Origin of the sequence: Stenotrophomonas maltophilia group sp. Smal13 (assembly GCF_030236855.1) — a bacterium.
GTDB classification, from domain to species: domain Bacteria; phylum Pseudomonadota; class Gammaproteobacteria; order Xanthomonadales; family Xanthomonadaceae; genus Stenotrophomonas; species Stenotrophomonas maltophilia_A.
Genome location: NZ_JASJSQ010000027.1, coordinates 1 through 54,635 on the forward strand (window position 1 = coordinate 1; position 54,635 = coordinate 54,635).

The window sequence follows — 54,635 nt, forward strand, 5'->3', positions numbered from 1 at the left end:
CGGCAAGCTGCTCTTCTGCGGAGTCGAACCATGTTCGACTGTAAATGTGCCAACCAAGGTTGGCACCTACCAGAGCGGGAGGGTGGTTGGCACGTACCAGAGCTGGGGAGTGGTTGGCACCTACCAGAGCGGGGGAGTGGATGGCGCCTGCCAGAGCGAGGGAGGAACAGTCGAGCTTGGCTCGACTCTACAAAAGGCGGCGGCGTTACAGGGCCTGACGGTCGGGCGCGGTAGAATCCCCGGCCATCCCAGAACCACCGGATCCCGATGAGCCCCAGCCCCGCCGAACGCGCCGAAGACCTTCGCCGGCAGATCGCCCAGGCCAACCGCGCCTACCATGAGCTGGACGCGCCGGAGATCCCCGACGTCGACTACGACCGGATGGTGCGCGAGCTGGAAGCGCTGGAGCGCGAGCATCCGGAGCTGGCCCGTGCCGACAGCCCGACCCAGCAGGTCGGTGCGCGCCCCTCCGGCCGCTTCCCGGAAGTGCGCCACGCGGTGCCGATGCTGTCGCTGTCCAATGCCTTCAGCGACGAGGAAGTGGCGGATTTCGTACGCCGCATCGACGAGCGCCTGGGCCGTCGCAGCCTGCGGTTCTCGGCCGAGCCGAAGATGGACGGCCTGGCGATCAGCCTGCGCTACGAGGACGGTCATTTCGTGCTCGGCGCGACCCGTGGCGATGGCAGTACCGGCGAGGACGTGACCGCCAACCTGCGCGAGATCGGTGATATTCCCAAGCGCCTGCACGGCAAGGACTGGCCGGATGTGCTGGAAGTACGCGGCGAGGTCTACATGGCCCGCGCCGACTTCGAGGCCTACAACGAGCGTGCGCGCCAGCAGGGCGGCAAGGTGCTGGCCAATCCGCGCAACGCGGCGGCCGGTTCGCTGCGCCAGCTCGATCCGAAGATCAGTGCGCAGCGCCGGCTGAGTTTCTTCGCCTACGGCACCGGCGAAGTGCAGGGCGGCGAGCTGCCGGACACCCATTCGGGCACACTGGCCCAGCTCGGTGCCTGGGGCTTCCCGGTCAGTGAGCTGTGCAAGGTCGTGGAAGGCACCGACGGCCTGCTCGGCTACTACCGCGATATCGGTGAGCGCCGCGATGGCCTGCCATTCGATATCGATGGCGTGGTCTACAAGCTGGATGACCGCGCCGGCCAGCAGGCCATGGGCTTCGTTTCGCGTGCGCCGCGCTGGGCCATCGCGCACAAGTTCCCGGCACAGGAACAGAGCACTACGGTAGAGGCGATCGAGATCCAGATCGGCCGCACCGGTGCTGCCACACCGGTCGCGCGGCTGGCACCGGTGGCGGTGGCCGGCGTGATCGTGTCCAACGCCACGTTGCACAACGCCGACCAGATCGCACGCCTGGATGTGCGCGTGGGTGACAGCGTGATCGTGCGCCGCGCCGGTGATGTGATTCCGGAAGTGGTCAGCGTCATCCTTGATCGCCGCCCGCCGGGCACCACGCCGTGGCAGATGCCGACGCGCTGCCCGGTGTGCGGCTCGGAAATCGTGCGCGAGGAAGGTGCTGCCGCATGGCGCTGCTCGGGCGAACTGTCCTGCCCGGCGCAGCGCAAGGAAGCCATCGCCCATTTCGCCTCGCGTCGCGCGATGGATATCGATGGCCTGGGTGACAAGTACATCGAAACCCTGGTCGACGCCGGCATCGTCAGAAGCGTGGCCGATTTGTACCGGCTCAACCGTGACCAGCTGCTGCATCTGAAGCTGGTGCTGGATGCCGAGGACCCTTCCGCACTGGCGGCTGCGCTGAAGCTGCACCTGCCCGCCGAAGGCAGTGGTGCGGTGCTCAATGCGGTGCTCAAGCTGGATGGCAACGATCCGGGCTGGCGCGCACAGGCGCTGGCACAGCCGGCCAGCTTCGAATGGAACACGAAGAAGATCGCCACCAAGTGGGCCGACAACCTGATCGCGGCAATCGACGCCAGCCGCGCGGCCACGCTGGAGCGCCTGCTGTTTGCGCTTGGCATCGAGCACGTGGGTGAGAGCACGGCCAAGGCGCTGGCGCAGTGGTTCGGTGACCTGGAGCTGATCCGCCACCTGCCGTGGCCGCTGTTCAAGCGTGTGCCGGACATCGGCGGCGAAGTGGCGCGTTCGCTGGGTCATTTCTTCGAGCAGCAGGGCAACCAGCAGGCCATCGATGACCTGCTGCAGGTCGGTCAGGTGCGCATCAGCGATGTGCATGCGCCCAGTGCCAAGCTGCGCGAAGGGCTGGATCTGGCGCAGCTGCTGGTCGAATCGGAAATCCCGGGCATCACCCGCCTGCGCGCCGAAAAACTGGTCGCTGCGCTTTCCGGCGCGCAAGCAGTGCTCGACGCCGAGCATGGCCAGTTCGTCAACGCCGGCCTGCCCGATGACACTGCACGCGGCCTGGCTGCGTGGCTCGATGCCGATGGCCATGGCGCGATGTTGCTGGCGGCCGAGAAGGCGATGCAGCAGATCCTGGCCAAGGCGCCGGCGCTGGCCGAGATCGTGGCCGGCCCGCTGGATGGGCAGACCGTGGTGCTGACCGGCACCCTGGCCCAGCTCACCCGCGATGCCGCCAAGGAACGCCTGGAAGCGCTGGGTGCCAAGGTCTCCGGCAGCGTGTCGAAGAAGACCAGCTTCGTGGTGGCCGGTACCGAGGCCGGCTCCAAGCTGGACAAGGCGCAGTCGCTGGGCGTGCCGGTATGGGACGAAGACCGCCTGCTGGCCTACCTCGCCGAACACGAATGATGACCCCGCCGGGTGCCTGGCGCCCGGCATGAAACACAAAGGAACACCGATGCAGACCGCTCCGCTGGATTTCCGCCTGGCCACCCGTGCCGACGAAGAACTGTTGATCACGTTGATGCGCGAGTTCTATGCCGAAGACAAGATCGACTTCGACGACGCGCGCGTGCGTCGCGGCGTGGACGCGCTGCTGGCCGATCCGCGCAATGGCGAGGTGCTGCTGTGGCTGGACGAGGCCGCCGAGGTGGTGGGCTACGCAGTGATCGCGATGGGTTTCAGCCTGGAGCAGGGCGGCCATTTCATGTTGCTGGACGAGCTGTACCTGAGTCACCGCGCGCGCGGCCGCGGCCGCGGCAAGCAGGCGCTGGCCATCTGCGAACAGCGCGCTCGCGGGCGTGGCGTCAGCCGCCTGCGGCTGGAAGTGAACCACCACAACGAACTGGCCCGGCGCCTGTACCTGGCCAGTGGCTACATCGATGACACCCGCGATCTGCTGACCCTGCCGCTGGATCATCCGCGCCCGGAGGGCATCCTGTGAGCGAGGCCCTGCTGCGCGCGCTGCAGCAGCGTGCCGCGCTCAACGCGCTGGTGCGCCGCTTCTTCGCCGATCGCGATGTGCTGGAGGTGGAGACGCCGATCCTGTCGGTGGCCGGCAACACTGAGCCGAACATCGACAGCTTCCACACCGATTTCACCGGCCATGTCGATGCCGGTGGCCGCCGCCGCTGGCTGCGTACCTCGCCGGAGTATCCGCTCAAGCGCCTGCTGGCGGCGGGCGTGGGTGACTGTTACGAACTGGGCCGGGTGTTCCGCAACGGCGAGGCGGGCGGCCGCCACAATCCGGAATTCACCATGCTGGAGTGGTACCGGGTCGGTTGGGACCACCATCGTCTGGTGCAGGAAACCGCCGAGCTGGTCGGCCAGGCGCTGGCCCTGGTCGGGCGCAGTGCGACGCTGCGTGTGCTCAGTTATCGCGAGCTGTTCCAGCAGTACGTGGGTGTGGATCCGTTCGATGCCGATGAGGCCGCGTTGCGTGCCGCGCTGGGCGAGGTACATATCGACCCGGTCGGGCTGACCCGCGATGACTGGCTGGATCTGCTGATGACCCATCATATCCAGCCGCATTTCGATGACGCAGTGATGACCGTGGTCCACGATTGGCCTGCCAGCCAGGCCGCACTGGCGCGCATTCGAGCCGGCACGCCGCCACTGGCCGAGCGTTTCGAGCTTTATCTGGGGGCAGTGGAACTGGCCAACGGCTATCACGAACTGAACGACGCGCACGAACAGCGTGCGCGATTCCAGCGTGACCTGCAGCGCCGCCATGAGCGGGGCCAGGTGCAACCGTCCGTGGATGAGGCGCTGCTGTCGGCGTTGCCATCGATGCCTGCCTGCGCTGGCGTGGCGGTGGGTGTCGATCGGTTGTTGATGGCGATGAGCCGCACGCCGCGTATCGCCGATGTGCTGGCCTACGACTTCGCCCACGCGTGAGCGCGGTGCGCACGTTCCTGAACATCGAAGACTGAACGGAATTCCGCGTTTCCGCGCTTGCTTCGGTAAGCAGGATGATGCTCTTATCACGGCAGATGCCGGACACTGGCACGCAGTTCATCCATTCCTGCTGGGGAAGGCTTTGGTCAAGTGGTTTGCGGTTGTCGCTGCACCGGTGTACTCCATCGCGCTCTGGGGTGCCTGGCTGCCGTCATCGGCGTCGGCCCAGCAGGCGGGCTATGACGGCGAAGTGGTGACCTGCGAATCGCGCGACATGGGCTGGGTGCATTGCGATATCGACGTCAGCAATGGCATCGACCTTGTGCGCCAGTTGTCCAGCAACAGTTGCATCCGTGGCAGCGAATGGGGCACCGACCGCAGTGGCGTGTGGGTCACCCTTGGCTGCCGCGCCGAGTTCCGTGCGCGTCGTGCGGAAGGTGCAGCGCCTGCGGCAACGGAAGGCAAGCGCCTGGTCCGCCGTGTGGTGCGCTGCGAATCCAATGGCCGCCCGCAGAGTTGCCCGGTGCGCCTGGACGGGGCGCCGGTGCGCCTGCTGCGCCAGCTGTCGGTGCTGCCGTGCCGCGAAGGGCAGGGCTGGGGCTACAAGCGCAATGAAGTCTGGACCAGCCGTGGTTGCCAGGGCGATTTCGAAGTGGCTGACGAGGACGGCCGTTTTGTCGACGTGCCACGCCGCCTGACCTGCGAGTCGAAGTCGAAGAAGCGCCGCTTCTGTGGGGCGAGCATTTCGGTCGGCGCGGTCGTTACCGAGCAGTTGTCCAGCACCCCGTGCGAGGAAGGCAACACCTGGGGCTGGAACCGCAACGGGATCTGGGTGGACGGCGGCTGCCGCGCCGAATTCTCGGTGAATTGAGCCCGGGCAGGCTCCAACCACGCGGGGCGTGGCCCTACAATGGGCCCATGAACACTGCCTCCGACATCGACTACGCCCGTTATGACCACATCCGCCCGATCCTCTGGACCGGCGATGCCCTGCAACTGCTGGACCAGCGCAAGCTGCCGTTCGTGGTCGAGCACGTGGTCTGCCATGACAGTGACGAAGTTGCCAGCGCCATCCACGCGCTGACCGTGCGTGGCGCGCCCGCGATCGGCATTGCCGCAGCGTGGGGTGTGGTGCTGGCGGCGCGGGACGTGCAGGCCGCTGATGGCGCGCATGCGCTTCAGCAGTTGGAGCCGGCGCTGCAGCGCCTGAACGCATCGCGCCCGACCGCCGTCAATCTGGCCTGGGCGCTGGCGCGCATGCGTCGCTGCCTGAACGTCGCCGGCGCCGACTGGAAGGCTCTGCTGGAAGCCGAAGCGCAGGCCATTGCCGAGGAGGACCTGGCCGCCAACCGCCACATGGGCGCGCTGGGCGCGGGCCTGATCGAGGCCGGCAGCGGCGTGCTGACCCACTGCAACACCGGCTCGCTGGCCACCGCCGGCTTCGGCACGGCACTGGGCGTGATCCGTGCCGGTATGGCCCAGCACCGCATCGCCCGCGTGTTCGCCGGCGAGACCCGTCCGTGGCTGCAGGGCGCACGCCTGACCGTGTGGGAACTGCAGCAGGATGGCATCGACGCCACCTTGATCGCCGATTCGGCAGCCTCGCACCTGATGAAGACCGGTGCGGTGCAATGGGTGATCGTCGGCGCCGACCGCATCTGCGCCAACGGCGATACCGCCAACAAGATCGGCACCTATCAGCTGGCCATCGCCGCTCGCCACCACGGGGTCAAGTTCATGGTGGTGGCGCCGTCCTCGACCGTGGACATGGAGACCGTGGATGGCAGCCAGATCGAGATCGAGCAGCGCGACCCGGGCGAGCTGTACGGCGTGGGCGGTACCCGCACCGTGGCCGAAGGCATCGCCGCCTGGAACCCGGTGTTCGACGTCACCCCGGGTGAACTGATCGATGCCATCGTGACCGAGCGCGGGGTGATCCTGAACCCGACCATCGAGAACATGCGCGCCGCCTTCGGCGGGTGAGGCACAGGGGAGGGGGCAGCGTGACCTCCGCCCCCGGTAGTGCCGGTCGCTGGCCGGCACCCCCCTAAGTTCCTGATTTGTGCAGGTAAAATCCCCGTAAATGGAGGCAGGGGACGGCCTGTTGTGGTAGTATCCACAGGTTGAATCGAGGTTCCGGCACGACCCCCTCCCGCAGAGGGCTGCGCCGGACTGGACCGCTACCAGACAACGGAACCCGAATGGCAGAAAACGCCAAGGAAATCATCCAGGTCAACCTGGAAGACGAGATGCGCAAGAGCTACCTCGATTACGCCATGAGCGTGATCGTGGGCCGCGCGCTCCCGGATGCGCGCGATGGCCTCAAGCCGGTGCATCGCCGCGTGCTGTTCGCGATGAACGAACTCAACGCGCACAGCAACAAGCCTTACTTCAAGTCGGCGCGTATCGTCGGTGACGTCATCGGTAAGTACCACCCGCATGGCGATCAATCGGTGTACGACACGCTGGTGCGCCTGGCACAGCCGTTCTCGCTGCGTTACATGCTGGTCGATGGCCAGGGTAACTTCGGCTCGATCGATGGCGACTCCGCCGCGGCGATGCGATACACCGAAGCGCGCATGTCGCGCCTCGCGCATGAGCTGATGGCGGACATCGACAAGGAAACCGTCGATTTCCAGCCCAACTACGACGAGAAGGAACTGGAGCCGACGGTCATGCCGACCCGGTTCCCGAACCTGCTGGTCAACGGTTCGGCCGGTATCGCGGTGGGCATGGCCACCAACATCCCGCCGCACAACCTGAGCGAATCGATCAACGCCTGCATCGCGCTGATTGATAATCCGGAAATCGATGTCGACGGCCTGATGGAGTACATCCCGGGCCCGGATTTCCCGACTGCCGGCATCATCAATGGCACTGCCGGCATCGTCGCCGGCTATCGCACCGGCCGCGGCCGTGTGCGCATCCGTGCCAAGGCCGATATCGAAGTGGCCGACAACGGCCGCGAATCGATCATCGTCACCGAAATTCCTTACCAGGTGAACAAGGCGCGTCTGATCGAGAAGATCGCCGAGCTGGTCAAGGAAAAGAAGATCGAAGGCATCAGCGAGCTGCGCGATGAGTCCGACAAGGACGGCATGCGCATCTACATCGAGATCAAGCGCGGTGAATCTGCCGAGGTTGTGCTGAACAACCTGTACCAGCAGACCCAGATGGAATCGGTGTTCGGCATCAACATGGTGGCGCTGGTCGATGGCCGCCCGCAGTTGATGAACCTCAAGCAGATGCTGGAGGCGTTCGTCCGCCACCGTCGCGAAGTGGTCACCCGTCGCACCGTGTTCGAGCTGCGCAAGGCGCGCGCCCGTGCCCACGTGCTGGAAGGCCTGACCGTTGCGCTGGCCAACATCGACGAGATGATCGAGCTGATCAAGACCTCGCCGAACCCGAATGAAGCACGCGAGCGCATGCTGGCGCGCGTGTGGGAGCCGGGCCTGGTCGGTGCGATGCTGGGTGCCGCCGGTGCCGAAGCCTCGCGCCCGGAAGACCTGCCCAAGGGCGTGGGCCTGATCGAGGGCGGCTACCAGCTGACCGAGATCCAGGCCACCCAGATCCTGGAAATGCGCCTGCACCGCCTGACCGGGCTGGAGCAGGACCGCCTGACCGACGAGTACAAGCAGCTGCTGGAAGTGATCGCCGGGCTGATCCACATCCTGGAAGATCCCGACCGCCTGCTGCAGGTGATCCGCGAGGAGCTGGTCAACGTCAAGGCCGAGTTCGGCGATGAGCGTCGTACCGAAATCCGCCACAGCGAAGAAGACCTGGACATCCTCGACCTGATCGCGCCGGAAGACGTGGTGGTCACCGTGTCGCATGCCGGTTACGTGAAGCGGCAGCCGGTGAGCGTGTACCGCGCACAGCGCCGTGGCGGCCGTGGCCGCAGTGCGGCAGCGACCAAGGAAGAGGATTTCATCGAACAGCTGTGGCTGGTCAACACGCACGATACGCTGCTGACCTTCACCAGCTCGGGCAAGGTGTTCTGGCTGCCGGTCTACCAGCTGCCCGAAGCCGGTTCGAATGCCCGCGGCCGTCCGATCATCAACTGGATCCCGCTGGAGCCGGGCGAACGCGTGCAGGCCGTGCTGCCGGTGCGCGAATACGCCGATGGCCAGTTCGTGTTCTTCGCCACCAAGAACGGTACGGTCAAGAAGACCCCGCTGGGCGAGTTCGCCTTCCGTCTGGCGCGCGGCAAGATCGCAATCAATCTGGACGAGGGCGATGCCCTGGTCGGCGTCGGCCTGACCGACGGCGAGCGCGACATCCTGCTGTTCGCCTCCAACGGCAAGACCGTGCGCTTCGGTGAAGACAAGGTCCGCTCGATGGGCCGTACCGCAACCGGCGTGCGTGGCATCAAGATGCCGGCCGGCGAGGAAGTGGTCAGCCTGATCGTGGCCGAGAGTGCCGGTGGCAGCGAGGATGAGAACGAGGACGACAACGGTGTCGAGGAAACCGCAGCCAATGGCGATGCGGTGATCGACGGCGCCGATGACGCCAGCGTGCAGTACATCCTCACCGCCACCGAGAACGGCTACGGCAAGCGCACCCCGCTGCCGGACTACCCGCGCAAGGGCCGTGGCACGCAGGGCGTGATCGGCATCCAGACCACCGAGCGCAACGGCAAGCTGGTCGCCGCAGTGCTGATGGGCTCCAGCGACGAAGTGCTGCTGATCTCCGATGGTGGCACCCTGGTGCGTACGCGTGGCTCGGAAATCAGCCGCGTTGGCCGCAACACCCAGGGCGTGACCCTGATCCGCCTGTCCAAGGACGAGAAGCTGCAGGCGGTGGAGCGCATGGATGCCTCGATCGACGAAGACGAGGACGAGGTGGCCGTCGCCGCACCGGCCGCGACCGACGGCGCACCGGCTGCTGCCAGCAGCGAGGACGCCGCGCAGGAGTGATCCTGCCGCGAGCCTGAGGTACCCGACGACGCCGGCCCTGTGCCGGCGTCGTCGTATCCGGATGCCGCACATACGCGCGCGCTTCACGCAGGCGGTGGGATAACAGCGCATGCTGCCCCCGGAGATCGACGATGTCCGCCACGCCGCAGTCCGCTCCTGCCCCTGTTCGCGCCTCCCGGCACCCCCTTGTCACCGTGCTGTCGCTGCTGCTGGTCGTGCTCGGCCTGGTCATCGGCGGGCTCGGTGCGTGGCTGCTCAGCCTTGGCGGCTCGGCGTACTACGCCATCGCCGGGCTCGGCCTGCTGGCCAGCGGCATCCTGTTGTTCGGCAACCGCCGCAGCGGTGCATTGCTGTACGCGCTGGTGTTCATCGGCACGCTGCTGTGGACCTGGTGGGAGTCAGGCAGCGACTACTGGCGCTGGGTGCCCCGGCTGGGCCTGGTGACCGCACTCGGCATCGTGCTGGCCTTGCTGGCGCCCACCCTGCACGAGCCGGTCTCCAAACGCCTGTCGCGCAGCGCGGCGGGTGTGCTGATGCTGGTGTTCGTGGCTGCCTTCGGCCTGGCCTTTGCGCCGCATGGTGAAGTGGACGGGCATCAGCCGTTCCCGGAAGGCGCGGTCAGCGCCGGACTGGAACCTACGCGTGATACCACGGGCCTCCAGCCGGCTGACCAGCCCGCCGAGGGCGACTGGCCGGCGTGGGGCCGCAGCAACGCCGCCACCCGCTATTCGCCGCTGCAGCAGATCACCCCGGCCAATGTGGCCACGTTGCAGCCAGCCTGGCAGTTCCGTACCGGCGATATGCCCAAGAATCGCTGGGGCGCGGAAACCACGCCGCTGAAGATCGGCGATCGCCTTTACCTGTGCACCGCGCGCAACCGCCTGATCGCACTCGATGCCGCCAGCGGCAAGGAACTGTGGCGCTTCGACCCCAAGGTGAAGGACGCTTCGATCCCGTACACCGCCGCCTGCCGTGGGGTGAGCTACTACGAGCAGCCCCGCACGCCGGTCCTTGCCGATGCCACGCTGGCCGATGCCGCGGCCGATCTGGCGTTGCCGGAACCGCCGCCCAGCGTCGCCCGCAGTGCTGCGCCGGGCACCCGTCCGGCCTGCTGGGCGCGCATCATCGAAGGCACGCTGGACGGCCGCATCATCGCGGTGGACGCGGACAGCGGCCGTCCCTGCGCCAACTTTGGCAACAACGGCCAGGTCGACATCACCCTGGGCATGGGGGAGGTGCCACCGGGTTACGTGTCGATCACCTCGCCACCGGCCATCGTGCGTGGCGTGATCGTGACCGGTCACCAGGTGCTGGACGGGCAGCGCCGTGACGCGCCGTCGGGTGTGATCCAGGCCTACGATGCCATCACCGGCAAGCTGCGCTGGGCGTGGGACATGGACCAGCCCGAGCGCAGCGGTCTGCCACCGCGCGAGCAGACCTATACGCGCGGCACGCCCAACATGTGGACCACCGCCACCGGTGATGAGGCGCTGGGCCTGGTCTACCTGCCGCTGGGCAACTCCGCAGGCGACTACTGGAGCGGCTCGCGCACGGAAAACCAGAATCGCTACTCGACCTCACTGGTGGCGATCGACGTGGCCACCGGCAAGCCGGTCTGGCATTTCCAGGCGGTGCGCAAGGACGTGTGGGATTACGACCTGGGTTCGCAGGCCAGCCTGATCGATTACCCGACCGCTGCCGGCAAAGTGCCGGCGATCCTGTTGCCGACCAAGCAGGGCGACATCTACATCCTCGACCGCCGCAACGGCCAGCTTCTGACCGCGGCCGAAGAGCGCAAGGTGCCGGTGGGCGGCGTCGAACCCGAGCAGCGTTCACCCACGCAGTTGTTCTCGCTGTACCACACGCTGCGTCGCGAGCATGAGCTGACCGAACGTGACATGTGGGGCATCACCCCGATCGACCAGCTGGTCTGCCGCATCCAGTTCCGCAAGGCCTACTACGAAGGGTTCTACACGCCGCCGAGCAGTGACCGCCATTCCATCGAGTACCCCGGCTACAACGGCGGCTCGGACTGGGGCAGCGTGTCCATCGATACGCGCCGCGGCGTGATCGTGGCCAACTACAACGACATGCCGAACTACAACCGGCTGGTGCCACGCGCGGAGGCCGACCGGCTGGGCTGGCTGCCGCGCGAAAAGATCCGGTTCGACAAGGGCGGAGCAGAAGGCGCGGGTGACCCGCAGGTGGGCACGCCCTACGCCATCCAGGTCAATGCCGGTTGGCGCCTGCCGTTCACCGGTCTGCTGTGCAAGCAGCCGCCCTATGGCGGCATCCGTGCCATCGACCTGCGCACCGGCAAGCTGCTGTGGGACCGTCCATTCGGCAGTGCGCGCGGCAACGGACCCTTCGGCATCCGCTCCGGCCTGCCGATCGAGATCGGCACACCGAACAATGGCGGCTCGGTGGTGACCGCCAGCGGCCTGATCTTCATCGCCGCCGCCACCGATGATCTGCTGCGTGCCATCGATCTGAAGACCGGCAAGGAGTTGTGGCATGCCAAGCTGCCCGCGGGAGGTCAGGCCAACCCGATGGTGTACGAGCAGGGCGGGCGCCAGTACGTGGTGATCATGGCCGGCGGCCACCATTTCATGGAAACCCCGAACGGCGATTACGTGATGGCGTTTGCGTTGCCGAGGTAACCGCAACGGGGGCGGTGGGCCGCCCCCGTTGCATGACGCTGGATCACACCGTCACTACCACCTTGCCGATCTGCTCGTTCGATTCCAGGTAACGGTGTGCGTCCTGGATCTGCGCGAACGGGAACACCCTGGCGATCTTCGGTGCCAGCGTGCCCTTGTCCAGGCCATCCACGATGAATGCCTTCGCGCGGGCCAGCGCGGCATCGTCGGAAACGATCTCCGAGTACAGGTAGCCTTTCAACGTCAGCGACTTGCCCAGCACGTTGAACAACGGGAACGGCGTGGGTTCGCTGCTCAGCGCGCCGTATTCCAGCAGGATGCCGCCACGCGCCATCGCTTCGGTCAGCGGCACGAACTGCGGGCCACCGATCGGATCGAACACCACGCGGGCACCTGCGCCGCCGGTGATGCGCGCCACTTCGGCCACCAGATCCTGCTCCTGGGTGGCGATGACGTGGGCGGCGCCTGCATCGAGCAGGGCCTGGCGCTTGCCCGGGCCACGGGTCACAGCGATCGGCGTGGCGCCGACTGCATTGGCGATCTGGATGGCGGCCAGGCCGACGCTGCTGCTGGCGGCGGTGATGATGACGAAATCCCCGGCGGCCAGGCGTGCCTGTTCCAACAGCGCGCCCCAGGCGGTGACGTACTGCATCCACACCGCGGCGGCCGTTTCAAAGTCCAGTGCCTGCGGATGCTTGACTACCAGTCGTGCCGGCACGTTGGCCAGTTCGCCGTAGGTGCCCCAGCGCGCGATATCCAGCGGCGGCACCACGCTGACCGCATCGCCCGCGGTGAATCCGCTCACTGCACTGCCGACGGCTTCAACCACGCCGGCCGCTTCGTAGCCCAGGCGGCTGGGGAACTGCGCTTCCTGCAGGTAGGCGCCGTTACGGAACATCACCTCGGCGCGGTTCAGGCCGATCGCCTTCACCCGGATCTGGACTTCGTCAGGGGCGGGGGCGGGAACGTCGATATCGTCGATGCGCAGTACATCGGCAGTGCCATATTCGTGGATGCGGCCAACCTGGCTCATGGGGGGGCTCCGAGGAAGGGCCGGCGAGGGCGCCGGCGAAAGGGTGAGCGCTACTGTGCGCGTAGTCTGCATCCAGAATAATGGGTAATCTGGCGTTTCATTGAAAAACAATTGTTTGCAATGGACCTGATCGTTCCCCTGCGGACCTTCGCCAAGGTGGCCGAGGTCGGCTCCTTCGCCGCCGCTGCCGAGGCACTGGACCTGTCGCCGCAGCTGGTCGGCAAGCACATCCAGGCGCTGGAGCAGCATCTGGGTGTGCGCCTGCTCAACCGCACCACGCGCAAGCAGAGCCTGACCGACTTCGGCCAGGCCTACCTGGCGCGGGCGCGGGTGATCCTGGAGGAAGTGGAGGGGGCCGAGCAGCTGGCCGAAGTGGCGCGCGGGCGACCGATGGGGCGCCTGCGCATCAGTGCGCCGGTCACCTTCGGCGTGCACGCGCTGGGCCCCGCGGTGGTGGCCTACTTGCAGCAGTACCCGGACGTGCAGGTCGATCTGAACCTGTCCAACAGTCTGGTGGACATCGTTGAAGACGGCTACGACCTGGTGTTCCGCACTGGCGATCTGGCCGACAGTGGGCTGGTGGCGCGGCGGTTGGGGCCGTATCCGCTGGTCCTGTGTGCCTCGCCGGACTATCTGGCTTCGCGACCGGCCATTGCCCATCCCAATGACCTGAGCCGCCACGAGTGCCTGGGCTTCGCGCATTCGATCATCCGCACCCGCTGGAGCTTTCGCGATACCGATGGCGGCGTGCTGACCGTGCCAGTGTCCAGCCGCTTCATGGTCAACCAGGCCGAGCCGCTGCTGACCGCCGCCATCGGAGGGCTGGGGCTGATCCTGCAACCGCACGAAATGCTGGCCGGAGCATTGGCGCGTGGTGAGCTGGTGGAAGTGCTGCCGGACTACGTACCGGTGTCGACCTGGATCAACCTGGTGTATCCGCGCGATCGCCAGCTGACGCCCAAGCTGCGCAGCTTCCTGGACTTCTGCGTGGCGCGATTCAGCGAACAGACGATGGCAAGGCGATAGCGGGGCCATCGGGTAGCAGGGTTTCCATCAACTGCGAAGGATCACGCATTCACGTTGCATCCGGGGCTGTGCGCATTCCACCACGCAGGCGGAGTGGATGGCGTCGCATCGAAGCATTCAGCGTCACTGATGAGGTGTTGCGGCAGAGTCCCTGGCGTCGATGCGGCGGCCGCATCCTTGGTCTAGGATGCGTCCAGGAATCCCCGCAAAGGAACTGCCATGAGGGTTGTTGGACGCCTGTTTCTCTGCAGTGCACTGGCCTGTTCGGTTCTACTGGTTACCCCGGTTTTTCCAGCAATCGGCGCCACATCTTCCGAGCGTGCACATCCACGTGCGCAGGACGCCATCGATGACTGGCTGGCGGCCTTCAACGCTGGCAGCCTCGAGCAACTGCAGGCGTTCGCCGATACCTACGCGAAGAAGGAAGGCAGCAGCCCCAAGGACTATCTCGAGTTCCGCGAGAGCACCGGCCCGCTGAGTGTGCTGGAAACACGCCAGAGCGCGCCCGGTCACGCGAAGGTGCTGGTGATGGGCCAGCTGAACGAGCGCGCGATGTGGGTGACGGCCAGCATGGACCCGGACAATCCGGCGCACCTGAAGCAGTTCCAGATCGAAGGCACTGAAACGCCGGACAAGTTCAAGCCGGAGAGGGTTGCTTTGCCTGCCCTGATGGCCGATGCCACAGCAAGGCTGGAGGCGCTGCGGGCCCAGGACGCGCTGTCGGGTGCGTTGCAGGTGGCACGGAACGGCAAGGTGCTGCTGGACTGGCGCGGTGGCAATGCCGATCGCACCGCTGGCATTCCAGTGGGCGTGGATACGCAGTTCCGCCTTGCGTCCTCCAACAAGATGTTCACCGCAGTGGCCATACTGCAGCGGGTGCAGGAGGGCAAACTCAGTCTCGATGACACGATCGGCAAGCACCTGCCGGACTATCCGAACAAGGCCGTTGCCAACAGCGTGACGGTTCGCCAGCTGCTGACCCATACCAGTGGCCTGGGTGATTTCTTCGGCGACGATTTCGAGCAGTATTCCGCGTCGCTGAAGACGCTGGATGACTATGTGCAGCGCTTTGCCAAGGATGCACCGCAGTTCACGCCCGGCAGCCAGGACAGCTACTCGAACTATGGCTTCATCGTGCTTGGGCGGATCATCGAGGCCGTCTCCGGGCAGTCGTACTACGCCTATGTGGAGCAACACATCCTGCGCCCGGCAGGCATGACCGGCACCGGCTTCGAACCGGAAACAGTGACGGTGCCACGGCGTGCCGTCGCCTATACGAAGCAGGATGGGCAATGGGTGCGTGAAACGAAGTCGCTGCCCTGGCGCGGCATGTCAGCCGGTGGTGGCTACAGCACGGTGAGCGACATGGTGAAGTTCGCCGAGGCGCTGCGCAGCGGAAAGCTGGTCTCACCTGCATTGCTGCAGCAGGCCACCACGGCGCAGAACCACAAGGGCTGGTACGGGTTCGGCTTCCTGGTGCAGGGCGAGGGCAGGGAGCATCAGTACGGCCACGAAGGCGGTGCGCCCGGATCGAACAGTGCCATCGTGGTGCTACCCGCGCAGGGCTATGTGATCGTTGGGCTGGCCAATGTCGATCCGGATGCGATCGGCAATGTGGTCAACTACATCGCGCGAAGAGTGCCGCTGTAGTCCCGAGCGACTATGCCACAGCGATGTTGACGCTGGGGCAGGTGGCGGACCAGAATCGGGCCATGAGCCGACTCCTTCCCGTGGTGTGTCTGGTCGCCAGCATGGTGCTGCTGCTGCGTGGGGTGCACGTGATACTCAAGGGTGTTCCGGCCATGGCCAGCGAAGGTGCCAGTGCTGCGTATGCACAAGGCTACCTGCATGGACAAGCGGCAGCCGGGTGGGTGTTGATTGCCGCTGCAGTAGCCTGTGCGCTCATTGCCTGGCACAGGGCGCGCGCCCGGAAGTGAGAGACGGGCGCGTCAGCGCGGCACCCGCACCATCTTCGTCATCAGACGGGCGCGTCAGCGCGGCACCCGCACCATCTTCGTCATCAAGTGTTCCACCACACCCGCCGGGTCCGCCGTGCGGCCCACATGCGTGCTCGACATCTGCACCACCGAGCTGCGCTTGGCGGTGAGGAAATGGAAGCGCGCACGCGCTGGCAGCTGTGCGATCGGCCCGGCGCTGGCATCGCCGCGGCAGATCGCCACGATCGCATCCAGCCATGGCTGCAGCGCCTCCTGGTCCAGCGCTGGCGCGAGGGCGTGCAGGCGTGCCGGATCGATCTCGATGGCCGCTTCCAGATGACGCGCACCGGGACAGGAGACGATCACCCCGACGTTGATGAATTCCTCGCGCTCCACCCGCGGTACCACGCGGATGACGGCGTAGTCATACGTGTGCAGCGTGGGCACGGATGGCCTCCTGCACGAACACCGCACGCACTTTCAGGCGATGCTTGAGATAGTCGATGTAGCCTTGGCGATAGGCCTGCGGGCTGTCGAATGCCGGCTCGTTGACCAGCCAGCTGTCCGGCACCAGGCCGACGATGCGCTCGATCTCGGCATCGGTCAGGCGCGCGGCCAGCTCGGCGTCCACCTCGGCGATGCGGTTGGCGAACGACAGCAGTACGTGGTCGCGGATCAGCACGAACGGCTTTTCGCAGGCATCGCCAGCATTGGCCCAGTCGTGATGGAAGTACATGGCCGCACCGTGGTCGATCAGGTACAGCTTTCGATGCCACACCATCAGGTTGGGATTGCGCGTGGTGCGATCGACATTGCTGGTGAACGCATCGAACCAGACGATGCGCGAGGCCAGGTCGGCATCCACCGGCATCGCTGCCGGGTCGTAGTTGATCGCGCCGGGCAGGTAGTCCAGGCCCAGGTTCAAACCCTCGCTGGCGCGGATCAGCTCCTGGATCTCCGGGTCGGGCTCGGTGCGGGCGAACTCGCGGTCCAGCTCCACGAACAGGATCTCCGGAATCGGCAGGCCCAGCGTGCGCGCCATTTCGCCGGCGATCAGCTCGGCGATCAGCGCCTTCGGGCCCTGGCCGGCGCCACGGAACTTCAGCACGGCCATGCCGTCGTCGTCGGTCTCGACCACGGCCGGCAGGGAGCCACCTTCCCGCAAGGGGGTGATGTAGCGGAGGGCATGTACGGTGCGCATGCGCGCATTCTAGCGTGGGTGCCGCCAAGGGAGCGCCGGGCGCGTCCCGGCGGCTCCATGTCGTTCCCCGTCAGTGCGTCAGCGCGCCGCGCTGCTGCTCCTGCACGCGGACCTGTTCCTGCGTGGCCTGATCGGCCTGCCGCTGGTTGACCACGGCAAGCGTATCCAGGCTGTCCTGCACCGGACGCTGGGCGGCCTCGGCAGTGGGTGATGAGGCGCGCAGCGAGGCCGGATCATCCAGCGGCCCCTTCACCACAAAGATGTTCTGCGCCGCGCCCGCACCCTCGGTCTGGCGGCTGAGCACCACATGGTCGACCCGGTCCAGGCCGTTTTCGCGGGCCAGCACCAGCAGGCTGGCACTCAGGCGCTCGCTGGACGCATCGAAACTGCGTCCGTTGGCAGCATCCAGCTCAGCTACCTTGCCGCGGATCTGCTCGTGCAGCGAACGGTCACGGCCTTCCGCAAGCAGCGTCGGTACGCCATCGCCCTCCACCGCATGCTGTGTGGTGATCGGCACATGCGTATGCGTGCCCTCAGTGTGGTCGAAGTAACGCAGCGTCGACGGCGAGGTACTGGTATCGAAGTAGGGCTGGCGCGGGGGCGAGCCCTCGCCGAGGTTGAGCCCGTTCTGCTCCAGCAGGCGCTCGTCCAGGCCCAGCTTCTTCATGTTCACTTCCATCCGGCTGACGCCATCGGGCGCTGGATTCGCGGCCTCGTATCCGCTGGCCAGTTCGATCGCCTGGACGCCGTAGAAATTCTGGTAGTCCGAATTCCCATGATGGCCCAGGCCTGTGCTGACGCCCTGATCGTAGTAGTGCCTGGCCATTCCCTCGATGTTGGCTGCGGTGGGGGAGATGGTCAGGTCCGCATTGAGGGTCAGCTCCGGGTGCGGGGCATAGGTGATCGGCGGGCCGGGCCGCGACTGGATGACATCTGTCGAGCGGGTGCTGGCTTCATACAGGTCGCGCAGGGTGGCGTCCGGGTTGTTGGCACGTACCTGGCTGACCAGCGCATTCCAGCCTGCGATGTTCGAAGAAGCCTCATCGCGGCGGTTGGCCGCGAGCAGGGTGCCGATGACCTCGGTGTAATCATGGCTCGTTGTACGGCCCGCGACCTGCTCCACGTCGGCTTCGAACTGCACGTAGGCGCGCTCGACATCAGCATCGTTGAAGCCGTGCTGGATCTCGTGACCGAGCACAAAGGCAACCTCGGCCGCGTCGAACCTGTCCGGCGCCGCCGGGGTCGACAAGCTGTTGGCGGGCAGGTTGATGGATTTCGTGCCGGTCTCGTAGGTGCCGCCCGCGTTGCTTGTGGCGGGCAACAGTTCGAAGCGTTCCAGATAGCCTGCCGCGATGGCGGCGTCCACCTGCTTCGCCAGCACGGGCGAGCCCGCGATGACGTTGCGCAGGTTGTCGACCTGGTCGCTGGTGACGTCGGTCTTGCCAGCGAACTCGCCCAGCAGGCGTTCCGTTTCTGCGGAAAGGATCGTCATTGATGGCTCCCCTTACTGCACGGTGACAAGACGCACGCAGGCATGCGTGGCGTCGCCGAGGGCGTGAGGGTTCTCGGGCATGGTGTCGACCTTGATGCTCAGCTGCGGTCGATCGAAGCGGTCGTAGATCACCCGGCCGTGTTCGCCGCGCACCGTCTCGCGCTTGAAGCCGGCGGCATCCAGTGCGGAAGCGAAGTGATTGAAGTCGACCTGGCAGATTGCCGCAGCCGAGGCCTTGCGATCGCTGCTGGTGTCCATGAAGTTCAGGTCCAGCCGCGCGTCGGCAGTGCCGGCCCGCTGCACTTCCAGTCCATAGCCCCATTCCGGTGTCAGCGTGCCGCCATAGCCGAAGTGGCCGGGGCCGAAGACCTGCGCCGGCGCCTGCATCGCTGCGGACAGGCGCTCAGCGGTGAGCTCGCGGGTGGAGGTCGTGACCTTGATCAGGTCCAGCAGGCGCAGCAGCAACTGCTCGGCATTGAGCGGGGAGGGCGAAGTGGTCTCGGATACGGCGGGGGCCATGGTGTCGGTTCCTTGAGAAGTCGGCGTGCGGTCGGCGGCATGTGCGCAGGCGCAGAGCGCGGCCGCTGAAAGTGCGAGCGTCCACGGTCGTATGAATGCGTACCGGGGCATGTGCGTTCCTTGCAGATTGAAGGCTGACCCTAGGGCCAGCCGGATGAAGCAGAGGTTAAGCGTAATCGAGGCACCCGAATGCGTTACAAAAGGTGAACGGGTGCGCATTCTTCACTTGACCATTCCGCGCGCGATGTCAGCATCGGGTCCATGGAGCATCAACTTCGCGTGTGACCTTCAACAGGAGGCCGTCATGCAACAACTGCGCAGCTGTCACGCTTTACCCTGCATGCAATGCAACGCGTGGTGTTGACCCTGGTCTGATACGGCCACCTTGCCGGCACGGATGGCCGCCACCCACAGCATCTGCCACTGTTCACCCGATGCGGTCCCGGCATGCTCTTGCCGGCCCTGCAATACAGACATACGCCCGCCAGATTGTCCTCTGCGTTGCCCGATGGCCTTCGCAGCGCGGAGGCTGGCTTGTCCATGATGATCCTGCAGGCTTTGGAGGTGCACCGATGAGCGACCAATACGAACGAATGCTGCCGGCCTTGGACGATGCCAAGGTCGAGGAAATGATCGGAAAACTGGTGCTGGTCGGGGTGACCCGCTACGGCGGCGACGGCCAGGTGCAGGGACTGGAGCAGTACGCGGGAACGGTGCTGCGCATCAGTGCCGATGAAGGCGTGGTGCTGGCCGACGAGAACGATGGCCACGAGCGTTACCTGCCTCCGATGCTCGACCAGTACCTGCCGGCCCAGCCGGGAGAGTACCGGATGAGCAACAGCGGCATGATCGTGGTCGACCCGGACTATCTCACCGCCTGGGACCTGCACGCCCAGCAGTAGTGCCGGGCCATGCCTGGCAGGTGCCGGCAGCTCCCCGGCACCTCCCGGAGCTGCACTTTGCCCCATCCGGCCACTAGCCCTTCCGGCCCATTCACGACAACTCCTGCGGTGCTAGATTCGGGGCCATGCCCGATTCCGGGTACCCATTCACACCCCAGGGGATAAGGATGCTGATCCGTCGAACCTCTCTGGCAGCGGCCGTTGCCGTTGCCACCGTCGGCCTGCTGGCCGCTGGCCCGGCGCTTGCCGATTACGCGAAGCCGCCGGAGCACCTGCTCAAGGTGCTGAAGGCACCGCCGCCGCCAGCACCGAACGTGGCCCCGGGCGGCCAGCGCCTGCTGCTGACCACCGCACAGACCTATCCGTCGATCAGCCGCGTCGCCCAGCCGTACCTGAAGCTGGCCGGCGTTCGCCTGGAGCCGAAGAACCGCAGTCGGCATGACACCCCCGGCGGCTACGGTATTCCGGCCTGCGTGGCCGACTTCACCCTGGTCGATATCGGCAGCGGCAAGGAGACCAAGGTCAACCTGCCGCAGGGCTGCGCCACTGGCGCGCTGTGGTCGGCCGATGGCAGCCACTTCGCCTTCCAGAATGCGGTCGATACCAGCGTGCAGCTGTGGGTGGGCGATGCGGCCACCGGCCAGGTGAAGCAGGTGCCGAACGTGCAGCTGAACCCGATCTTCGGCTACACCGTGCAGTGGCTGGGCGGCAGCCAGAACCTGCTGGTGAAACTGGTGCCGGCCAATCAGGGTCCGGCGCCGTCCAACGGTGGCGTGCCGACCGGTCCGGATGCGCAGGAATCGCTGGGCAGCAGTGGCGAGAGCAGCACCTACGAAGCCCGCGACACCCTGACCAGCGTGCATGATGAAAAGCTGTTCGCCTACTACGGCGCTTCGCAGCTGGCCGTGGTCGATACCGCCGCGGGCAGCGTGCGCCCGGTGGGGCAGCCTGCGCTGTTCAACGAGGTCAGCGCCGCGCCCGATGGCGTGCACGTGCTGACCGAGTCGATCAAGGCGCCGTACTCACATGCGGTGACCTATCAGCGCTTCGCCAATGATGTGGCGGTGCTGGACGTGAGCAATGGCCGCAGCACGTCGATCGCCAGCCTGCCGCTGGCGGATCGCGTGCCGGTGCACGGCGTACCGGAAGGCCCGCGCGGTTTCGACTGGCGAGCCACCGATCCGGCGACCCTGGTCTATGCCGAAGCGCTGGACAAGGGCGACTGGAAGGTCAGCGTGCCGCACCGTGACCGCGTGCTGATGCTGAAGGCCCCGTTCAACGGCAAGCCGACCGAAATCACCCGTACCGCGCAGCGTTTTGAAGGGTTTGCGTGGACCGCCGATCCGGCCGTAGCCTTCCAGTACGAGAACGACGAGAACCGCCACTGGATGCAGACCCGCATCGTCGATGTGGACCAGCCGAAGAAGGAAGGTCGCCTGCTGTGGGACATGTCCAGCGATGAGCTCTACGGCAATCCCGGCAACCTCGTGTTCACGCGTCTGCCGAATGGCGCGCAGGTCGTGCGCCGTGAGGGCAACCACGTATTCCTCAGCGGCCGTGGCGCTTCGCCGCAGGGCGACCGTCCGTTCCTCGACCGCCTGGACCTGGGCACGCTGAAGAGCGAGCGCCTGTTCCGTAGCAGTGCCGACGCCTACGAACAGTTCCTCGGCTTCAGCAACACGCCGGGGCGCTACCTGACCTGGCACCAGTCGGTGATCGATCCGCCGAACGCCTTCATCCGCCAGCAGGGTGAGGCAGTGGCCGATGCGAAGGCCGGTGAGGCGCAGTTCGCGTCCACCGCGACCGCGCTGACCAAACTGGTCGACCCGACCCCGGAAGTGCGCCAGATCAAGAAGCAGCTGGTGACCTACAAGCGCGCCGACGGCGTGGACCTGTCGTTCACTCTGTACACGCCGCCGGGCTACAAGGAAGGCCAGCGCGTGCCGGCGATCCTGTACGCGTACCCGGCCGACTTCGCCAATGCCGCTCAGGCGGGGCAGGTGTCTGGTTCGCAGCAGACCTTCACCCGCCTGCAGCCGTACCGCCTGATGCTGCTGGCCGGCTACGCGATCATCGACAATGCCTCGTTCCCGATCGTGGGTGACCCGAAGAACGCCTACGACACCTACCTGGAGCAGTTGGAAGCCGACGCCAAGGCAGCGGTGGACAAGGCCGTGGACATGGGCGTGGTCGACCGGAACCGCATCGGCGTGACCGGTCACAGCCACGGCGGCCTGATGACCGCCAACCTGATCGCGCACACCAACCTGTTCAAGGCCGGTGTGGCGACCAGCGGTTCGTACAACAAGACCTTTACCCCGTTCGGCTTCCAGAACGAGCGTCGCTCGGTATGGCAGGCGCAGGACGTGTACCTGAAGGCCTCGCCGTTCTTCTATGCCGACAAGATCAAGCTGCCGCTGCTGCTGGTCCACGGTGAGGATGACGCCAACCCGGGTACCGAACCGTTCCAGTCGCGCAAGCTGTACCAGGCCATTCGTGGCAACGGCGGCACCACCCGCCTGGTGATGCTGCCGAACGAACCGCACTGGTACACCGCGCTGGAGTCCAACGAGCAGCTGGTGTCGGAGATGCTGAACTGGTTCGACACCTACGTGAAGAACGCCAAGTAGCGTCGAGCGAGCTCGACTGCTTTGCACGAGGCCGCCTTCGGGCGGCCTTCCTGCATCCTGTAGAGCCGCGCCATGCTCGGCTGCTGTTCGCATGTAAACAGATGCACGTGCTCTGCAATTAACTGTGGAGACTCGGTAACGACGTGTTACCGGCACATTCGCATGCCACGCAAATGGTCTAGGCTGAACCTGATCGCTCGTTCCAGGTCGGTGCAATGAAAGCCATTCTCCTTGCTGCAACGTTGTCGTTGGCCCTGGTTTCAACGGCATATGCTCAGTCGTTTCCTGCTGAGCTGACGCAATTGGGCATTGTCGCCGGCATGCCTTACGCCAAGGCCAAGCGCCTGCTGGATGCTGCAGGCTGGCAGGCGAAACCTGCGCAGGGCGCGCCGGAGTCGCTGGAGGGCTTTCCGGAAGTCGGATGCCAGAAGGACGGAAAGCAGTGTGCGACGACCTTCGAAAAGGACGGTCAACAGATCGCGGTGCGGCTGGGCACTACCCTGGCAGGGCAGCCGTTCGTGCAGAGCGCTGACTGAGCACCCGCCCTCACGCCAGCGGTAGGCGGTCCTGCGCGTGGGATAACCCGTCATGCAGGTCGCGCACGTGCTCGGCCTTGGCATGCACCCGGGTGGTATCGCCGAAACTGCGTAGATAAGCGCAGGCTGCGAAGCCGGCGCTCTTCTTTTCGTACTCGGCAATCCAGGCCAATCGATCCGGATTGTTGGCCTGTTCGGATGACCACGCGGCCACTGGCGGGCGGATGCGGTACTTCAGGCCGACGCGCCACGGCTTCGGTGTCAGTCGCGCACGGAAGCAATGCTGCAGCCGGCACATGCGCGCGTACAGGGTATCGGTGCCCAGTGCCTTGAAGAATGCCTGCAGCTGCTCGTCCTCCGGCGAGAACGTGGCATGCATCGCCAGTACGCGCAGTCCCGCAGGCGTCCGGTAGGCGCGCAGATGCCAGTGGGGGTGTTGTTCGCTGAAGGCTTCCACGCGTCGCAGCGCCAACCCCTCGGCGCCCCCGGCGGCGGCCAGCCGCTGCCTGCGGCGCATCAGCAATGCCGCATTGACCAGAACCACCGCCGCCACGCCCAGCACCAGTCCCACCAGCCAATGCCACAGCAGCGTGCCGGTGACGGCGCCGGCAAGCAGCACGACCGCCGCAACGATGGCCGGCATCACGCAGCCGGCTGGCGGCTGCGCATGGTCGATGTCGGCGAACAGTACGTCCGGGCTGTTGAGGCACAGTGCGCCATAGCTGTTGCGGGTTATGACGACGTCGCCGTCGCGCTGCACGATCTGCTCGCGGATCGGCACGCCTTCCACGCCATAGTTGCTGCGCACTTCGCGACGCGGCAGCACCTGTCCGGCGAGGATGGCATTGAGGGCTTCATTGGCGCGGCGGTCGGCGTGCACCTGCGCCTCGGCAGGGCCTTCGTCGGACCAGCCGAAGCGGCGCACCACCACCGGCCGGCCACGGAAACGGGCCTGCAGGCGGGCTTCGGCCCAGTAGGCGGGAACGATCATCATCGCGGGGTGCTCTATCTTCCGTGGCAGGTGCCAACGCGAGTCTGGCACAGCGCCGGGGTGCCCGCATCTGCTTGCTGCGGCGGCCGGGCCGGAGTGATAGATTGCGCGCTTCGCATGCACTCCACCAAGGACGGAGCGATGTCCATGATCCTGCGCGGCCTGTTGGCCCTGGCCTGTGCCGGGGTGGTTGGCATGGCCACGGCGGCGGCACCGGCCGGGCCGCAGATTGTCACTGACGATGTCAGCCGTTTCTACGCGCTGTACGACAACGCAGGTGGCAAACCCAGCGTTGCGCAGTTGCGTGGCTACATGGCCGAGGGTTCGGCGGGCCTGGCCGAGCTGGCCAAGGCGCGCCGGGTCACCCCCGAGCGCATTGCCGAGTCCATCGCCAGCCAGCCGGAGCTGTATGTGCAGGGGCGAAGCTGCCTGGCCGAACTGCCGGCGGTGAAACAACGTCTGACGCAGGTGTTTTCCAACCTGCAGGCCATCTATCCGCAGGCTGCGTTTCCGCCGGTGACCATCGCCGTCGGCCGTGGTCGTCCGGTAGGGTTGACCTCGAAAAGCGGCGTGATCATCGGCCTGGAAGCGCTGTGCGCAGCCGATTTCATGAATCCCAATGTGCAGGACCGCTTCGTGCATGTGATCGCGCACGAGTACGTGCACATCCAGCAGACCGGCCTGACCGACTTCGAGCCGGGCGACCCGCATGCGACGGTGCTGCGTGTTTCGTTGGGCGAGGGCATTGCTGAGTTCATCGCCGAACTGATTTCCGGCAACGTCGGCAACGGGCGCCATGCGGCCTGGACCCGTGGTCGGGAAGTGCATATCGAAAGCGCATTCGCGCTGGATCTGGACAGCACCGATCTGTCGCCGTGGCTGTACAACTACAAGCCCGGTTCGCAGGAGCCCTATGACCTCGGGTACTGGGTGGGATACCGCATCGCCAAGGCCTATTACCTGCAGGCCAAGAACAAGCGTGACGCGGTGCGTGCGCTGATCCAGCAGGACAACCCGAAGGCGATCCTGGCCGCCAGCGGCTGGACGCCGGGCATGTGGATGCCGGCGAAAGTCACGGGTGTGGCGGCGCGTACGGCTGCACGCTGAGCACAGGGTGGGGCGTTAGACTGCTGAAGATGATTTCAGGAGTACCCGCATGCGTGGACCTGTTGAGCTTGCCACTGCCACTGTCGTGGCGTTGGGCCTCGCGTTGGCTTCTCCGCTGGGCGCCGCTGAGGCCGTCGCAGTCAACCCGCTGCTGCAGACGCCCATCGACCAGCTACGCCCCGACGAAGTGCGCTTCATGCAGCAGCGCCTGGCCGATTGGCCGGAGCTGCAACGCTATCGTGATGCCAATGCGCGCCTACCTGATGCGGTGCCCGGCCAGCCGCGCGTGGTGTTCTTCGGTGACTCCATCACCGAAGGTTGGGGCAGGGAAGGCAGTGCCGGTTTCTTCCCCGGCAAGGGCTGGCTCAACCGCGGCATCAGCGGCCAGACCACGGCGCAGATGCTGGTGCGTTTCCCGCAGGACGTGCTGGCACTGAAGCCACAGGTGGTGGTGATCCTGGCCGGCACCAACGACATTGCCGGCAACACCGGCCCATCCACGCAGGCGATGATCGAAGACAACCTGCACGCGATGGTGGACCTTGCCCGTGCACATGGCATCGGCGTAGTGCTGGCATCAGTGCTGCCGGTCAGCGATTACCCGTGGCTGCCGGGCACAGCACCTGCGCCCAAGGTGCGTGCATTGAACACGGCATTGAAGCGCTATGCCGATGCACAGCAGCTGGTCTATCTGGACTACTACACGCCGATGGCCAATGCGATCGGCGGACTGGACCCGCAGTTGGCGGAGGACGGCGTGCATCCTACGGCGAAGGGCTATGCGGTGATGGCGCCGTTGGCCGAGGCGGCGGTCAAGCGCGCGCTGCAGCAGAAGTAGCTCCGCCGGGCAGGCTTGCCAGCAGCCACTCGCAGAAACTGATCACCAGCGGATCGGTTGCACTCTCCTCATGTACCAGCCAACTCCAGCGGGGGCCGCGCACGCGTGCATCATCCAATGGTTGCAGCAGGCCTTGTTCGCAGGCTCGGGCTGCCAGCAGCTCGCTGACCAAGGCGATACCCAGCCCTTGGCACGCGGCATCCAGCAACTGCCCGGGCTCGGAGAAATTCATTCCCTCGCGGCGCTGGCCGACATCGGCGCCACCCTGCACCTGCCATTGGCTCCAGTCCATCTCGCGCTCGCCATGCAGGGTGAGGCGTTCGTGCGCCGGTGTGGCGAGCAGGGCCGGATGGCAGGCCGGATAGAGGCGGTCCTGCAGCAGCACGCGATGCTGGCACTGCGCCTGTGAGTCGAGGTCATCACGTACCGCTACGTCCAGCGTCTGCGTGGTCATGTCCGGCGCTTCCTCGCTGGTCAGCAGCCACAGATCGGCGTCGGGATGCAGCCGGTGAAAGCTGGCCAGGCGTGGCACCAGCCAATGCCGAGCAAAGGCCGGGCTGGCGTTGACGATCAGTTGATTGGGCTTGCGGTACTGATCGAGCCGGCGGATGCCGCTGGCCAGCTGCCGCAGCAGCGCCTGCGTTGTTTCCAGCAGGTCGATGCCGGCATCGGTGAGGGTGACGCTGCGGCCCTGCCGGAAGAACAACGGCTGCTGCAGCGACGCTTCCAGACCCCGGATCTGCTGGCTGATGGCCGACTGGGTCAGGTGCAGTTCCTCCGCCGCACGGTGGAAACTGCCCAGCCGGGCCGCAGCCTCGAAACCCCGTAGCGCGTTCAGTGGTGGCCAGTGCTTGAGCATTTAAGATAAGTAAAACTGTTCAATTGATGGTTGAATCTATCGTTTGTTCTTATGTGTCGGCAAGCGCAGCATAGCGCCCATCCCACACCGGCCATGGAGCCTGTCATGAGCAACCGTCGTCACTTCCTCACCCAGCTGGCGGGCGCCGCCGGTCTTGGCGGCCTGGCTGCTCTGGGCCTGGCCGGGCTGCCGGGTCGCGTGGCCGCAGCAGGGCCAGGTGCGGGGACTTGGCGCATGCCGGACGAGCACGGCCCACAGGAACGCGTGTTCCTTGCCTTCGCCGCGCAGCCGCGGGTGTGGGGCGCGCAGGCCGATGCGGTGAACACCGCCGTGGCGCGGTTGGCCCGTACCATCGCGCGCCACCAGCCGGTCAGCGTGCTGTGCCGCCCGGCGCAGTTGAAGCAGGCGCAGGATCGCTGTGGCCGCGACAACATCGAGTTCCTCGAGGTGCCGCTGGATGACATCTGGGTGCGCGACTATGGTGGGTGCTTCGTCACCGATGGCCAGGGCGGGCTGGGCCTGGTCGACTTCAACTTCAATGGCTGGGGCGGCAAGCAGAGCGCGCGCAACGATGGCGCGGTGGCGCCGTGGCTGGCGCAGGTGACTGGCGCGACGCTGCTGGAAAGCGATCTGGTGGGCGAGGGCGGTGGCATCGAAGTCGATGGCCATGGCACGGCCATCCTCACCGAAAGCTGCTGGGTCAACCGCAACCGCAATCCGGACTGGTCGCGCGCGGATATCGAGGCCGAGCTGAAGCATCACCTGGGCCTGCGCAAGGTGATCTGGCTGCCCGGCATCGCCGGCAAGGACATCACCGATGCGCACGTGGACTTCTATGCGCGCTTCGTACGCCCGGGCGTGGTGATCGCCAATCTGGACAACGATCCGGAGTCCTACGATTACGACCTGACCCGCGAGCATCTGCGGATCCTGCGCGGGGCCACCGATGCCGATGGCCGTCGCCTGCAGGTGCATACGCTGCCGCCGCCGCTGGACGGGCGCGATAACGTGCATACGCGCGACAACGACGATCTGGCGATGGGCTACATCAACTACCTGCCGATCAACGGCGCAGTGGTCGCGCCGCAGTTCGGAGACGACGAAGCCGATGGATTCTGCCGCGAACTACTGGAAGACATGTATCCCGGCCGCGTGATCGAGCAGGTGGATATCGATGCCATCGCGGGCGGCGGTGGCGGCATCCATTGCGTGACCAAGAACATGCCGAAGGTGTAGTCCACTGTTGCGTTGACGCGCCGGAGGTCATGTCATGATGCTCCAGGTACACATGCTCGGGGGAGCAGATGGATCTGGATACGGGCATATGGAGTGGATTGGTGGGCGGCAGTATCGCCACGATGATTGCACGGCGAGCTGCCGATCGACTTCCCAGTCACTACCGCGGCCGTAGTCTGGTCTACCTGCGACGCCGCCATCGCGCTTCCATCTGGAGTGCAAACGCGCTTTTCCTGCTCGGGTTGATCAGCGGCCTGTTGATCTGGCCGTTGGGTCACTACGCCAGTACGGATTCACTTCCATTGCTGCTGGCAGCCGGCATGAGTTGCGGTCTGCCGCTGTTGGCGCTGCTGCTGATTCCCTGGATGACCCGCCGTCCGATCCGTGAGGCATGGGTGATCTTCGGCTATTCGCAGGGTGGGCCGGTGTGGTTGATCTACTCGATCCTGCTGGCAGGCGTCGCCTGTGGTGTGGTCGGAGTTTTGCGGCTGCCGGACTGAGGCGGCAGCACCTGCATGGCGCGCACATCCAGCGCGCTCAGGCGTCGTCCTGCTTCAACGCCGCATCGGCAGCCAGCAGCGCCTCGGCGGCCGCACTGAGCGGCGGCGACGGCGGGGCGACCACGCCGATCGCTTCCATCATCTTCGGCATGCCCAGGAACTGCCGCGCGCGACGGTCGTAGATGCCGGTGACCAGCAGTGCACGGGTGGCGATCTTCTGCTCGGTACCGATCAGCACGCGCTGCTCCATGATGCCGCGCGAACCGACCCAGCCGACCAGCCGCGTTTCCAGGGTGAAGCGCTGGAATGGCTTGAGTTCGCGGCGGAACTGGATGGTGCCGGCGCCGACGATCGGTGCCCACTTCTCGCGCAGCGCCACCCGGCCCAGGCCCATGCGCAGGATCAGGTCCAGCCGGCCCAGGTCGAAGATGTTCCAGTAGCGGCCGTTGGTCATGTGCAGGTTGCTGTCCAGGTCATTGGGCAGTACCCGGAACTGCAGCCGCGAGACCCCGAACGGGGCCTCCAGCTTGGGCCGGAACAGGCTGCACAGCAGCAGGTGGAGCAGGCGGAACCAGAGATTCATGGTTATGACGACTGTTATAGAATCGCCGGTACGCTAATCTATGACGACTGTCCTGGCAAGGAGCCTGCCGTGAGCCCGCGTCCCTCTGATGCGCCACAACGCGTGATTGATGCTGCGGCACAGATGCTGGCGCGCGTGGGTCTCAATGCCACCAGCATCCGTGAGGTGACCAAGCTGGCCGAGGCACCGCTGGGCTCCACCTATCACCACTTTCCGGGCGGCAAGCAGGAGCTGTTGGCGCGTGCCACCCACATGGCCGGCGACAAGGTCGAAGCGTTGCTGGTGGAACTGCTGAAGGGTGGGGCGGTGCAGGGCCTGCAGCAGTTCCTGACGATGTGGCGCGAGCGCCTGCTGCGCTCCGGGTTCCGCGCCGGCTGCCCGGTGCTGGCCGCTGCGGTGGAGGAGCCGGTGGAGGCCGTACCGAGCCAGCCGCGCGCGGCAGCTGCAGAGGTATTCGCGCGCTGGCAGGGCCATCTGGCCGCAGCGTTCGTCGCCGACGGACACGATCCGGCCGCCGCGGGTGGGCTGGCCAGTCTGGTGATCGCCAGCGTGGAAGGTGCGGTGGCGATGTGCCGCGCACTGCAGGACATCGCCCCGTTCGACCAGGTGGCCGCGCAGTTGTTGAAAGCCGCCGCGCGGCCTTGATCCGGCGGCACGGTCGCGGGAGACTCGGCGCAGGCCCTGACTGGACGCCGCCATGGACGAATCGCACTGCCGCCACCTGATCGAGCACTACCTGCAGGCCTACAACCGCTTCGACATCGACGCCATGCTGGCGGTGCTGGCGCATAACGTGCGTTTCGAGAACCACAGCGGCAGCCAGCTGACGATGGTCACCGAAGGCATCGATGCCTTCGGCGAACTGGCACGGCAATCGGCGCCGCTGTTCCGCGAGCGCGAGCAGCGGTTGCTCGAGTTGACCTTCGAGGATGGCATGGCGCTGGCCAGGATCGGCTGGCGTGGCGTGTTCGCGCAGGACATTCCCGATGGTCCCAGTGCGGGCACGGAACTGGCCCTGCAGGGACGCAGCGAGTTCGCTTTTGAGGACGGTCGCATCGTGCGGATCATCGACCGCAGCTGAGGATCGATGGCACAGGTCCGCCGTCTGGACAGCGGACCTGCCCGCGGTAGAATCCGCCCACCACCGCTTACGCGTGCCCGGCAAGGACGTCCGCATGCAGTATCAGGTTTTCGAGCTTCCACGCTGCACGATCTTCGGCATCCAGCGGCGCCGATGAAACGCACCCGTTTCTTTTCACGCAGCCCGTTGAAGTTGCCGATGAACCGCGGCAGTGAAGTCGTGCGCGCGCGGCAGCATCTGCAGCAACGCGGCTGGCCGCGCCTGCAGATGGCATTGATCGTGGCCCTGACCGGTGCGGCCGGTTTCCTTGCCTCGCATCTGCTGCGTCTGGCCGGTATCGACGCAATGCTGCTTCGCTACCCGATGGCCGTGCTGTTGGCCTATGGCGTGTTCCTGCTGCTGATGTGGATCTGGATCCGCTGGCGCTGGGACAACGTGCTGGATGGCCTGTCGGCGGATGTGGGTAGTGGCAGCCCATCGCCTCGCGGAAGTGCCGTGGAATCACCGTGGAACGGCATCGGTGGCCGTTCCGGAGGTGGCGGCGCGTCAGCTTCGTGGAATGAGTCGGCGCGGGTCAGCGGCGGCGATGCCGGTGAGCTGCCGTTGACCGGCCTGGCCGAAGACGAAGCGGGCCTGCCGTTGCTCGCGATCCTCGGCATCGTCGCGCTGGTGGCGACCGTCCTGCTGGCCAGCGTGTGGGTGGTGTGGGCGGCGCCGGTGATGATGGCCGAGCTGCTGGTGGACGCCGCCATCGCCGGTGGCCTGTACCGGCGCATGCAGGGCATGCAGGAGCAGGGATGGTGGCGGGTATGCGTGACGCACACGATCTGGCCGCTGCTCGGCCTGCTGCTGTTCTTTGCTGTGCTGGGTTGGCTTGCGCAGGCGCTGGCGCCAGGAGCGACCCACCTGCTGCAGGTCATTCAAGCGCTGTAGCGCCACGTTCCCGGCCGATATCCCAACCTGCTTCATTTCTTCGAGGAGCTTCATGCGACAGCGCATTGCACGGAAGCGCATCCTGACGACAGCGGTCGTCCTGTTCGTGGCTGCTGGCGCAGCGCTGATGGCCAGCGTGCGCCCGCAGTGGCGGCAGGATGTCAGCCCGCCTCCGATCAATCTGGGAACGGCACGGATGCAGGCCGAGGTGATGGCAGAGCTCATCGACCTGCGACCGACACCGCCAGGAAAGCCGCCAGTACCACCGATTCCAATGAAGGCAGTCTCCTCCCCGATGCTGACCGGCAACAGTGGGTTCGCGACCGCGGAGGTGCCACTGGCAGATGTCGCGCCAGCACACTTCGAGCCGCGCGGCTGGGAACCCGACATGCCATTTGCAGTGATGGAATGGACTGCGCCTTCCTGCGGTGAAGGAGACCCCGTCCCGGTCTGCCAGGTTCGTCACAGCGTCGTCGAGTGGCGCGATGATGACAGTGCGGCGTCCTTTCAACTTCAGCAGCATCTGGAGGCGGTGCTGCAGGTTGCGAACCGCCGGGCTGTACGCGTACCCGACCTCGCGTTTGAGCTTGCACATGTGCGAGCGCAACGGATGACGTGGGACGAGCTTCAGCAACGGCGCGCACGCGGCGTCGAGGGATGCACGGGTGGCCGGGGCAATCCGGATCTGGGCGTTGTCTATCTGCAGCGTCCTGTGTTCAGCCTGGACGGGAACTGGGCAATGGCATCGATCGCCTCGGATCTGTGCAGTGGAGGAACGGCGATGCGCGCCCTCTACCTTCTGCACCGCAGCAAGGGCGGATGGGAGCGTGTTCGAGTGGATCCTGTCCGCTATATGAGCTTTGGCCACGGCCTGTGGCCCGCGTTGCCGGAGTCGTGATGACAGATACCTCGTTCAAGCCGGACCGTGACTGCCAACAACGGATCGTCTGGCGACGCATTGCGTCGTTGGCGGCGGCGCTGTCGGCTTTGGCTCTCATGGCCGGAGTCTGCAGCCTGCGCCCGAGGTGGCAGCAGGCGATCGGTCCGCCATTGGTCAACCTGGGAACGGCGCAGATGGAGGCGGAGGCGATGGCGCTGGCGATCCGGCAGAGGCCGCCTTTCCCCCCTCCACCCCCGCCAGAGCCGCAGCCAACACCAGTTCTGCCATCGCCGCTGAGCGAGGTGCCCACCGCACCGCAGACGCCGTCCACGCGCGTCGATCGATGGCGCCCGCAGGAGCAGCCACAGTTGACCGACCCGGTGGGGGAGGACATCTACGTGATGGAGCAGACCTTGCCCTATTGCTGGCCGGGCAGCAGTGCCTCCACCTGCCAGGAGGTGGACGATCTGGTCCTGCCGCTGGACGATTGGTGGCCCCAGGACATCCATGCGCTGCGGTTGCAGCTGCAGGCGGACCTGGTTCCCGCCAATCACCGTTCCACGCCAGTGCCTGCGGCCGCATTGGCCGGTGCGCAGCGGATGGACAGCGCGGGGCTTCGAGCGCTGCGGGAGCAGGGGTGCGGGACAACGGTGCATCGGCCGACTCGGACATACGACCACGTCGTCTATCTGACCCGGCCCGTTTTCAGCGTCGATGGGCAGTGGGCTATGATCGCGGTCGCCTGGGATTCGTGTTCCGACGATTTCGTCTACCGGGAGCTTGTCGTACTGCATCGGGAACAAGGACGCTGGATGGCCGAACCCCCGGAACGGGGTCTGGGCGGCGTATGGGACGGCCGCGTACTGCGGCCCTGGACGTACAACCACTGACGAGGAAGAGCGCATGGATGTCGCTGCACGCAGGAACAGGATGTTGTTTCGTTGGATCATGGTGACGCTGCTGGCTGTGTTGTTGCCGTTTGCAGCACTGGCACAGCCTGCAGCCGGGCAGGCCGATGGCGCCGAAGCCGCTACTGCCGCGGAAGAGGCGCAATGCCGCACCTGCACTTATGAGCGTATTGGGCCCAAGGTCGATATCGGCCTGGTGGCCCTGATTTCGCTGCTGGTGGTGGGCCTGCTGGTGGCGGTATCCCGCGAATGGGGCACCACCTCGCAACGATGGACCTGCCGCACGCTGGCCCTGTTGCTGGTGGGTGTCGGTGTGGCGTTGCTGTGGTGGGCTGGCAGCGTCGTCTACCTGGGCTACAACCCGTGGCAGGAAATGGCCGCCCCCGTCGATGGCTCGCTCACATCGACACTGCTCACTACCTCACCGAAGTGGCTGGCGGCGATGGTGCTGATCGGCTTCGCGCCTTCCATCTGGAAACGCAGCGAGCGCCTGCCGGCGTGGCGCATCAGCTGACATTGAAACGGCGGCGCTGGATCACACCCGGCGCCGCCTGCGGTCATCAGTCAAAGCGCAAACGCACACCAGCGTAGATGCCACGGCCTTCGCCCGGCGTCGAGCGGGCAATATCCTTGCCGGCATCGTTGTAGCCCGGCGTGACCGTGGCGGCGTAGTGGCGGTTGCCGATGTTGCGCATCTCCGCCCAGGCCTGCCAGCGACCGCCGGGTGCGTCGTAGCCGATGCGGCTGCCGAAGATCACATGGCTGTCGGCCCAGTAGCTATTGGCGTAGTCCACGGCGATGCGCGAGGCGTATTCGGTATTGAGCGCAGCGTACAGGCCGGACGCGTGATCGAAGCGCAGCTCGGCCTGGTAAGCGTGGCGCGGCAGGCCGGGCAGGCGGTTGCTGCCGAAACGCGCATCGTGGCGATAGCGGAAGTCGCTGAAGGTGTACGCCTGGCGCAGCGACACGCGGCCCGGTGCAGTCTGCCACAGGGTGCTGTCCAATCCGGCTTCGATGCCGCGGTGCACGGTGGGGCTGGCGTTGTTCTCGGCGATGAACAGGTTCGGCACCGGCTGCAGCTCGACGCTCAGCAGTTCGTTGTTCACGTGTGCGTAGTAACCGGTCAGTTCCCAGCGGCCCAGCGCCGCGTCACCGCGCGCGCCCAGTTCCAGCGTGGTGGCGGTCTGGTTCTGCATCGGTACCGGCGCGCGCTGGCGGCCGGTGGACGGGCCATTGCCCGGCCCGAAGTACTGGTTGGAACCCCAGATCATCGACCACGGATGCGGTGCTTCCACCGAGCGGCTGAGGTTGCCGAACCACTGGGTCTGCGCGCTGTGCTGCCAGGTGAAGCCCAGTCGGGGCGCGTAGTCCCAGTCGCGGTCGCGCAGGCGGCCGCCGCTGATTGGCCAGGTCACCTGCACATCGCGGCGGGTGTTGATCAGCGCCAGCCCGGTCTGCATGCGCAGGCGGTCATTGAAGGAGAGGGTGTTGCTGACGTGCAGGGTGCTGTCGGTGCCGTGGTGGCGGAAGTCACGTGTGCGCGTGCCGGCGGCATAGCCGTTGCTGGCAAAACGCAGCGACTCGCGCACATCGGCGTCCAGATCGTGGGTGACGCGCAGGCCGACCGTGGTTTCGCTGTCCAGGCCGAACAGCCGGTGGCGGTGGCGGTAGTCCAGTGTGGCGTTGAGGTTGGCGTAGTCCAGCTGCTGGCGGTACAGGCTCTCGTTCAAGTCCATCGGGTACTTGTGATAGACCAGTCCCGCCTGCAGCGAGGAATCCTCATCGATCTGCAGCGTGGTGACGTTGCCCACCCACGTGCTGCCGGGCTGCGGGCGACGTGCATCGATGGCCAGGTTGGCTGGGTTCGCCGCGTGCGGGTCATTGCGGATCTGATCGCGGGTCAGGCGACCGGGTGTTTCGTGATTGGTTTCGCGGTAGCGCACGAAGAAGCGTGTCTGCAGGTCGGGCGTGATCTGCCAGCCGATGTTGGCCATCGCGCCCTTGCCGTCGCCGCGCGCATGGCGCTGATAGCCATCGAACTCGGTATCGGTGTAGGCCAGGAAGTAATCGACATCGCCACTGACGCCGCCCCAGCTGATGCCGCGCTTCTGGTAGCCACGGCTGCCGGCTTCGTAGTGCAGCTGCACGCCCGCCGAATCACGGCCGCTGCGGCTGATGTAGTCGATGGCACCGCCCAGTGCCAGCGCGCCATGCTCGAAACCGTTGGCGCCGCGCAGTACTTCCACGCGGGACAGCCACAGCGATTCCAGCAGCTCGTAGGGCGTGCCGCCCGGGCCGGTCAGTGGCAGGCCGTCGATCGACACCGCAATACCCGAGGCATGCGCGCCCGGGCCCCGGTTGATGCCTGAGCCACGGATCGAAATCTTGGTGCCTTCGTTGCCCGGCGACTGCGCGCTGATGCCCGGCTGGTAGGCCAGCACATCGGCACTGCTGGACAGCCGGCTGTCCGCCTTGGCCACGTCGATGACGTTGCTGGCGCCGGGTACGCGCTTCAGCGCCTCGCGCGCCTGGGCGCTGGCATCGGCGGCGGTGACCTGCACCGCATCCAGCGTGGTGGCCTGCGGGGCCGCAGCGGCGGTGGAGGAGAGGCCAAGAGAAACGGCCAGGAACAACAGCGACGGGGCGGGGCGGTACGACGAGAGCGACATGCGGGAATGCTGTAAACCACGAAAGTGGCGCGCAAGTTAACAGGTCGGCGACGTCACGTCACCCATCGGCGGCGTATGGCCGCCCGCGCTCCTTGTAGAGTCGAGCTTGCTCGACTGTCTTTCGCTTTCTGTAGAGTCGAGCCTTGCTCGACTGCCTCTGTGTCCCGGAGTCGAGCACGGCTCGACTCTACAGAGCCGGCTTCGCCAGCGCCTTGGCCTTTGCATACAGCCGGTCAGCCGTTTCCCTCTCACCCAGCGCGGCGTGGCATTCCGCGAGGCTGTCCCACGCATTGGCCGAATTCGGATACAGCTCGGTATTGAGAGCGAACACCTTCACCGCCTTGCGTGCCCCGAGGCTTTCGCGGACCGCGTACGCATCGGCATTGATCGCGCGTTCCAGTTCGCTGGCAGCAACCTTATTGCTGTCGCGCAGCCAGCGATGCACTGCTTCTGCCGCATCCTCACTGTCATCCAGCGCATACGCGATCAGCCGCTCGGACAGCACCGCATGCGGGAACTCCCGCGGTGCGGCGACCGCCATCGTGCTCTCCACCAGCGTGCTCGACCAGACATTGCGTGCGCTGCCGTTGGTCAGGTACACGAACACCCAGTAGCCGTTGGCCAGCGTGCCCTTGTAGGCCAGCCGCGCACGTACACGGGTGCCGCCATCGTGGCCGACCTGGGTGTAGCCGTCGCTGCGGGTGGTATCCCAACCGGTGGAGAAGAAATTGCTGCCACCGCCGGCCAGTTTCTGCGGCTGCCAGAGTTTTTCCAGGGTCGCCGTGCGCAGCAGCTTGCCGGTCGCCAGCGCCTGCAGGAAACGGTTCATGTCGCCCACGGTGGTCTGCAGGTCGGCGTGTCCCCAACCGTAGTTCGGCCAGGGGGCTTCATTGGCCGGCTGCAATGCGCCGTCTTTGCCGATGTACGGCACCGCCGCGCGCTGCGCCGGCACGCTGGTGATGCCCCACGAGGTACTGGTCATCTTCAATGGCAGCAGGATGCGTTCGCGCGCGATGGCCGGGTAGGGCTTGCGGTAATGCGCTTCCAGCAAGGCGGTCAGCACCAGGTAGTTGGCCTGGGTGTACTGCACGCGGCTGCCGGTGACAAACTGCATCGGTGTCGCGCCGGCCACCTTCAGCGCTGCTGCAAGGTCCGGCGCCACTCCGGTGTAGCCCTTGCTCACCCAGCGGTTGTCCACCCGGTCGTAATACTCGCCGATACCCGAGCTGTGGTTGAGGAAATCGCGTACGTGAATGGTCTGCCATGCTGATGGCAGGTCCGGCACATAGCGACTGGCCGGGGCATCCAGATCCACCTTGCCCTGATCCACCAGTTGCATCACCAGCGTGCTGGTCAGCAGCTTGGCCATCGACTGCGCGGCGAAGATGGTATCGACGGTGGCCGGTGCATGCGTGGCCGGGTCGCGCTCGCCGCTGGCGCCCTGGTAGAGCACTTGGCCATTGTGTGCGACCAGTACCGCCTGGCCGGCGATGCCGTAGCGCTCGCGGTTGGCCTGCAGTTGGGTGTCGAGCTGAGCAGAGAGAGTGCCGGGAGCGCCACGTGCAGAAGCGATCGGAACGGCGAACAGGGCACAGAGCAATGCGGCAGCAAGGGTGCGGTACATCGCGGTGATCCGTCAGCGGTGATGGCGCATGTTGGTCACGGCGGGAGAGCGGGTCAAGCGGGGCTGGCGGCAATGTGAATGAATGAATTTCCAATGGTCTGTCGTAAACAGCTCTTAGAATCTGATGAAGCACCAGATATAAGAGCGCCTCAGTCCACGCCGACGAAACAGTCCAAGATGGGAGGGACAATGGAAGATGATGAAGATTTCGCGCTCTTCATCGAGAGCTTCGGTGAGGCAACTGAACACGATCCGGTGCCAGAGACCGCGTTCTCCAAGTGGGCGGGCATCTTGCCTGATTCGCTCTTGAGCTATTGGCGTCGGGATGGATGGGCGAACTATGGCAATGGACGGCTGTGGACGGTGAATCCCGAGGACTACGAAGGCCTGATGCACATGTGGTTGTCTGGTACGCCATTTCCCCTGATCGATACCTACCATGTGTTTGCCAGAAGCGGGTTTGGACGGCTCTACCTGTGCGGCGAAGCATCAGGCGCTGGCGTGAGCATCGATCCGATCCGCAGTGAAGTATTTGCTCTTCAGAACTGTTTGAGACCCAAGTCTCTCGCACGGCAGGAGGGTGGCATCAAGGCATTCTTCGCTTGCGCGGAGCTTGACGACTTTGATCTGATGGATGGGGCCGAAGAGCTGCCTTTCGACAGGGTTGTGAGCACTTGCGGGCACTTGATGGCGGATGAGATGTATGGCTTTGAGCCAGCGCTGGTTTGCGGCGGCGAAGTAGCCATTGGCAATCTGCGCAGGTTCAAGCTTCAGCCGCACCTGCACATGCTGAGGGAGTTCGCCGCGCCTGCGTTTCCACGCTATGCGAACAATGTGAAACCGCTGGCCCGGAAGTGATCCGAAGGACCCAATCATGTAGAGCCGAGCCCATGCTCGGCTGCCTTCCCTGGAAGCATTGAGCCGAGCATGGCTCGGCTCTACAGGTGCCTTCCGGTAGTGCTGGCCGCTGGCCGGCACCCCTGCGATCAGCCGAGGATGCCCGGCAGATCCAGTCCCTTTTCCTTCGCGCAGTCGATTGCGATCTCATAGCCCGCATCGGCATGGCGCATCACGCCGGTCGCGGGGTCGTTCCACAGCACGCGGCCAATCCGTTTGGCCGCCGCTTCGGTGCCGTCGCAGACGATCACCATGCCGGCGTGCTGCGAGAAGCCCATGCCGACGCCGCCGCCATGGTGCAGCGACACCCAGGTGGCGCCGCTGGCGGTGTTGAGCAGGGCGTTCAGCAGCGGCCAGTCGGACACGGCATCGGAACCGTCGGCCATCGCTTCGGTTTCGCGGTTCGGCGAGGCAACGCTGCCGCTGTCCAGGTGGTCGCGGCCGATCACCACCGGCGCCTTCAGCTCGCCGTTGGCCACCATCTCGTTGAAGGCCAGGCCGAGGCGATCGCGGTCACCCAGACCCACCCAGCAGATGCGCGCGGGCAGGCCCTGGAACTTGATCTTCTCGGCAGCCATGTCCAGCCAGCGGTGCAGGTGCGGGTTGTCCGGAATCAGTTCCTTCACCTTGGCATCGGTCTTGGCGATGTCTTCCGGATCGCCGCTCAGTGCGGCCCAGCGGAACGGGCCGATGCCGCGGCAGAACAGCGGGCGGATGTAGGCCGGCACGAAACCGGGGAAGTCGAAGGCATTGGCCACGCCTTCCTCCAGTGCCATCTGCCGCAGGTTGTTGCCGTAGTCCACGGTCGGCACGCCCAGCGCGTGGAAGCCAAGCATGGCGCGGATGTGGTTGGCCATCGACGCGCGCGCGGCTTTCTCCACTTCCTTGGGCGCGGAGACACGTTTCTCATCCCACTGCTCGACCGTCCAGCCCTGCGGCAGGTAGCCGTTCACCGGGTCGTGCGCGGAGGTCTGATCGGTCAGCAGGTCCGGCTTCACGCCGCGCTTGAGCAGTTCAGCCAGTACGTCGGCGACGTTGCCGAGCAGGCCCACCGACTTCGGCGTACCGGCCTTGCACGATTCATCGATCAGCCGCAGCGCTTCGTCCAGGTTGTCGGTCCAGGTATCCAAGTAGCCGGTGCGCAGGCGCATGTCGATGCTGCTCTTGCGGCACTCGACGGCCAGGCAGGAAGCGCCGGCCATTACGGCAGCCAGCGGCTGCGCGCCACCCATGCCGCCCAGGCCGCCGGTGAACAGCCACTTCCCGGTCAGGTCGCCACCGAAGTGCTGGCGTCCCATTTCCACGAAGGTCTCGTAGGTGCCCTGTACGATGCCCTGCGCGCCGATGTAGATCCAGCTGCCGGCGGTCATCTGGCCGTACATGGCCAGGCCCTTTTTATCCAGCTCGTTGAAGTGGTCCCAGTTGGCCCAGCGCGGCACCAGGTTGGAATTGGCGATCAGCACGCGCGGCGCATCGGCGTGGGTGCGGAACACGCCCACCGGCTTGCCCGACTGCACCAGCAGGGTCTGGTCGTCGTCCAGGCGCTTGAGCGTTTCGACAATGGCGTCGAAGCTCTCCCAGTCGCGCGCGGCGCGGCCGATGCCGCCGTACACCACCAGTTCCTGCGGCCGTTCGGCCACGTCCGGGTGCAGGTTGTTCATCAGCATGCGCAGCGGCGCTTCGGTCAGCCAGCTCTTGGCGTTGAGCGTGGTGCCGGTGGGCGCGGCAATGGTGCGGGTCGGGTCGTTGCGGGTCATGCGGCGCTCCGGTTCGTAGCGAATTCAAGGCAGGCGTTGAGCACCTGCGCCAGGGTGTGGCGCAGCGGTGCGGCGTGGTCGGGGTCGAGCGGGGTGGGCCAGCTGTGCTCGTCCACCTGGTCCGGCAGGGGTTCGTGCATGTAGCCGCGGCAGGCCAGTTCCATCTGCAGGCTGTGCACGCCGCCGGCGACGTTGCTGTAGTGGCGGGTGATCCAGCCGCCCTTGAAGCGGCCGTTGCGCACCTGGCTCATGCCACTGATCTTCAGCAGGTTCTCCACCACATCGCTCAACGCGTTGTCGCAGGAGGTGTCCGGAGCGCCGGAGGGGCCGGCGGTACCCAGGTTGAACTGCGGCAGCTCGCCGTCGAACAGGTGCGGGATATGCGAGCGGATCGAATGCGCGTCGTACACCACCACGGTGCCGTGGCGTTCACGCAGGCGCGTGATCTGCGAAGCCAGCGCATCGTGGTAAGGCAGGAAATACGTGTCGCGGCGACGGGCGATTTCCGTTTCATCCGGCTCGCGGCCGGCGTGGTACAGCGGCTGGTTGTCGAAGGTGGTCAGCGGGCACAGGCCGGTGGTGTTCTGGCCTGGGTACAGCGACACACCGCTGGGATCACGATTGAGATCGATCACCGAACGTGAGATCGCCGAGCGCACCGTGGTCGCGCCCATGCCGCGCACGAAGTCGTACAGTTCGTGCACCCACCAGTCGGCATCGCGGCGGGCCAGCCACGGTGAGTGGTAGTCGCCGATCAGGTCGTGCGGCAGTTCGCTGCCCGTATGCGGGAAGCTGACGATCAACGGGGCATCGCCTTCGTGCACCGTCAGCCATTCGGGATGGGCACTCATGCCTGCGGTTCCACGGTTGGCAGAAGCCCGGCCAAGCCCTGCGCCAGCGCGCCGCTGCGCACCAGATTCGTGGCGGTCACCATGTCCGGGTGGAAGTAGCGGTCTTCTTCCAGCGTCGGCACCTGTGCACGCAGGGTGGCGCGCACGGCTTCCAGCGCGGTGCTGGAGCGCAGCGGCGCGTGGAAGTCGCAGCCCTGCGCGGCGGCCAGCAGCTCGATGCCGATCACGTTGGCGGCGTTCTCGGCCATCTGCATCAGGCGGCGCGCACCGTGTGCGGCCATCGACACATGGTCTTCCTGATTGGCCGAGGTCGGGATCGAATCGACGCTGGCCGGGTAGGCGCGCTGCTTGTTTTCCGAGACCAGCGCGGCGGCGGTCACCTGTGGAATCATGAAGCCGGAATTCAGGCCCGGGCGTGGGGTCAGGAACGCCGGCAGGCCGGACAGCGCCGGGTCGACCAGCATCGCCAGGCGGCGCTCGCTGATCGAACCGATCTCGCACACCGCCATCGCCAGCATGTCGGCGGCGAAGGCCACCGGTTCGGCGTGGAAGTTGCCGCCGGACAGTGCTTCGCCGGTGTCGGTGAACACCAGCGGATTGTCGGAGACGCCGTTGGCTTCGATTTCCAGCGTGGTCGCGGCCTGGCGCAGGATGTCCAGCGCCGCGCCCATCACCTGCGGCTGGCAGCGCAGGCAGTACGGATCCTGCACGCGTACGTCGTTGTCACGATGCGATTCGCGGATGTCCGAGCCCTGCATCAACGTGCGCAGGGTGGCGGCGGTGGCGATCTGCCCGCGCTGGCCACGCAGGGCATGGATGCGCGGATCGAACGGGGTATCCGAGCCCTTGGCCGCTTCCACCGACAGCGCGCCGGTGACCAACGCGGCCTGGAACACGGTTTCGATCTCGAACAGGCCGGCCAGCGCATAGGCGGTGGAGAACTGGGTGCCGTTGAGCAGGGCCAGGCCTTCCTTCGCGCCCAGCTCGATCGGTTGCAGGCCGACACGTGCCAGTGCGTCGACCGCCGGTAGGCGTTCGTCACCGATGAAGGCTTCGCCGACGCCCAGCATCACGCTGGCCAGGTGCGAGAGCGGCGCCAGGTCACCCGAGGCACCCACCGAGCCCTGTGCGGGCACCACCGGCAGCACGCCCTTGACCAGCATTGCTTCCAGCAGCAGCAGGGTTTCCTCGCGGATGCCCGAAGCACCCTGCGCCAGGCTGACCAGCTTCAGCGCCATCATCAGGCGCACCACGCTGGCGGGCATCGGCTCGCCAACACCGGCAGCGTGCGAGAGCACGATGTTCCGCTGCAGGGTGGCCAGGTCCTCGCGCTCGATGCGCACGCTGGCCAGCTTGCCGAAGCCCGTGTTGATGCCATAGACCGGCGCGCCCTTGGCGACGATGGCAGCCACGGTCGCCGCACTGGCGCGCACCACCGGCAGCGCGGCCGGGTCCAGTGCAAGCGGCGCACCGCGATAGGCCTGCCGCCACTGGGCGAGGGTGACATGGCCGGGGCGAAGAACCAGGGTGTTGCTCATGTGTTGCTCCAGGAGGCAGGCAGGTCGGGCTGTCCGCGCACCACGCGCGCGTGCAGCGGGTTGAATCCAATGCGATAAACCAGATCGGCGGGGGCGTCGATGTCCCAGATCGCCAGATCGCAGTCCATGCCCACGGCCAGGCGGCCGATGCGGTCGCCATGGCCCAGAGCGCGCGCCGCTTCACGGGTGAAGCCGGCGATGCATTCGTCCACGGTCAGGCGGAACAGGGTGGCGCCCATGTTCATCGCCAGCAGCGGGCTGGTCAGTGGCGAGGTGCCCGGATTGCTGTCGGTGGCCAGTGCCAACGGCACGCCGGCCGCACGCAGCGCCGCGATCGGTGGCAGGGTGGTATCGCGGGTGAAATAGAAGGCGCCGGGCAGCAGCACCGCCACGGTACCCGCCGCGGCCATCGCGGCGATGCCGGCATCGTCCAGGTGTTCGATATGGTCGGCCGAGAGTGCACCGAAGCCGGCGGCCAGTTCGGCGCCATGCTGGTTGCTCAGCTGCTCGGCGTGGATCTTCACCGCCAGCCCGTTGGCGCGCGCCGCTTCGAAGACCTGCCGCGCCTGCGCCGGCGAGAACGCGATGTTCTCGCAGAACACATCCACTGCTTCGGCCAGGCCTTCGGCGGCGATGGCCGGGATCATCACATTGCACACCTCGTCGGTGTACTCCTGTGCTTCACGGCCCGGCGGAATCGCGTGCGCACCGAGGAAGGTGGTCACCACGTTGACCCTGCATTCCTCGCCCAGCGCACGCGCCACCTGCAGCTGCTTGCGTTCGTCGGGCAGGGTCAGGCCGTAGCCGGACTTGATCTCGAGGGTGGTCACGCCCTCGGCGCGCATCGCCAGCAACCGTGGGCGGCTTTCGCGGGCCAGCTGTTCCGGCGTGGCGGCGCGGGTGGCGCGCACGGTGGAGACGATGCCGCCGCCGGCACGGGCGATGTCGGCATAGCTGACGCCCTGCAGGCGCTGCTCGAACTCGTTGGCGCGGTTGCCGGCGTAGACCAGGTGGGTGTGGCAGTCGATCAGGCCCGGCGAAATCCAGCGGCCTTCGCCGTCGATGCGGGTGGTCGGCTGCAGGTGGGCATCGCTGCCGGCCGCGCCGACATGGACGATGCGGCCGTTGGCGCAGGCCAGTACGCCATCGCGGATGACACCCAGCCCCTCGCCATCGAGGGTGATCAGGTGAACGTTGGACCAGAGGGTATCGACGTGCATGGCATCCACAACGCGGCTGTGCTTATATGTCTATACAATATAGGCGTCCATTTCGGGTTGTCCAGCCATGTCCGATTCGCGTTCCCCGCACAGTTTCCATGCCGCCCACGCCCTGCTGGTCGAGGGTTGGGCCCGCGATGTCCGCCTGCAGGTGCAGGACGGTCGCTTCACGGCGATCAGTACGGGGCAGGGCGCGCAGGCGGGCGACACCCGCGCCGGCATCCTGGTGCCGGGCCTTCCCAATCTGCACAGCCACGCCTTCCAGCGCGGCATGGCCGGGCTGACCGAGATCGGCGGCGGCGACGGTGACAGCTTCTGGAGCTGGCGCGAGCTGATGTATCGCTTCCTGGCCCATCTGCGCCCGGACGCGGTGCAGGCCATCGCCGCCCAGGCCTACATGGAAATGCTGGAAAGCGGCTTCACCCGCGTCGGTGAATTCCACTACCTGCACCACGATGCTGACGGCCGGCCGTATGCCAACCGTGCCGAGATGAGCGCGCGGATTGCGGCGGCGGCCGACCAGACCGGCATCGGGCTGACCCTGCTGCCGGTGTTCTATGCGCATGCCGATTTCGGCGGGGCGGCACCGAACCCCGCGCAGCGACGCCTGATCCACGACGTGGACGGCTTCGCGCAGCTGCTGGACGCCGCGAAGCCGTCTTTGGCCGCGCTGCCCGATGCGGTGCTCGGCATTGCCCCGCACAGCCTGCGTGCAGTCACCGGCGAGGAATTGAGTGCTTTGCTGCCGCTTACCGACGGCCCGGTGCACATCCACATCGCCGAACAGGTGCGCGAGGTGGAGGCCTGCCTGGCCTGGAGCGGCCAGCGCCCGGTGCAGTGGCTGTACGACCATGCGCCGGTGGATGCGCGCTGGTGCCTGGTGCACGCCACCCACATCACCGACGATGAGCGCGCCGCCATCGTGGCCAGCCAGGCGGTGGCCGGCCTGTGCCCGATCACCGAAGCCAACCTTGGCGACGGCCTGTTCCCGATGCAGGCGTTCGCGCGCGAGGGCGGGCGCTTCGGTGTCGGTTCCGATTCCAATGTGCTGATCGACGCGGCTGAAGAACTGCGCCTGCTTGAGTACGGTCAGCGCCTGACCTTGCGCGGGCGCAACGTACTGGCCCCGGATGCCACCCGCAGCACCGGCCGCTTCCTGTTCGAGGGTGCGCTGCACGGCGGTGCACAGGCGTTGGGCGTGGCCGCCGGGCTGCAGGTTGGCGCCAGTGCCGACCTGGTCGAGCTGGATGCCGCACACCCCGCGCTACAGGCGCGGCAGGATGACGCATGGCTTGACAGCTGGGTGTTCGCCGCACGTAATGGCGCGCTGCGATCGGTCTGGCGCCATGGCCGCCAGTGCGTGGCCGACGGCCGCCACCTGCAGCGCGAGGCGATCACCACCGCCTTCGCTGCCGCCCTGCGTGGCGTGCTGGGCTGATCGCCTCCCGCCACCGAGACCCCATCACGTGAAGGCCAGCAAGTCCGCCACGCTCAACCAGCGTATCCGCAGCGATCTGGAAAGCCGCATCCTCAGCGGAGAGTGGGCGCCGGGCTTCCGTATTCCGTACGAACACGAGCTGATGGAGCAGTACGGCTGCTCGCGGATGACCGTGAACAAGGTGCTGACCGCGCTGGCCGAGAGCGGCATGATCGAGCGTCGCCGCCGCGCTGGTTCGTTCGTGGCGCGGCAGCCCCCGCACCTGGAGCAGGTGGCGCTGGAGATTCCCGATATCGCGATGGAAGTGGGTTCGCGTGGCCATCAGTACGCGTATCGCCTGCTGCAGCGCGACCTGCGCCTTGCAGATGCCGGCAATGCCGGTGAAGTCGAGCTGGCCGGCAGCGAAATGCTGCTGGCGATGCGCTGCCTGCACCTGGCCGACGGCCGCCCGCTGGCGCTGGAGCATCGCCTGATCAGCCCGGTGGGCGTGCCCGAGGTGCTGGAGGTCGATTTCAGTACCACCGCGCCGGGCAGCTGGCTGCTGCAGAACGTCTCGTGGACCCGTGCCCAGCACCGCATCAGTGCCTGGGGCGCGGATACCGCCACCGCCAAGCTGCTGGACGTGAAGCCCGGCACCGCCTGTCTGGTGATCGAGCGCCTGACCTGGCGCGGCGAACAGCCGATCACCCGTGTGCGTCAGGTGTTCCTCGGCGACGCCTGGGACCTGGTGGCGCGCTTTGCGCCTGGGGCAAGGTAGGGTCGACCCCGCTCGGGACACGCTGTCGCCTTGAACTCTGTCGGGGCGTGTGTACGATGTGTATCGTCCCCGCATGAAGAGCAGGGACCTCATCCGGGATCTGGAGGCGGCAGGTTGGACCTGTCGCCGGATTCGCGGATCCCATCATGTATTCGTGCACCCGCAGCACCCCCACATCATCACCGTGCCTCACCCTAGGAAGGATCTGGGGAAGGGCTGGTGCAGGCGTTGCGGAAGCTCGCAGGACTGACGTAGGAGGGCCCATGCGATATCCAGTCTTGATCGAGGCAGGCGATGAGCGCACCGCGTGGGGTGTGGTCGTTCCGGATCTGCCGGGGTGCTTCTCGGCGGCCGACACGCTTGAGGATGCGCTCAGCGCTGCCGAGGAGGCTGCGCTCGCCTGGATTGATGCGGCCCTGGATGACGAGCGCTCGATTCCGACACCTTCCGCGCCACAGAAAATCGCCGCCGAGGCATCCAAGGACATCCGTTGGATTCTTGCGTACATCTGCATTGATCCGGCCCTGCTGGACGACACCATCGAGCGGGTCAATATCAGCCTGCCACGCCGGATCCTGGCGAGGCTGGATGCGCAGGCCAGAGCGGCAGGTGAATCGCGCTCCAGTTACATCGCCCATCTCGCGGCATTGGGCTGAGCAGGCGCCATGTAGAGCCGAGCCATGCTCGGCTGCTGTTCGCGCGATGCGCGATGAGTCGAGCGTGGCTCGACGCTACAGAGGCATCCACGCATGGCGTGGATCTACAGACACCCCAATCAATACGTAGCGCACTGCCGCCAGCGTACGGGCTCATCCACGCCAGGGCGGGCGTTGAGCTGGATGCGCACGTTACGCAGGGCGGGGTAGTGCAGCACTTCCTCGCAGACCTGCGGCCACACCGCGTCCAGCTCGCCGGTGCGGTTGATCGCCAGCGTCTGCCGGGTCAGCCAGACACCGCTGGCGATGCCGGGCTTGCCAGCCAAGGCACGGGACAGATCGGCCTGGAAGCGCTCGAGCGTGGCGGCATCCGGGTTGGGATTGCTGCGCGCATCGGTTGAGGGCGTGGCCGGCGCAGGCGCAGCGGCCGGCGTCGTGGTGGCGGGGGCCGGCGCCGGTTCGGGCGCCGCTTCAACCGCAGGCGCAACCGGCGCGGGGACGACCGCCACCTCGGCAACGGGCGGGGCGTCCTGCACATGCAGCCCTTGCAGGCTCAATCCCACCAGCAGGCCCAGCGTCACCGCGGCGAGCGCGGCTATGGCAATGCGGCGCAGGGCTTCATGGCGGGCGCTGGCGCGCACACGGGTTTCGATTTCCGCCGGTAGATAGGGCTGCAGCAACGGCCACAGGCGCGGGCCGTCCAGCACCTCGACGGCCTGCTTTTCGGCGGCGCTGCGGCCGTCGCGTTCCATCCGGCCTTCGGTCAGCAGCACGCCGCCGCGGGCGCCGGCCAGGCGCGCGGCCGCGCCCAGTTCGTTCACCGCGGCGGTGCCGATGCGATAGGCCAAGCCGTGCTTGCACGAGACCAGCCAGCTGTTGGGGCCGTCGCTGAGCAGGAAATCGCTGCTGGGCTCACGGGATTCCTCGCCCGGGTCATCCAGTTCGCGCAGGCCGCGCTGCTCGCGCAGCATGCGCTTGACCAGTACCGAGAACTCGCGCCAGTGCATGCCCGCCAGGGCCTGCAGGCCGAGTTGCATCTCCTTTTGCCGCCGCTTGATCCACCACAGATAGACAACAGCCAGGGAACAGGTAAGCAGGGCCGACAGCAGGGCCAGGATCCAAGGGAGCATGCAGGAGGTGCGCGGAAGGGGCGAATGCGAAGGCGACAGTGTAAAGGTCGCGCCGTGCCGCTGAGTCAGGAGGTTCCTGACAGGAAGCGTGATGGAGCACGCAATTCGGAATACCGCAGGCACGAAAAACCCGCCAATCCTGAAGCCGTGAGGGGAGGGAACAAACGGCAGCCGAAGCGATTGGCGGGTTGCTCGCGATTGTCAATCAAAATTTATTGCATTGCAACAATGGTCGGTCAGGGCACGCTGCCTGGCGACTGATGGCTGCCCGGTGCAGGTGCATCAGCGCCCGAGGCGTCGCGATTCTCCAGCTTGGCCAGGCGTGCCTGCAGTGCGTCGATGCGCGCCTCCAGCGCAGTCACCTCGTCGGCGGTGGGCACGTGCAGGCGCTTGAGTACGCCCTGCACCTGGTCGTCGAACGCTTTTTCGACCTTGTTCCAGGTACCGGAAGCCTTCTCGCGGGCCTCGTCCAGCGACGTTTCAACGTTGTCGCGCCAGCCCGGGCCCTGTTCGCTGTTGCGTTCACGGCGGCGGGCTTCCCAGGCTTCGCCTTCCTTCACCAGGCCGTCGAAGAATCGGCTGCCTTCGGCCTGTGCACGGCCAAGAGCGCCCAGGCCGGCCAACCAGACCTGTTGCGCCGAGTCACTCAGCTTGCGCGAGAAGCGCTCGGCCTGGTCACCGAAAGAGGCGTCGTCGTTGCGGCGGTCGTCGTTCTCGTAGTGGTTCATCGCACTTCCCGTGGGAGTTGGGCCTGCCCCGAGAGTAGCGCGCGTTGGCGTTGCACGGCCGTGATGGCCGCCGCCGGGGTTCAGCCCAGCTTTTCCTTCAGAACGCGCTGGATCTCGCCTTCGACCATGCCCTTCATCGCCGACAGCAGGAAGCCCAGCTTGGCCGTGACGCGCACGGCGCCCGGCTGCAGTTCGATCGCACCGTCCACGCCGCTGCCGGAGAAATTCAGTACGTCGGCAGTCCAGGACGACTTCAGGCCGAAGCGCTCGGACAGCTTGGCGGCGACCTGTTCGATCGCGGCGCGCGCCTGTGCATCGGGCAGGGCGTGGGCGTGGCGGACATCGATGGTGGACATGCAGGCTCCTGGCGCAAAGCGGGGATGATCAATGAGGGCGAGCATTGTGCGCATCGAGGGCCTTCGCGCCAAGCACTCATCGTGGGTTCTTCTTCGTGGGCGACCAACCTGCTAGGCTGCGCCGCGTGCAGAACCTGCTTGTTCACTTCAGCCAACAACAACAGCCCGACCAGCCGCTGCGGCCCGGGGTGCAACGCATCGTGCGCCAGGCCAATGGCAGTGTGAGGCTCGGCGACGCCGGCCACGGTGCCCTGCTGCTGGCGCAGTTCTGCGTGGATGATCGCGGCCTCTGGCTGCAGGTCGGCAACGGTATCCGCGGCATTCATGTGAACGGTCGCCCGGTGCGGCGCATGGCGCTGCTGCGTGCGGGCGATGCGGTGTATGTGGACGGCGTGGAAATGGTCCTGCAGGGCGAGGTGGAGAGCCTGCTGCAGGCCCCCGCACCGAACAGCGGTGACGGCACCAATGAGCAGCAGCGCCTGCTGCGCGGTGTCGGTGGCCTGCACCATGGCCGCAGCTTCACGCTGTCGCGGTCCCGCCTGATCGGCCGCGGTGGCGACGCTGACATCGAGATCAATGAACCGGCCTTCGCCGAACAGCACGCCCGCGTGGAAGTGCACGGCGAGCGCGTGCTGTTGCGTGACCTGGGCAGTGCCGATGGTACACGGGTCAATGGCGTGGCCGTGCGCCACTGCTGGCTGCAGGCCGGCGACCAGGTGGTGTTCGATGGCCAGCACCGGTTCGTGCTGGAAGTGCCGCATGACCCGCGCCGGCGCCCGCTGCCGGATGAAGACGAGTCCAGCCAGGACGCCGAGCAGGCGCCGGTGATGCCGGCCGCGCCGCGCAAGGTCCGGCGCTGGCCGTGGCTGCTGGTGAGTGCGCTGCTGCTGGCCGCACTGCTCAGCCTGCTGCTCTGGTTCGGCGCGCGCTGATCTGAACCGGCCGTATCCGCTCTGGTAGGTGCCGACCTTGGTCGGCACGCTCCTTCGGCGGGGATGACGCCTGACGGCGTACGCCGACCAAGGTCGGCGACTACCGGGGCAATGCTGCTGGCCAATGGATTCCAATGAAACCAAATTTCCCTTGCCGCACAAGGCCGCAAGGCTGGTGCACTGCGGCATACTAGGGATCTTGCCCCACAGGTGTGACATGACGCGCGCGTTCAACTTCAGTGCCGGCCCTGCAACCTTGCCGGAGTCGGTCCTGCGCCAGGCGCAGGCGGAAATGCTGGACTGGCACGGTACCGGTGCCTCGATCGTGGAAATGAGCCATCGCGGCGCGGAGTTCATGTCCGTGGCCGCCGAGGCCGAGGCCGACCTGCGTCGACTGCTCGATATCCCCGAAGACTATGCGGTGCTGTTCCTGTCCGGTGGTGCCACCACCCAGCAGGCGCTGATCCCGCTCAACTTCGCCACCCCCGGCCAGCGTGCCGATTACGTGGTCAGTGGTCACTGGGGCAAGACGGCGGTCAAGCAGGCCGGTGTCTACGTTGATGTCAACATCGCCGCCAGCAGCGAGGCCAACGGCTACCGCGAACTGCCGGCGCGTGCCGATTGGCAGCTGTCGCCCGATGCCGCCTACGTGCACCTCACCGCCAACGAGACCATCCACGGTGTCGAGTTCCGTGATGTACCCGATACCGGAAACGTCCCGCTGATCGCCGACTTCAGTTCGTCCATCGCCAGCGAACCGCTGGACGTACGCCGCTATGGCGTGATCTACGCCGGCGCGCAGAAGAACCTCGGTCCGGTCGGCATCGCGGTGATGATCATCCGCCGCGATCTGCTGGAGCGCAGCGGCCAGCCGCGGGCGGACATCTTCGATTACCGCTCGCACGTCGCTCGCGACTCGATGCTCAACACGCCGCCCACCTGGAACTGGTATCTGGCCGGCCTGGTGTTCAAGTGGATGCTGGCCGAAGGTGGCGTGGCCGAGTTCGCCAAGCGCAATGCCGCCAAGGCCGCGCTGGTATACGGCGCCATCGATGGTTCCGGGGGCTTCTACCGCAACGAGGTCGCACACCCGGCACGCTCGCGGATGAACATCCCGTTCTTCCTGCCCAATGCCGAGCTTGATGCCCGTTTCGTCGCCGAAGCCAAGGCCGCCGGCCTGCTGGCGCTGAAGGGGCACAAGGTGGTCGGGGGCATCCGCGCCTCGCTGTACAACGCCATGCCGCTGGCCGGGGCCGAGGCGCTGGTCGCCTTCATGGCCGATTTCCAGCAGCGTCACGGTTGAGCAATGAACGGCGCGCACCGTCGGGTGCGTGCCCCGCAACAAGGAACTCCGATGGCAAGCAGCAAATCCAGCAAGAAGGCGCCGAAGAAGGCTGAACCGGCCAAGGACAGCGCGCCCACCAAGGCGAAGGGCAAGGCCAAGGCCGCGTCGAACCCGGCACCCACCCTGGCGCCGCTGGCGCTGGCCGATGTGCGCTCGAAGATCGACCAGATCGACCGCGACATCCAGAGCCTGATCGCCGAGCGCGCGCGCTTCGCCCACCAGGTCGGCAAGGCCAAGGGCAAGCTTGCCGCCGCCGTCGACTACTACCGCCCCGAGCGCGAAGCGCAGGTGCTGCGCATGGTGGTGGACCGTAACGAAGGCCCGCTCAGCGATGAGCTGCTGGTGCACGTCTACCGCGAGATCATGTCGGCCTGCCTGGCCCAGCAGGAGCCACTGAAGATCGGCTACCTCGGCCCGGAAGGCACCTTCAGCCAGCAGGCCGTGCTCAAGCACTTCGGCCGCTCGGCGCTGGGCCTGCCGATGGCCAGCATCGAAGAAGTGTTCCAGGAAGTGGAAGCGGGCAACGCCGATTTCGGCGTGGTGCCAGTGGAGAATTCCGGGCAGGGCACCATCCAGATCACCCTGGACATGTTCCTGACCTCCAACCTGAAGATCTGTGGCGAAGTGGAACTGCGCGTGCAGCAGTACCTGATGTCGCGCAGCGGCCGCATCGAGGACATCGAGCGCATCTATGCGCACCCGCAGTCGTTCATGCAGACCTCGGCGTGGCTGCGCGCCAACCTGCCGAAGGCCGAGAAGATTCCGGTGTCGAGCAACGCCGAAGGCGCGCGCCGTGCGCGCAACGCCGACGACGCAGCGGCCATCGGTGGCGAGAGTGCCGGCCATGTGTACGGCCTGAAGAAGGTGGTCACCAAGCCGATCCAGAACGATGCCGACAACACCACGCGATTCCTGGTGGTGGGCCGCAACATCTTCCCGACCTCCGGCCATGACCGCACCTCGGTGCTGGTGTTCATCCATGACAAGCCCGGTGCGCTGTTCGACGTGCTCAGCCCGTTCGCCCGCCACGGCATCAGCATGAACCGCATCGAGTCGCGCCCGTCGCACCACGGCAAGTGGGAATACGGCTTCTTCATCGACCTGGCCGGCCATATCGACGACGCGCCGATGCAGGCCGCGCTGGCCGAACTGGAAGCGCACTCGGCACAGATCAAGGTGCTGGGTTCCTATCCGGTGGCCGTGCCCTGAGTGCTGCTGTGGCGGCTGCGACCGCTGCCCCCTGATGCATCGCCGGTGCTGCCGGCGTTTACGGAATGATCGAACGATGAGCAACGCGCAACACTGGATTGCCCGCAAGGGCCAGCCGCTGCAGGGCAGCCTGACCATTCCCGGCGACAAGTCGGTCTCGCACCGCTCGGTGATGTTCGCCGCGCTGGCCGATGGCACCTCGCATATCGAAGGTTTCCTGGAAGGCGAGGACACCCGCGCCACTGCGCGCATCTTCGGCCAGCTGGGCGTGCGCATCGAAACCCCCAGCCCGTCGCAGCGCATCGTGCACGGCGTCGGTATCGACGGCCTGAAGGCGCCGGATGCGCCGCTGGACTGCGGCAACGCCGGTACCGGCATGCGCCTGTTGGCCGGTCTGCTGGCGGGCCAGGCATTCGACTGCACGCTGATCGGCGATGAGTCGCTGTCCGGCCGCCCGATGCGCCGCGTGACCGGCCCGCTGTCACAGATGGGCGCGAAGATCGACACTGAAAGCGATGGCACGCCGCCGTTGCACGTGCATGGCGGCCAGACGCTGCACGGCATCGACTTCGCCTCGCCGGTGGCCAGCGCGCAGATCAAGTCGGCGGTGCTGTTGGCCGGCCTGTACGCGCAGGGCGAAACCCAGGTGACCGAACCGCACCCGACCCGTGACTACACCGAGCGCATGCTGTCCGCGTTCGGCGTGGACATCGAATTCTCGCCCGGCAAGGCACGCCTGCGTGGTGGTCAGCGCCTGCGCGCGACTGACATCGTGGTGCCGGCCGACTTCTCTTCGGCCGCGTTCTATCTGGTGGCGGCCAGCATCATTCCCGGCTCCGAGCTGCGCCTGAAGCAGGTCGGACTGAACCCGCGCCGCACCGGCCTGCTGCACGCGCTGCGCCTGATGGGAGCGGACATCACCGAAGAGAACCCGGCCGAGCAGGGCGGTGAGCCGGTGGCGGATCTGGTGGTGCGCTACGCTCAGTTGAAGGGCGCACGCATTCCGGAAGCACTGGTGCCGGACATGATCGACGAGTTCCCGGCGCTGTTCGTGGCCGCTGCGGCCGCCGAAGGCCAGACCGTGGTCAGCGGGGCCGCCGAACTGCGGGTAAAGGAATCCGATCGTCTCGCCGCGATGGCGACCGGCCTGCGCGCGCTGGGCATGCAGGTGGACGAAACCGAAGACGGCGCCACCCTGCACGGCGGTGTGCGCCTGGGCAGCGGCACCATCGAAAGCCACGGTGACCATCGCATCGCCATGGCCTTCGCCATCGCCGGCCAGATCAGTGACGGCGAAGTGCGCATCAACGATATCGCCAACGTCGCCACCTCCTTCCCGGACTTCGATGGCCTGGCGCGCAGCGCCGGGTTCAACCTGGCCTGAGCGGCCACGCCCGGCAGATGACGTAACCCGGTAGGTGCCAACCTTGGTTGGCAGGCTCACCTCACCCGGTAGGTGCCAACCTTGGTTGGCAGGCTCACATCACCCGGTAGGTGCCGACCTTGGTCGGCACGCCTTTCCGCATAAAAAGACGGAGGCCGAAGCCTCCGTCGAAACATCACGAACCCCTCGTCCGCGATCAACGCTGCTCGGTACGGAAATCCACCGGGACCCGCACCACGCTTGCTACTGCGCGGCCGTCATGCACCGCAGGCTGGAACTTCCAGTTCTGCACGGTGTTCAGCACCGCACGGTCCAGGTCGCGGCTGCGCTCGCCGCTGCGCGAAACGATCGCAGCGTTGGCGACATTGCCACGGGTATCAACATTCAGGCTGGCGATCACGCTGCCCTGCACGCCACTGCGCAGTGCAGCAGCGGGGTAGGTGGGCATGCGGTTGCTGGCCAGCGGGCGTGCTTCGCGATTACGTATCGCCGGTGCGGCCTTGTGCTGGCTGGAGGCCGGGGCGGCCTGGCGCGTTGCAGGTGCTGCTGCATCGGTCACCGCAGCCTGCTCAGGGGCGGGCAACATGCGCTCACCGACCGGTGCCGGCGCCACATCCTCCTGGTTGGAATGGCGCAGCCACAGCAGGGCGGCCGCAAACATCGCCACGATCAGCGCGATCCACATCCAGGGCGACGTGGGCTTGTGCTGCACGCTCGAATCCTGCTGCAGCTGCGGCGAATGAAGGTCTTCGTGGGTGGTGGCAGTCATCGCAAACTCCTTCCGTCAACTGACGACGTGGGAAGTGTTGCCCGAGCCATGGACGGGAAGTGTCAGCGCTGCGTCAACGCCACCGGCAGGGTTCAGTTTGCCTGCCGGTAAGCGTTCAGTTACTGCGTCTTGAAGTCGAACGGTACTTCAATGCTGCCGGGCACGGCCTGGCCATTGCTCTGCGCCGGGGTGAATCGCCAGCGTCGCACCGCGTCGGTGGCGGCACGGTCGAGGTCGCGTGAACCACTGCGCTGGATCACTGTGGCGTTGTTGGGATAGCCGGTGGCATCCACATCCACGCGTACCACCACGGTGCCGGTTTCGCCGGCGCGCAGGGCGGCGGCGGGGTACGACGGCGGCGGCGACTGGCCGGCAATCGGCATCGG

Annotated in this window: 51 protein-coding genes; 32 read left to right on the plus strand and 19 right to left on the minus strand. The window is 66.3% G+C overall.

The annotated features are described in order from the left end of the window. Positions 1-261 precede the first annotated feature (261 nt). The 7 genes from ligA to QRO95_RS11245 all read left to right on the plus strand — a co-directional run bounded on the left by ligA (position 262) and on the right by QRO95_RS11245 (position 11,797). Positions 262-2,733, plus strand: a complete 2,472-nt coding sequence (ligA, locus tag QRO95_RS11215) for an NAD-dependent DNA ligase LigA (RefSeq protein WP_201119375.1) — start codon at positions 262-264, stop codon at positions 2,731-2,733. Positions 2,734-2,782: 49 nt separating this feature from the next. Next, a complete protein-coding gene (locus QRO95_RS11220; RefSeq protein ID WP_285302562.1) occupies positions 2,783-3,268 on the plus strand; it encodes a GNAT family N-acetyltransferase in 486 nt (161 codons plus the stop codon). Beyond that, positions 3,265-4,221 (plus strand): EF-P lysine aminoacylase EpmA, encoded by a 957-nt coding sequence (epmA, locus tag QRO95_RS11225; protein ID WP_125892083.1) that lies wholly within the window; start codon positions 3,265-3,267, stop codon positions 4,219-4,221. The genes QRO95_RS11220 and epmA overlap by 4 nt, the downstream gene beginning before the upstream one ends. A gap of 142 nt (positions 4,222-4,363) precedes the next feature. Beyond that, on the plus strand, positions 4,364-5,092 hold the full coding sequence (locus tag QRO95_RS11230) for a DUF3011 domain-containing protein (protein WP_032127686.1): 729 nt from the start codon (positions 4,364-4,366) through the stop codon (positions 5,090-5,092). Positions 5,093-5,139: 47 nt separating this feature from the next. Next, positions 5,140-6,204: an S-methyl-5-thioribose-1-phosphate isomerase gene (gene mtnA, locus QRO95_RS11235; RefSeq protein ID WP_049400195.1), complete on the plus strand. Its 1,065-nt coding sequence runs from the start codon at positions 5,140-5,142 to the stop codon at positions 6,202-6,204. A gap of 218 nt (positions 6,205-6,422) precedes the next feature. Next, positions 6,423-9,137: a DNA gyrase subunit A gene (gene gyrA / locus QRO95_RS11240; protein WP_049400193.1), complete on the plus strand. Its 2,715-nt coding sequence runs from the start codon at positions 6,423-6,425 to the stop codon at positions 9,135-9,137. A 131-nt stretch (positions 9,138-9,268) separates the two neighbouring features. Beyond that, a complete protein-coding gene (locus QRO95_RS11245) occupies positions 9,269-11,797 on the plus strand; it encodes a membrane-bound PQQ-dependent dehydrogenase, glucose/quinate/shikimate family (protein WP_285302563.1) in 2,529 nt (842 codons plus the stop codon). Positions 11,798-11,840: 43 nt separating this feature from the next. Here QRO95_RS11245 and QRO95_RS11250 read toward each other — a convergent pair whose 3' ends face one another. Beyond that, positions 11,841-12,830 carry a zinc-dependent alcohol dehydrogenase family protein gene (locus QRO95_RS11250; RefSeq protein WP_285302564.1) on the minus strand — a complete coding sequence of 330 codons (990 nt, stop codon included), beginning with the start codon at positions 12,828-12,830 and terminating at the stop codon, positions 11,841-11,843. A 120-nt stretch (positions 12,831-12,950) separates the two neighbouring features. Between QRO95_RS11250 and QRO95_RS11255 the strand changes: the two genes are divergently transcribed. The 3 genes from QRO95_RS11255 to QRO95_RS11265 all read left to right on the plus strand — a co-directional run bounded on the left by QRO95_RS11255 (position 12,951) and on the right by QRO95_RS11265 (position 15,793). After that, positions 12,951-13,856, plus strand: a complete 906-nt coding sequence (locus QRO95_RS11255) for a LysR family transcriptional regulator (RefSeq protein WP_049400186.1) — start codon at positions 12,951-12,953, stop codon at positions 13,854-13,856. A gap of 219 nt (positions 13,857-14,075) precedes the next feature. Beyond that, on the plus strand, positions 14,076-15,506 hold the full coding sequence (locus QRO95_RS11260; protein ID WP_285302565.1) for a serine hydrolase: 1,431 nt from the start codon (positions 14,076-14,078) through the stop codon (positions 15,504-15,506). Positions 15,507-15,568: 62 nt separating this feature from the next. Further along, positions 15,569-15,793 carry a hypothetical protein gene (locus QRO95_RS11265; protein WP_285302566.1) on the plus strand — a complete coding sequence of 75 codons (225 nt, stop codon included), beginning with the start codon at positions 15,569-15,571 and terminating at the stop codon, positions 15,791-15,793. A 54-nt stretch (positions 15,794-15,847) separates the two neighbouring features. Here the strand turns inward: QRO95_RS11265 and QRO95_RS11270 are convergent, their stop codons facing one another. The 4 genes from QRO95_RS11270 to QRO95_RS11285 form a co-directional block, all read right to left on the minus strand. Then, entirely contained in the window at positions 15,848-16,240 is a 393-nt protein-coding gene (locus tag QRO95_RS11270; RefSeq protein ID WP_285302567.1) for a DUF3037 domain-containing protein, read from the minus strand. After that, a complete protein-coding gene (locus QRO95_RS11275) occupies positions 16,218-16,994 on the minus strand; it encodes a HipA family kinase (RefSeq protein ID WP_285302568.1) in 777 nt (258 codons plus the stop codon). The genes QRO95_RS11270 and QRO95_RS11275 overlap by 23 nt, the downstream gene beginning before the upstream one ends. A gap of 70 nt (positions 16,995-17,064) precedes the next feature. Beyond that, positions 17,065-18,486 carry an XVIPCD domain-containing protein gene (locus QRO95_RS11280; RefSeq protein ID WP_285302569.1) on the minus strand — a complete coding sequence of 474 codons (1,422 nt, stop codon included), beginning with the start codon at positions 18,484-18,486 and terminating at the stop codon, positions 17,065-17,067. A 12-nt stretch (positions 18,487-18,498) separates the two neighbouring features. Further along, positions 18,499-19,005, minus strand: a complete 507-nt coding sequence (locus QRO95_RS11285; protein ID WP_223224724.1) for a hypothetical protein — start codon at positions 19,003-19,005, stop codon at positions 18,499-18,501. A gap of 572 nt (positions 19,006-19,577) precedes the next feature. On the opposite strand from QRO95_RS11285, the gene QRO95_RS11290 reads away from it, so the two are divergent. From QRO95_RS11290 to QRO95_RS11300, 3 genes are all read left to right on the plus strand, one after another. Continuing rightward, entirely contained in the window at positions 19,578-19,907 is a 330-nt protein-coding gene (locus QRO95_RS11290; RefSeq protein WP_006376346.1) for a hypothetical protein, read from the plus strand. A gap of 167 nt (positions 19,908-20,074) precedes the next feature. Then, positions 20,075-22,537 carry a prolyl oligopeptidase family serine peptidase gene (locus QRO95_RS11295; RefSeq protein ID WP_285302570.1) on the plus strand — a complete coding sequence of 821 codons (2,463 nt, stop codon included), beginning with the start codon at positions 20,075-20,077 and terminating at the stop codon, positions 22,535-22,537. 215 nt (positions 22,538-22,752) lie between these two features. Beyond that, positions 22,753-23,073: a hypothetical protein gene (locus tag QRO95_RS11300; RefSeq protein ID WP_006376283.1), complete on the plus strand. Its 321-nt coding sequence runs from the start codon at positions 22,753-22,755 to the stop codon at positions 23,071-23,073. Between the two features lie 10 nt (positions 23,074-23,083). Here the strand turns inward: QRO95_RS11300 and QRO95_RS11305 are convergent, their stop codons facing one another. Further along, on the minus strand, positions 23,084-24,067 hold the full coding sequence (locus tag QRO95_RS11305; RefSeq protein WP_049463183.1) for a hypothetical protein: 984 nt from the start codon (positions 24,065-24,067) through the stop codon (positions 23,084-23,086). A 138-nt stretch (positions 24,068-24,205) separates the two neighbouring features. Here QRO95_RS11305 and QRO95_RS11310 point away from each other — a divergent pair, with 138 nt between their 5' ends. Together QRO95_RS11310 and QRO95_RS11315 are read left to right on the plus strand one after the other, a co-directional pair. Further along, complete coding sequence (locus tag QRO95_RS11310; RefSeq protein ID WP_032127700.1) at positions 24,206-25,171, plus strand: DUF2268 domain-containing putative Zn-dependent protease; 966 nt, start codon at positions 24,206-24,208, stop codon at positions 25,169-25,171. Between the two features lie 49 nt (positions 25,172-25,220). Then, a complete protein-coding gene (locus QRO95_RS11315; RefSeq protein ID WP_285302571.1) occupies positions 25,221-26,009 on the plus strand; it encodes an SGNH/GDSL hydrolase family protein in 789 nt (262 codons plus the stop codon). Here QRO95_RS11315 and QRO95_RS11320 read toward each other — a convergent pair. Continuing rightward, positions 25,984-26,868: a LysR family transcriptional regulator gene (locus tag QRO95_RS11320; protein WP_164080423.1), complete on the minus strand. Its 885-nt coding sequence runs from the start codon at positions 26,866-26,868 to the stop codon at positions 25,984-25,986. The genes QRO95_RS11315 and QRO95_RS11320 overlap by 26 nt on opposite strands. A gap of 105 nt (positions 26,869-26,973) precedes the next feature. On the opposite strand from QRO95_RS11320, the gene QRO95_RS11325 reads away from it, so the two are divergent. Together QRO95_RS11325 and QRO95_RS11330 are read left to right on the plus strand one after the other, a co-directional pair. Then, the gene (locus QRO95_RS11325; RefSeq protein ID WP_121505168.1) at positions 26,974-28,104 is read left to right on the plus strand and encodes an agmatine/peptidylarginine deiminase; all 1,131 of its coding nucleotides are present in this window, start codon (positions 26,974-26,976) and stop codon (positions 28,102-28,104) included. A 101-nt stretch (positions 28,105-28,205) separates the two neighbouring features. Then, entirely contained in the window at positions 28,206-28,604 is a 399-nt protein-coding gene (locus QRO95_RS11330; RefSeq protein WP_285302572.1) for a hypothetical protein, read from the plus strand. 37 nt (positions 28,605-28,641) lie between these two features. Here QRO95_RS11330 and QRO95_RS11335 read toward each other — a convergent pair whose 3' ends face one another. Then, on the minus strand, positions 28,642-29,187 hold the full coding sequence (locus QRO95_RS11335; RefSeq protein WP_032127705.1) for a thioesterase family protein: 546 nt from the start codon (positions 29,185-29,187) through the stop codon (positions 28,642-28,644). Between the two features lie 69 nt (positions 29,188-29,256). On the opposite strand from QRO95_RS11335, the gene QRO95_RS11340 reads away from it, so the two are divergent. The 6 genes from QRO95_RS11340 (at position 29,257) to QRO95_RS11365 (ending at position 33,503) form a co-directional block, all read left to right on the plus strand. Continuing rightward, positions 29,257-29,832 (plus strand): TetR/AcrR family transcriptional regulator, encoded by a 576-nt coding sequence (locus QRO95_RS11340; RefSeq protein ID WP_049400158.1) that lies wholly within the window; start codon positions 29,257-29,259, stop codon positions 29,830-29,832. A gap of 52 nt (positions 29,833-29,884) precedes the next feature. Then, complete coding sequence (locus QRO95_RS11345; RefSeq protein WP_049463189.1) at positions 29,885-30,268, plus strand: nuclear transport factor 2 family protein; 384 nt, start codon at positions 29,885-29,887, stop codon at positions 30,266-30,268. 153 nt (positions 30,269-30,421) lie between these two features. Then, positions 30,422-31,201: a hypothetical protein gene (locus QRO95_RS11350; RefSeq protein WP_285302573.1), complete on the plus strand. Its 780-nt coding sequence runs from the start codon at positions 30,422-30,424 to the stop codon at positions 31,199-31,201. Positions 31,202-31,253: 52 nt separating this feature from the next. Then, the gene (locus QRO95_RS11355; RefSeq protein WP_285302574.1) at positions 31,254-32,099 is read left to right on the plus strand and encodes an energy transducer TonB; all 846 of its coding nucleotides are present in this window, start codon (positions 31,254-31,256) and stop codon (positions 32,097-32,099) included. After that, the gene (locus QRO95_RS11360; RefSeq protein WP_285302575.1) at positions 32,099-32,971 is read left to right on the plus strand and encodes a hypothetical protein; all 873 of its coding nucleotides are present in this window, start codon (positions 32,099-32,101) and stop codon (positions 32,969-32,971) included. Before QRO95_RS11355 ends, QRO95_RS11360 begins: the two co-directional genes overlap by 1 nt. 13 nt (positions 32,972-32,984) lie before the next feature. Beyond that, a complete protein-coding gene (locus tag QRO95_RS11365; protein ID WP_197615090.1) occupies positions 32,985-33,503 on the plus strand; it encodes a hypothetical protein in 519 nt (172 codons plus the stop codon). A 46-nt stretch (positions 33,504-33,549) separates the two neighbouring features. On the opposite strand, the gene QRO95_RS11370 is transcribed toward QRO95_RS11365, so the two are convergent. Together QRO95_RS11370 and QRO95_RS11375 are read right to left on the minus strand one after the other, a co-directional pair. Further along, positions 33,550-35,658 carry a TonB-dependent receptor domain-containing protein gene (locus QRO95_RS11370; RefSeq protein WP_285302577.1) on the minus strand — a complete coding sequence of 703 codons (2,109 nt, stop codon included), beginning with the start codon at positions 35,656-35,658 and terminating at the stop codon, positions 33,550-33,552. A 187-nt stretch (positions 35,659-35,845) separates the two neighbouring features. Then, positions 35,846-37,282, minus strand: coding sequence for a class A beta-lactamase-related serine hydrolase (locus QRO95_RS11375; protein ID WP_285302578.1), 1,437 nt, complete (start codon positions 37,280-37,282; stop codon positions 35,846-35,848). A gap of 189 nt (positions 37,283-37,471) precedes the next feature. Here QRO95_RS11375 and QRO95_RS11380 point away from each other — a divergent pair, with 189 nt between their 5' ends. Beyond that, positions 37,472-38,140 carry a GAD-like domain-containing protein gene (locus QRO95_RS11380; protein WP_253144316.1) on the plus strand — a complete coding sequence of 223 codons (669 nt, stop codon included), beginning with the start codon at positions 37,472-37,474 and terminating at the stop codon, positions 38,138-38,140. 128 nt (positions 38,141-38,268) lie between these two features. Here the strand turns inward: QRO95_RS11380 and hutU are convergent, their stop codons facing one another. From hutU to hutI, 4 genes are read right to left on the minus strand one after another with little or no spacing between them, the layout of a single operon-like run. Next, a complete protein-coding gene (gene hutU, locus QRO95_RS11385; protein WP_049399643.1) occupies positions 38,269-39,936 on the minus strand; it encodes a urocanate hydratase in 1,668 nt (555 codons plus the stop codon). Further along, positions 39,933-40,787: an N-formylglutamate deformylase gene (gene hutG / locus QRO95_RS11390; RefSeq protein WP_285302579.1), complete on the minus strand. Its 855-nt coding sequence runs from the start codon at positions 40,785-40,787 to the stop codon at positions 39,933-39,935. The genes hutU and hutG overlap by 4 nt, the downstream gene beginning before the upstream one ends. After that, entirely contained in the window at positions 40,784-42,325 is a 1,542-nt protein-coding gene (hutH, locus tag QRO95_RS11395) for a histidine ammonia-lyase (protein ID WP_285302580.1), read from the minus strand. Before hutH ends, hutG begins: the two co-directional genes overlap by 4 nt. Then, a complete protein-coding gene (hutI, locus tag QRO95_RS11400) occupies positions 42,322-43,545 on the minus strand; it encodes an imidazolonepropionase (RefSeq protein WP_285302581.1) in 1,224 nt (407 codons plus the stop codon). The genes hutH and hutI overlap by 4 nt, the downstream gene beginning before the upstream one ends. 67 nt (positions 43,546-43,612) lie before the next feature. Between hutI and QRO95_RS11405 the strand changes: the two genes are divergently transcribed. From QRO95_RS11405 to QRO95_RS11420, 4 genes are all read left to right on the plus strand, one after another. Beyond that, on the plus strand, positions 43,613-44,983 hold the full coding sequence (locus QRO95_RS11405; protein ID WP_285302582.1) for a formimidoylglutamate deiminase: 1,371 nt from the start codon (positions 43,613-43,615) through the stop codon (positions 44,981-44,983). 28 nt (positions 44,984-45,011) lie between these two features. Then, entirely contained in the window at positions 45,012-45,740 is a 729-nt protein-coding gene (hutC, locus tag QRO95_RS11410; protein WP_049422110.1) for a histidine utilization repressor, read from the plus strand. A gap of 73 nt (positions 45,741-45,813) precedes the next feature. Next, entirely contained in the window at positions 45,814-45,990 is a 177-nt protein-coding gene (locus QRO95_RS11415) for a type II toxin-antitoxin system HicA family toxin (RefSeq protein ID WP_223224646.1), read from the plus strand. 28 nt (positions 45,991-46,018) lie between these two features. Continuing rightward, on the plus strand, positions 46,019-46,396 hold the full coding sequence (locus QRO95_RS11420; RefSeq protein WP_285302583.1) for a type II toxin-antitoxin system HicB family antitoxin: 378 nt from the start codon (positions 46,019-46,021) through the stop codon (positions 46,394-46,396). Between the two features lie 119 nt (positions 46,397-46,515). Here QRO95_RS11420 and QRO95_RS11425 read toward each other — a convergent pair whose 3' ends face one another. The 3 genes from QRO95_RS11425 to QRO95_RS11435 form a co-directional block, all read right to left on the minus strand. Then, positions 46,516-47,526 (minus strand): restriction endonuclease, encoded by a 1,011-nt coding sequence (locus QRO95_RS11425; protein WP_285302584.1) that lies wholly within the window; start codon positions 47,524-47,526, stop codon positions 46,516-46,518. A gap of 236 nt (positions 47,527-47,762) precedes the next feature. After that, positions 47,763-48,254 (minus strand): phasin family protein, encoded by a 492-nt coding sequence (locus tag QRO95_RS11430; protein ID WP_285302585.1) that lies wholly within the window; start codon positions 48,252-48,254, stop codon positions 47,763-47,765. An 80-nt stretch (positions 48,255-48,334) separates the two neighbouring features. Continuing rightward, positions 48,335-48,610 carry a polyhydroxyalkanoic acid system family protein gene (locus tag QRO95_RS11435; RefSeq protein WP_005417302.1) on the minus strand — a complete coding sequence of 92 codons (276 nt, stop codon included), beginning with the start codon at positions 48,608-48,610 and terminating at the stop codon, positions 48,335-48,337. A 125-nt stretch (positions 48,611-48,735) separates the two neighbouring features. Here QRO95_RS11435 and QRO95_RS11440 point away from each other — a divergent pair, with 125 nt between their 5' ends. From QRO95_RS11440 to aroA, 4 genes are all read left to right on the plus strand, one after another. After that, complete coding sequence (locus QRO95_RS11440; protein WP_201116715.1) at positions 48,736-49,542, plus strand: FHA domain-containing protein; 807 nt, start codon at positions 48,736-48,738, stop codon at positions 49,540-49,542. A gap of 217 nt (positions 49,543-49,759) precedes the next feature. Further along, the gene (serC, locus tag QRO95_RS11445) at positions 49,760-50,845 is read left to right on the plus strand and encodes a 3-phosphoserine/phosphohydroxythreonine transaminase (RefSeq protein ID WP_285302586.1); all 1,086 of its coding nucleotides are present in this window, start codon (positions 49,760-49,762) and stop codon (positions 50,843-50,845) included. A 51-nt stretch (positions 50,846-50,896) separates the two neighbouring features. After that, positions 50,897-52,096, plus strand: a complete 1,200-nt coding sequence (gene pheA / locus QRO95_RS11450; RefSeq protein WP_014037689.1) for a prephenate dehydratase — start codon at positions 50,897-50,899, stop codon at positions 52,094-52,096. Positions 52,097-52,172: 76 nt separating this feature from the next. Beyond that, positions 52,173-53,480: a 3-phosphoshikimate 1-carboxyvinyltransferase gene (gene aroA, locus QRO95_RS11455; protein WP_049462575.1), complete on the plus strand. Its 1,308-nt coding sequence runs from the start codon at positions 52,173-52,175 to the stop codon at positions 53,478-53,480. Between the two features lie 196 nt (positions 53,481-53,676). On the opposite strand, the gene QRO95_RS11460 is transcribed toward aroA, so the two are convergent. Beyond that, complete coding sequence (locus tag QRO95_RS11460) at positions 53,677-54,249, minus strand: energy transducer TonB (RefSeq protein WP_182266355.1); 573 nt, start codon at positions 54,247-54,249, stop codon at positions 53,677-53,679. A 119-nt stretch (positions 54,250-54,368) separates the two neighbouring features. Further along, the coding region (locus QRO95_RS11465; RefSeq protein WP_285302587.1) for an energy transducer TonB at positions 54,369-54,635 on the minus strand (267 nt) is incomplete at its 5' end.

Coding starts and splice junctions, on each gene's coding strand:
- serC (WP_285302586.1), top strand. CDS start 49,760: ATGACGCGCGCGTTCAACTTCAGTGCCGGCCCTGCAACCTTGCCGGAG.
- QRO95_RS11425 (WP_285302584.1), bottom strand. CDS start 47,526: ATGCTCCCTTGGATCCTGGCCCTGCTGTCGGCCCTGCTTACCTGTTCC.
- hutH (WP_285302580.1), bottom strand. CDS start 42,325: ATGAGCAACACCCTGGTTCTTCGCCCCGGCCATGTCACCCTCGCCCAG.
- pheA (WP_014037689.1), top strand. CDS start 50,897: ATGGCAAGCAGCAAATCCAGCAAGAAGGCGCCGAAGAAGGCTGAACCG.
- QRO95_RS11335 (WP_032127705.1), bottom strand. CDS start 29,187: ATGAATCTCTGGTTCCGCCTGCTCCACCTGCTGCTGTGCAGCCTGTTC.
- QRO95_RS11220 (WP_285302562.1), top strand. CDS start 2,783: ATGCAGACCGCTCCGCTGGATTTCCGCCTGGCCACCCGTGCCGACGAA.
- QRO95_RS11405 (WP_285302582.1), top strand. CDS start 43,613: ATGTCCGATTCGCGTTCCCCGCACAGTTTCCATGCCGCCCACGCCCTG.
- QRO95_RS11360 (WP_285302575.1), top strand. CDS start 32,099: ATGACAGATACCTCGTTCAAGCCGGACCGTGACTGCCAACAACGGATC.
- QRO95_RS11280 (WP_285302569.1), bottom strand. CDS start 18,486: ATGACGATCCTTTCCGCAGAAACGGAACGCCTGCTGGGCGAGTTCGCT.
- QRO95_RS11295 (WP_285302570.1), top strand. CDS start 20,075: ATGCTGATCCGTCGAACCTCTCTGGCAGCGGCCGTTGCCGTTGCCACC.
- QRO95_RS11460 (WP_182266355.1), bottom strand. CDS start 54,249: ATGACTGCCACCACCCACGAAGACCTTCATTCGCCGCAGCTGCAGCAG.
- QRO95_RS11320 (WP_164080423.1), bottom strand. CDS start 26,868: ATGCTCAAGCACTGGCCACCACTGAACGCGCTACGGGGTTTCGAGGCT.
- QRO95_RS11350 (WP_285302573.1), top strand. CDS start 30,422: ATGAAACGCACCCGTTTCTTTTCACGCAGCCCGTTGAAGTTGCCGATG.
- hutU (WP_049399643.1), bottom strand. CDS start 39,936: ATGACCCGCAACGACCCGACCCGCACCATTGCCGCGCCCACCGGCACC.
- aroA (WP_049462575.1), top strand. CDS start 52,173: ATGAGCAACGCGCAACACTGGATTGCCCGCAAGGGCCAGCCGCTGCAG.
- QRO95_RS11380 (WP_253144316.1), top strand. CDS start 37,472: ATGGAAGATGATGAAGATTTCGCGCTCTTCATCGAGAGCTTCGGTGAG.
- QRO95_RS11275 (WP_285302568.1), bottom strand. CDS start 16,994: ATGCGCACCGTACATGCCCTCCGCTACATCACCCCCTTGCGGGAAGGT.
- QRO95_RS11365 (WP_197615090.1), top strand. CDS start 32,985: ATGGATGTCGCTGCACGCAGGAACAGGATGTTGTTTCGTTGGATCATG.
- QRO95_RS11245 (WP_285302563.1), top strand. CDS start 9,269: ATGTCCGCCACGCCGCAGTCCGCTCCTGCCCCTGTTCGCGCCTCCCGG.
- QRO95_RS11325 (WP_121505168.1), top strand. CDS start 26,974: ATGAGCAACCGTCGTCACTTCCTCACCCAGCTGGCGGGCGCCGCCGGT.
- gyrA (WP_049400193.1), top strand. CDS start 6,423: ATGGCAGAAAACGCCAAGGAAATCATCCAGGTCAACCTGGAAGACGAG.
- QRO95_RS11285 (WP_223224724.1), bottom strand. CDS start 19,005: ATGGCCCCCGCCGTATCCGAGACCACTTCGCCCTCCCCGCTCAATGCC.
- QRO95_RS11355 (WP_285302574.1), top strand. CDS start 31,254: ATGCGACAGCGCATTGCACGGAAGCGCATCCTGACGACAGCGGTCGTC.
- QRO95_RS11315 (WP_285302571.1), top strand. CDS start 25,221: ATGCGTGGACCTGTTGAGCTTGCCACTGCCACTGTCGTGGCGTTGGGC.
- QRO95_RS11265 (WP_285302566.1), top strand. CDS start 15,569: ATGAGCCGACTCCTTCCCGTGGTGTGTCTGGTCGCCAGCATGGTGCTG.
- QRO95_RS11430 (WP_285302585.1), bottom strand. CDS start 48,254: ATGAACCACTACGAGAACGACGACCGCCGCAACGACGACGCCTCTTTC.
- QRO95_RS11415 (WP_223224646.1), top strand. CDS start 45,814: ATGAAGAGCAGGGACCTCATCCGGGATCTGGAGGCGGCAGGTTGGACC.
- QRO95_RS11370 (WP_285302577.1), bottom strand. CDS start 35,658: ATGTCGCTCTCGTCGTACCGCCCCGCCCCGTCGCTGTTGTTCCTGGCC.
- QRO95_RS11305 (WP_049463183.1), bottom strand. CDS start 24,067: ATGATGATCGTTCCCGCCTACTGGGCCGAAGCCCGCCTGCAGGCCCGT.
- hutG (WP_285302579.1), bottom strand. CDS start 40,787: ATGAGTGCCCATCCCGAATGGCTGACGGTGCACGAAGGCGATGCCCCG.
- QRO95_RS11255 (WP_049400186.1), top strand. CDS start 12,951: ATGGACCTGATCGTTCCCCTGCGGACCTTCGCCAAGGTGGCCGAGGTC.
- mtnA (WP_049400195.1), top strand. CDS start 5,140: ATGAACACTGCCTCCGACATCGACTACGCCCGTTATGACCACATCCGC.
- QRO95_RS11250 (WP_285302564.1), bottom strand. CDS start 12,830: ATGAGCCAGGTTGGCCGCATCCACGAATATGGCACTGCCGATGTACTG.
- QRO95_RS11435 (WP_005417302.1), bottom strand. CDS start 48,610: ATGTCCACCATCGATGTCCGCCACGCCCACGCCCTGCCCGATGCACAG.
- QRO95_RS11375 (WP_285302578.1), bottom strand. CDS start 37,282: ATGTACCGCACCCTTGCTGCCGCATTGCTCTGTGCCCTGTTCGCCGTT.
- QRO95_RS11290 (WP_006376346.1), top strand. CDS start 19,578: ATGAGCGACCAATACGAACGAATGCTGCCGGCCTTGGACGATGCCAAG.
- QRO95_RS11300 (WP_006376283.1), top strand. CDS start 22,753: ATGAAAGCCATTCTCCTTGCTGCAACGTTGTCGTTGGCCCTGGTTTCA.
- QRO95_RS11260 (WP_285302565.1), top strand. CDS start 14,076: ATGAGGGTTGTTGGACGCCTGTTTCTCTGCAGTGCACTGGCCTGTTCG.
- hutI (WP_285302581.1), bottom strand. CDS start 43,545: ATGCACGTCGATACCCTCTGGTCCAACGTTCACCTGATCACCCTCGAT.
- QRO95_RS11345 (WP_049463189.1), top strand. CDS start 29,885: ATGGACGAATCGCACTGCCGCCACCTGATCGAGCACTACCTGCAGGCC.
- QRO95_RS11310 (WP_032127700.1), top strand. CDS start 24,206: ATGTCCATGATCCTGCGCGGCCTGTTGGCCCTGGCCTGTGCCGGGGTG.